Annotated in this window: 47 protein-coding genes and 1 tRNA gene (1 of these 48 running past the window's edge); 17 read left to right on the plus strand and 31 right to left on the minus strand. The window is 71.5% G+C overall.

Annotated elements, in window-relative coordinates; all coding sequences use genetic code 11:
• Positions 1 to 116: 116 nt before the first annotated feature.
• Positions 117 to 413 (minus strand): hypothetical protein, encoded by a 297-nt coding sequence (locus DEI89_RS10210; RefSeq protein ID WP_110903951.1) that lies wholly within the window; start codon positions 411 to 413, stop codon positions 117 to 119.
• Positions 414 to 524: 111 nt separating this feature from the next.
• Positions 525 to 1,781, minus strand: a complete 1,257-nt coding sequence (locus DEI89_RS10215; protein WP_110903952.1) for an inorganic phosphate transporter — start codon at positions 1,779 to 1,781, stop codon at positions 525 to 527.
• Between the two features lie 113 nt (positions 1,782 to 1,894).
• Here DEI89_RS10215 and DEI89_RS10220 point away from each other — a divergent pair, with 113 nt between their 5' ends.
• The 3 genes from DEI89_RS10220 to DEI89_RS10230 all read left to right on the plus strand — a co-directional run bounded on the left by DEI89_RS10220 (position 1,895) and on the right by DEI89_RS10230 (position 5,323).
• Positions 1,895 to 3,583 carry a sodium:proton antiporter gene (locus DEI89_RS10220; protein WP_110903953.1) on the plus strand — a complete coding sequence of 563 codons (1,689 nt, stop codon included), beginning with the start codon at positions 1,895 to 1,897 and terminating at the stop codon, positions 3,581 to 3,583.
• A gap of 245 nt (positions 3,584 to 3,828) precedes the next feature.
• A complete protein-coding gene (locus DEI89_RS10225; RefSeq protein WP_146236745.1) occupies positions 3,829 to 5,007 on the plus strand; it encodes an ABC transporter permease in 1,179 nt (392 codons plus the stop codon).
• Between the two features lie 31 nt (positions 5,008 to 5,038).
• Complete coding sequence (locus tag DEI89_RS10230; RefSeq protein ID WP_110903955.1) at positions 5,039 to 5,323, plus strand: hypothetical protein; 285 nt, start codon at positions 5,039 to 5,041, stop codon at positions 5,321 to 5,323.
• 48 nt (positions 5,324 to 5,371) lie between these two features.
• Here the strand turns inward: DEI89_RS10230 and DEI89_RS10235 are convergent, their stop codons facing one another.
• Positions 5,372 to 5,890, minus strand: coding sequence for an 8-oxo-dGTP diphosphatase (locus DEI89_RS10235; RefSeq protein ID WP_181421589.1), 519 nt, complete (start codon positions 5,888 to 5,890; stop codon positions 5,372 to 5,374).
• 64 nt (positions 5,891 to 5,954) lie between these two features.
• Here DEI89_RS10235 and DEI89_RS10240 point away from each other — a divergent pair, with 64 nt between their 5' ends.
• Entirely contained in the window at positions 5,955 to 6,305 is a 351-nt protein-coding gene (locus DEI89_RS10240) for a tryptophan synthase subunit alpha (RefSeq protein ID WP_110904027.1), read from the plus strand.
• A gap of 25 nt (positions 6,306 to 6,330) precedes the next feature.
• Positions 6,331 to 7,221 (plus strand): aminodeoxychorismate lyase, encoded by an 891-nt coding sequence (locus DEI89_RS10245; RefSeq protein WP_110903957.1) that lies wholly within the window; start codon positions 6,331 to 6,333, stop codon positions 7,219 to 7,221.
• A gap of 88 nt (positions 7,222 to 7,309) precedes the next feature.
• Here DEI89_RS10245 and DEI89_RS10250 read toward each other — a convergent pair whose 3' ends face one another.
• Positions 7,310 to 8,512: an amidohydrolase gene (locus tag DEI89_RS10250; RefSeq protein ID WP_110904028.1), complete on the minus strand. Its 1,203-nt coding sequence runs from the start codon at positions 8,510 to 8,512 to the stop codon at positions 7,310 to 7,312.
• A gap of 220 nt (positions 8,513 to 8,732) precedes the next feature.
• Between DEI89_RS10250 and DEI89_RS17360 the strand changes: the two genes are divergently transcribed.
• Both DEI89_RS17360 and DEI89_RS10260 read left to right on the plus strand, forming a co-directional pair.
• The gene (locus tag DEI89_RS17360) at positions 8,733 to 9,941 is read left to right on the plus strand and encodes a Fic family protein (protein ID WP_181421590.1); all 1,209 of its coding nucleotides are present in this window, start codon (positions 8,733 to 8,735) and stop codon (positions 9,939 to 9,941) included.
• A 10-nt stretch (positions 9,942 to 9,951) separates the two neighbouring features.
• On the plus strand, positions 9,952 to 12,144 hold the full coding sequence (locus DEI89_RS10260) for a S9 family peptidase (RefSeq protein WP_258368840.1): 2,193 nt from the start codon (positions 9,952 to 9,954) through the stop codon (positions 12,142 to 12,144).
• An 85-nt stretch (positions 12,145 to 12,229) separates the two neighbouring features.
• Here DEI89_RS10260 and DEI89_RS10265 read toward each other — a convergent pair whose 3' ends face one another.
• The gene (locus DEI89_RS10265; RefSeq protein WP_110903959.1) at positions 12,230 to 13,744 is read right to left on the minus strand and encodes a CYTH domain-containing protein; all 1,515 of its coding nucleotides are present in this window, start codon (positions 13,742 to 13,744) and stop codon (positions 12,230 to 12,232) included.
• Between the two features lie 148 nt (positions 13,745 to 13,892).
• Between DEI89_RS10265 and DEI89_RS10270 the strand changes: the two genes are divergently transcribed.
• On the plus strand, positions 13,893 to 14,165 hold the full coding sequence (locus DEI89_RS10270) for a mycoredoxin (protein ID WP_110903960.1): 273 nt from the start codon (positions 13,893 to 13,895) through the stop codon (positions 14,163 to 14,165).
• Between the two features lie 150 nt (positions 14,166 to 14,315).
• On the opposite strand, the gene DEI89_RS10275 is transcribed toward DEI89_RS10270, so the two are convergent.
• Both DEI89_RS10275 and DEI89_RS10280 read right to left on the minus strand, forming a co-directional pair.
• Positions 14,316 to 16,442 carry a DEAD/DEAH box helicase gene (locus DEI89_RS10275; protein WP_110903961.1) on the minus strand — a complete coding sequence of 709 codons (2,127 nt, stop codon included), beginning with the start codon at positions 16,440 to 16,442 and terminating at the stop codon, positions 14,316 to 14,318.
• Between the two features lie 466 nt (positions 16,443 to 16,908).
• On the minus strand, positions 16,909 to 18,150 hold the full coding sequence (locus DEI89_RS10280) for an aminoglycoside phosphotransferase family protein (protein WP_146236748.1): 1,242 nt from the start codon (positions 18,148 to 18,150) through the stop codon (positions 16,909 to 16,911).
• Between the two features lie 79 nt (positions 18,151 to 18,229).
• Between DEI89_RS10280 and DEI89_RS10285 the strand changes: the two genes are divergently transcribed.
• Positions 18,230 to 19,291: an aromatic acid exporter family protein gene (locus tag DEI89_RS10285; protein ID WP_110903963.1), complete on the plus strand. Its 1,062-nt coding sequence runs from the start codon at positions 18,230 to 18,232 to the stop codon at positions 19,289 to 19,291.
• A gap of 21 nt (positions 19,292 to 19,312) precedes the next feature.
• Here the strand turns inward: DEI89_RS10285 and DEI89_RS10290 are convergent, their stop codons facing one another.
• Entirely contained in the window at positions 19,313 to 19,630 is a 318-nt protein-coding gene (locus tag DEI89_RS10290) for a hypothetical protein (protein ID WP_110903964.1), read from the minus strand.
• 206 nt (positions 19,631 to 19,836) lie between these two features.
• Here DEI89_RS10290 and DEI89_RS10295 point away from each other — a divergent pair, with 206 nt between their 5' ends.
• On the plus strand, positions 19,837 to 20,514 hold the full coding sequence (locus tag DEI89_RS10295; RefSeq protein WP_110903965.1) for a response regulator transcription factor: 678 nt from the start codon (positions 19,837 to 19,839) through the stop codon (positions 20,512 to 20,514).
• Positions 20,515 to 20,521: 7 nt separating this feature from the next.
• Entirely contained in the window at positions 20,522 to 22,039 is a 1,518-nt protein-coding gene (locus DEI89_RS10300) for a cell wall metabolism sensor histidine kinase WalK (protein ID WP_110904029.1), read from the plus strand.
• Positions 22,040 to 22,114: 75 nt separating this feature from the next.
• Here the strand turns inward: DEI89_RS10300 and DEI89_RS10305 are convergent, their stop codons facing one another.
• The 5 genes from DEI89_RS10305 to DEI89_RS10325 form a co-directional block, all read right to left on the minus strand.
• A complete protein-coding gene (locus DEI89_RS10305) occupies positions 22,115 to 25,591 on the minus strand; it encodes an error-prone DNA polymerase (protein ID WP_110903966.1) in 3,477 nt (1,158 codons plus the stop codon).
• Positions 25,592 to 25,604: 13 nt separating this feature from the next.
• Complete coding sequence (locus tag DEI89_RS10310) at positions 25,605 to 27,266, minus strand: DNA polymerase Y family protein (RefSeq protein ID WP_258366520.1); 1,662 nt, start codon at positions 27,264 to 27,266, stop codon at positions 25,605 to 25,607.
• Between the two features lie 47 nt (positions 27,267 to 27,313).
• Complete coding sequence (locus DEI89_RS10315) at positions 27,314 to 28,138, minus strand: hypothetical protein (protein WP_258368841.1); 825 nt, start codon at positions 28,136 to 28,138, stop codon at positions 27,314 to 27,316.
• 80 nt (positions 28,139 to 28,218) lie between these two features.
• Complete coding sequence (locus DEI89_RS10320; RefSeq protein ID WP_110903967.1) at positions 28,219 to 29,766, minus strand: anthranilate synthase component I family protein; 1,548 nt, start codon at positions 29,764 to 29,766, stop codon at positions 28,219 to 28,221.
• Positions 29,745 to 30,683, minus strand: coding sequence for an aldose 1-epimerase family protein (locus DEI89_RS10325; RefSeq protein WP_110903968.1), 939 nt, complete (start codon positions 30,681 to 30,683; stop codon positions 29,745 to 29,747). Before DEI89_RS10325 ends, DEI89_RS10320 begins: the two co-directional genes overlap by 22 nt.
• A gap of 174 nt (positions 30,684 to 30,857) precedes the next feature.
• Here DEI89_RS10325 and DEI89_RS10340 point away from each other — a divergent pair, with 174 nt between their 5' ends.
• A complete protein-coding gene (locus DEI89_RS10340; protein WP_181421591.1) occupies positions 30,858 to 34,271 on the plus strand; it encodes an SdrD B-like domain-containing protein in 3,414 nt (1,137 codons plus the stop codon).
• Positions 34,272 to 34,541: 270 nt separating this feature from the next.
• On the opposite strand, the gene DEI89_RS10345 is transcribed toward DEI89_RS10340, so the two are convergent.
• The 10 genes from DEI89_RS10345 to rplU form a co-directional block, all read right to left on the minus strand.
• A tRNA-Ala gene (locus tag DEI89_RS10345) sits at positions 34,542 to 34,617 on the minus strand.
• Positions 34,618 to 34,747: 130 nt separating this feature from the next.
• The gene (gene rsfS, locus DEI89_RS10350; RefSeq protein ID WP_110903971.1) at positions 34,748 to 35,140 is read right to left on the minus strand and encodes a ribosome silencing factor; all 393 of its coding nucleotides are present in this window, start codon (positions 35,138 to 35,140) and stop codon (positions 34,748 to 34,750) included.
• Positions 35,141 to 35,248: 108 nt separating this feature from the next.
• Positions 35,249 to 36,880 carry a hypothetical protein gene (locus DEI89_RS10355; protein WP_110903972.1) on the minus strand — a complete coding sequence of 544 codons (1,632 nt, stop codon included), beginning with the start codon at positions 36,878 to 36,880 and terminating at the stop codon, positions 35,249 to 35,251.
• Positions 36,877 to 37,476, minus strand: coding sequence for a nicotinate-nucleotide adenylyltransferase (nadD, locus tag DEI89_RS10360; RefSeq protein WP_110903973.1), 600 nt, complete (start codon positions 37,474 to 37,476; stop codon positions 36,877 to 36,879). Before nadD ends, DEI89_RS10355 begins: the two co-directional genes overlap by 4 nt.
• 11 nt (positions 37,477 to 37,487) lie before the next feature.
• A complete protein-coding gene (locus DEI89_RS10365; protein WP_110903974.1) occupies positions 37,488 to 37,688 on the minus strand; it encodes a hypothetical protein in 201 nt (66 codons plus the stop codon).
• Positions 37,689 to 37,729: 41 nt separating this feature from the next.
• Positions 37,730 to 39,010, minus strand: a complete 1,281-nt coding sequence (locus DEI89_RS10370) for a glutamate-5-semialdehyde dehydrogenase (protein ID WP_110903975.1) — start codon at positions 39,008 to 39,010, stop codon at positions 37,730 to 37,732.
• A 68-nt stretch (positions 39,011 to 39,078) separates the two neighbouring features.
• Positions 39,079 to 39,879, minus strand: coding sequence for a glutamate 5-kinase (proB, locus tag DEI89_RS10375; protein ID WP_110904032.1), 801 nt, complete (start codon positions 39,877 to 39,879; stop codon positions 39,079 to 39,081).
• Positions 39,880 to 39,884: 5 nt separating this feature from the next.
• On the minus strand, positions 39,885 to 41,432 hold the full coding sequence (obgE, locus tag DEI89_RS10380; RefSeq protein ID WP_110903976.1) for a GTPase ObgE: 1,548 nt from the start codon (positions 41,430 to 41,432) through the stop codon (positions 39,885 to 39,887).
• A gap of 85 nt (positions 41,433 to 41,517) precedes the next feature.
• On the minus strand, positions 41,518 to 41,769 hold the full coding sequence (gene rpmA, locus DEI89_RS10385; protein WP_110903977.1) for a 50S ribosomal protein L27: 252 nt from the start codon (positions 41,767 to 41,769) through the stop codon (positions 41,518 to 41,520).
• A gap of 15 nt (positions 41,770 to 41,784) precedes the next feature.
• Positions 41,785 to 42,093: a 50S ribosomal protein L21 gene (rplU, locus tag DEI89_RS10390; protein WP_110903978.1), complete on the minus strand. Its 309-nt coding sequence runs from the start codon at positions 42,091 to 42,093 to the stop codon at positions 41,785 to 41,787.
• 176 nt (positions 42,094 to 42,269) lie between these two features.
• Here rplU and DEI89_RS10395 point away from each other — a divergent pair, with 176 nt between their 5' ends.
• Positions 42,270 to 42,557, plus strand: a complete 288-nt coding sequence (locus tag DEI89_RS10395) for a DUF4031 domain-containing protein (RefSeq protein WP_110903979.1) — start codon at positions 42,270 to 42,272, stop codon at positions 42,555 to 42,557.
• Positions 42,558 to 42,623: 66 nt separating this feature from the next.
• On the opposite strand, the gene DEI89_RS10400 is transcribed toward DEI89_RS10395, so the two are convergent.
• Positions 42,624 to 43,136 (minus strand): hypothetical protein, encoded by a 513-nt coding sequence (locus DEI89_RS10400; protein ID WP_110903980.1) that lies wholly within the window; start codon positions 43,134 to 43,136, stop codon positions 42,624 to 42,626.
• Between the two features lie 187 nt (positions 43,137 to 43,323).
• Entirely contained in the window at positions 43,324 to 46,473 is a 3,150-nt protein-coding gene (locus tag DEI89_RS10405) for an Rne/Rng family ribonuclease (protein ID WP_181421592.1), read from the minus strand.
• Positions 46,474 to 46,800: 327 nt separating this feature from the next.
• On the opposite strand from DEI89_RS10405, the gene DEI89_RS10410 reads away from it, so the two are divergent.
• Together DEI89_RS10410 and DEI89_RS10415 are read left to right on the plus strand one after the other, a co-directional pair.
• Entirely contained in the window at positions 46,801 to 47,406 is a 606-nt protein-coding gene (locus tag DEI89_RS10410) for a vitamin K epoxide reductase family protein (RefSeq protein WP_110903981.1), read from the plus strand.
• Between the two features lie 103 nt (positions 47,407 to 47,509).
• On the plus strand, positions 47,510 to 48,376 hold the full coding sequence (locus DEI89_RS10415) for a thioredoxin domain-containing protein (protein ID WP_110903982.1): 867 nt from the start codon (positions 47,510 to 47,512) through the stop codon (positions 48,374 to 48,376).
• Between the two features lie 61 nt (positions 48,377 to 48,437).
• On the opposite strand, the gene ndk is transcribed toward DEI89_RS10415, so the two are convergent.
• From ndk to ileS, 4 genes are read right to left on the minus strand one after another with little or no spacing between them, the layout of a single operon-like run.
• Complete coding sequence (gene ndk, locus DEI89_RS10420) at positions 48,438 to 48,857, minus strand: nucleoside-diphosphate kinase (RefSeq protein ID WP_110903983.1); 420 nt, start codon at positions 48,855 to 48,857, stop codon at positions 48,438 to 48,440.
• A gap of 34 nt (positions 48,858 to 48,891) precedes the next feature.
• Positions 48,892 to 49,308 (minus strand): DUF4233 domain-containing protein, encoded by a 417-nt coding sequence (locus DEI89_RS10425; RefSeq protein WP_146236750.1) that lies wholly within the window; start codon positions 49,306 to 49,308, stop codon positions 48,892 to 48,894.
• Positions 49,305 to 50,762 (minus strand): folylpolyglutamate synthase/dihydrofolate synthase family protein, encoded by a 1,458-nt coding sequence (locus tag DEI89_RS10430; RefSeq protein ID WP_110903985.1) that lies wholly within the window; start codon positions 50,760 to 50,762, stop codon positions 49,305 to 49,307. The genes DEI89_RS10425 and DEI89_RS10430 overlap by 4 nt, the downstream gene beginning before the upstream one ends.
• The gene (gene ileS / locus DEI89_RS10435) at positions 50,759 to 54,043 is read right to left on the minus strand and encodes an isoleucine--tRNA ligase (protein WP_181421593.1); all 3,285 of its coding nucleotides are present in this window, start codon (positions 54,041 to 54,043) and stop codon (positions 50,759 to 50,761) included. Before ileS ends, DEI89_RS10430 begins: the two co-directional genes overlap by 4 nt.
• 254 nt (positions 54,044 to 54,297) lie before the next feature.
• On the opposite strand from ileS, the gene DEI89_RS10440 reads away from it, so the two are divergent.
• Positions 54,298 to 55,371 carry a cation diffusion facilitator family transporter gene (locus DEI89_RS10440; RefSeq protein WP_110903986.1) on the plus strand — a complete coding sequence of 358 codons (1,074 nt, stop codon included), beginning with the start codon at positions 54,298 to 54,300 and terminating at the stop codon, positions 55,369 to 55,371.
• Between the two features lie 66 nt (positions 55,372 to 55,437).
• On the opposite strand, the gene DEI89_RS10445 is transcribed toward DEI89_RS10440, so the two are convergent.
• Both DEI89_RS10445 and DEI89_RS17680 read right to left on the minus strand, forming a co-directional pair.
• A complete protein-coding gene (locus tag DEI89_RS10445; RefSeq protein WP_110903987.1) occupies positions 55,438 to 56,157 on the minus strand; it encodes a hypothetical protein in 720 nt (239 codons plus the stop codon).
• Between the two features lie 72 nt (positions 56,158 to 56,229).
• A complete protein-coding gene (locus DEI89_RS17680) occupies positions 56,230 to 56,829 on the minus strand; it encodes a TetR/AcrR family transcriptional regulator (RefSeq protein ID WP_111045161.1) in 600 nt (199 codons plus the stop codon).
• A 32-nt stretch (positions 56,830 to 56,861) separates the two neighbouring features.
• On the opposite strand from DEI89_RS17680, the gene DEI89_RS10455 reads away from it, so the two are divergent.
• On the plus strand, positions 56,862 to 57,671 hold the 5' end (the start) of the coding sequence (locus DEI89_RS10455; RefSeq protein WP_110903988.1) for an ABC transporter substrate-binding protein. 840 nt of this gene lie beyond the right edge of the window; the window shows 810 of its 1,650 coding nt (coding positions 1-810); its start codon is at positions 56,862 to 56,864; its stop codon lies beyond the right edge, outside the window.

Below are 57,671 nucleotides of genomic sequence, written 5' to 3' on the forward strand. Positions count from 1 at the left end.
TGGCATTCCGCCCGCTCGCCCCAGCGGACGGGCACGCCCGGCAACGCGACAGCGGCCGGCAACGCGACAGCGGCCGGCCCGGAGGCCGACCGCAGTCGGATGGGTCGCGCGGTGCCTCAGTGGAAGGCGGGCACGATCAGGTAGATGCCGTAGAGCACGGCCGCACCGCAGAGCACGAAGCAGACCACGGCGAGCGCCCGCAGCATCCGGACGGCCGACGCCGCAGCGTTCGGGTCCGGGAATCCTGCGGTGGCCGGGCCGATCGTGCCGTCGTCCTTCACGGTGTACTTGCCGGCCCGGGTGTCGGCGGCGCTCCAGAAGCGGAGGCCAACGGAGTACACCGAGACGACGAAGCACGCCGAGACGACGGCGACGAGTGCCACGAGGAGGAACGCCCCCCAGTCGATGCCCATCAGCAGGTCCTTCCGAGCCGGAACGCCCCGCGGCGTCCGTCAGTGGCGATGCCCATCAGCAGGTCCTTCCAAGCCGGAACGCCCCGCGGCGTCCGTCAGTGGCGATGCCCATCAGCGACGGCCTCCCTTGCGTCCGGCCATGCGGCGGAGCGTCCGCTCACGGCTCAGTTCGGCGCGGCGGGCGGCGACGGCCTCGGCACGCTTCTTGCGCTGCAGTCCGCGCTGCTCCTTGCGGGTCAGCACGGCGTTCGCGGCGACGTCGATCTCGATGGCCGAGGCGTGCTCGTGCGGCTTGCGGAGCGACCACAGGTACAGGCCGAGGATCACGATCGCACCGACGACCGCGTCGATCACCAGGCCGATCACGCCGAAGCGGGCGATGCCCGACGCGACTGCGCCGACCGCAGCCGCCGCCGGCAGGGTGATGAACCAGGCGATGACGATCTTGCCCGCGGTCGACCACTGGATCTTCGATCCGCGCCGACCGAGTCCGGCGCCGATGATCGACCCGGAGGACACCTGCGTGGTGGAGAGCGCGAAGCCGAGGTGGCTCGAGGCCAGGATGGTCGCCGCGGTCGAGGCTTCGGCCGCGAACCCCTGCGTGGCACGGATCTCGGTGATGCCGGAACCGAGGGTCCGGATGATCCGCCACCCGCCGGTGTAGGTACCGAGTGCGATCGCGAGCGCGCAGGCCACGACGACCCAGAACTGCACGCCCTGGTCCGCCGACTGCGCACCAGACGCGATGAGTGTGAGCGTGATGACGCCCATCGTCTTCTGCGCGTCGTTCGTGCCGTGTGCGAGCGACACCATCGACGAGGTGAATATCTGGCCGATCCGGAACCCGCCGCGCTCGTTCGGGAACACCGGACGCCGCGTGATCCGGTACGCGATCCGCGTGGCGAGCAGCGACACCAGCGACGCGATCACCGGCGACAGGAAGGCGGGGATGATCACCACCGTCAGCAGCGCCGCGTAGTTCACCGAGTCGAAGCCGGCCCCGACGATGGCGGCGCCGATGAGGCCGCCGAAGAGCGCGTGCGAGGACGACGACGGCAGGCCGCGCAGCCAGGTGATCATGTTCCAGACCACCGCGCCGATCAGTCCCGCGAAGATCATCTCCGGACTGATGGCGACGCCACCGGGTCCCTCGTTGATGAGCCCGTGCGAGATCGACGTCGCCACAGCAGTGCTGAGGAACGCCCCGACGAGGTTGAGCACCGCTGCGACGGAGACCGCCACCGTGGGCTTCATGGCGCCGGTCGCGATCGGGGTCGCCATTGCGTTGGCGGTGTCGTGAAAACCGTTTGTGAAGTCGAAGAAGAGGGCCAACGCAATGACCAGGACGACTATGAGCGTGATGTCCACCGCGGGCAAGTGTCCCAGGCGAGCGGGCATCGAGCAAGCCGAACGGACACCTGTCGTTCATCTGGCCTTCACGTTCGCTCAGGTCCGCGGCTCCGGGATGGGAAGATGGCCCCGTGGACATCGCCGAGTTGCTCATCCTGCTGGTCGGATCACTCGCCGTCACGGGGTTCGCTCGGGCCTGGGGACTCCCGGCACCGCTGCTCGTCACCGCCGTCGCCCTGGGCGTGTCGTTCATCCCCGGACTGCCGCACATCGAGATCGACTCAGAGGTGATCCTCACGGTCGTCCTGCCGCCACTGCTCTACTCGGCGGCGCTCGACGTGTCGTGGCAGAGCTTCCGCGGCTCGATCAAGCAGATCCGACGGCTCGGGATCTTCCTGGTCATCGTCACGGCGCTCGCGGTCGGGCTGGCCGCGTACCTGATCATCCCCGACATGACGTGGCCCGCCGCGATCCTCCTGGGCGCCATCGTCGCCCCGCCGGACGCGGTGTCCGCCGCGGCCATCGGACGGAAGCTCGGGCTCCCCCGACGCGTGATGACGGTGCTCTCCGGCGAGAGCCTGATCAACGACGCGGCGTCCCTGACGCTGGTCCGGGTGTTCACGCTGATCATCGCCGGGGCCTCGTTGACGATCTGGCAGGACCTCGCGATCTTCGGCCTCGCGATCGGCGTCGGACTCGTCGTCGGCGGGGTCCTCGGCGTCCTCGTGCACTGGATCCGGATGCGGATCAACGACCCGGTGGTCGAGACGATCATGAGCATCCTGCTGCCGTTCGTGGCGTACATCCTGGCCGAGGAGCTGTCCGGCTCCGGCGTGATCGCGGTCGTCACCGCCGGGCTCTACATCGGCTACAACTCGCCGAAGGAGGGGTACGCGACCCGACTGCAGGAACGCCCGCTTTGGACGAGCATCGACGTCATCCTCGAGGGTTTCGTCTTCGCACTGATCGGACTGCAGCTCAACACGGTCGTGCAGGACCTGGTGGAGAGTGAACGCAGCCTCGGCCAGACCCTGACCGCCGCTGCCGTCGTGCTCACGGTCGTGATCCTGGTCCGACCGCTGTTCATCTTCGAGTCGTACGCGCGGAACCGCCTCCACGGCCGCTTCATCCGTCCCCTGCGCGTCCGGTTGTCCCGAGGACACCGTTCCCTGCGCTGGATCCGCGGCACGGCGGAACCGAGACTGAACTGGCGCGAGCTGACGGTGATCTCCTGGACCGGCATGCGCGGGGTGGTGACCCTCGCCGCCGCCGTGTCCGTCGTCGCGAGCCCGACGCAGATCCCGGCGCAGGACACGATCTTCGTGATCGCGTTCATCGTCACCGTCGGCACCCTCCTGTTGCAGGGGCTGACGCTGCCGTTCGTGATCCGCGCCCTCAGGGTGCAGGACCCGGCCGAGGACGACAAGGACCGCCGCAGCGAGATGCTGCTCAACCAGCGGACGACCGTCGCCGCGATCGAGCTGCTCGACCGACGTCGGCCGGAGTGGGGCACCCGGTACGGTCCGGAAGCGACCGACAAGGTCCTCGCCCGTCTGAAGGCCCGTCTCGAACGCCAGGCGGAGACGTTCCGGCAGGACGCAGAAGAAGAGGAGTCCGAGGACCGCAGGACCTCGGTTCGGCTCCGCGGGACGCAGATCCAGGACATCCGCCGCGAGCTGCTCGACCGCCGACGCGAGATCGTCCTCGAGGAACGCGAGAAGGGCAACCTCGACGAGGAGGTCATGCGCCGCGTGCTCGTGACCCTCGACGCTGAAGAGCTCGCGATGGACTCGGCGCAGGCGTCCCGCAGCCGTTCCTGACCTGCCCGCACCCTGGCGCCCGGGCGTACCCTGGAACGCCAGACGACGAGACAGGAGCGCACCGCCGAGTGAGCACGCCGCGGAACGAAGCACGCAGGAACAACGACCTCCCGACGCGCAGCGCCGACGACACAGCGCGGGTCGCGCACGACCGGTCACGGCCGGTCCACCGCCCCGGCCGGGAGGCGCGCCCCACTCCGCCTCCGAAGCAACACATCGGCCGCTACCGCCGTTGGTACGCCACGTTGCACCCGTCGCTGCAGCTCATCGGGCTCCAGCTGTGGATGCCGCTGTTCTTCATCGTCGGGTTCTGCCTCTGCTACGTGTTCGCGTTCCACGCCCCGCATCCGCACGACGTCCCGATCGGCATCGTCGGCAGCGACCAGACGTTCATCGGGGCCGTGCAGAAGGCGCTCCCCGGCGAGTACCTCTTCTCGTCCTACGACTCGCTCGCCGGCGCGAAGCGCGACGTCGTCGCCGGGACGATCGCCGTCGCCTACGACCCGTCGGCCAACGAGCTGTTCAAGGCCAGCGCGCACCAGTTCCAGGTCGCGAGCCTGGTGCCCGCCACGCTGACCGCGGTGCTCACCGGCGCGGGACTGGCCGCCCCTCGAGTGACCGAGCTCGCTCCCCTGCCGGCCTACGACGAGTACGGCACGGTCGCGATGTACGTGATGCTCGCGTGGTGCATCGGCGGCTACATGGTCGCGATGTTCATCGGCATCATGGGCGGCCCGCTGCGTCACCGGACGCGCATGACGGTCATCGTCACCGGTGGGCTGGTCATCTCGCTCATCACGAACACCCTCGCCGGCCCCGTCGTCGGCGCGATCCACGGGCACTTCATCCCGCTCGTCCTCATCGCCTGGGGCTGGATCGTGGCGATCGGCCTGGCGGTGAACGGCCTGAGCTACTTCGTCGGCCGGTTCATCGCCGCGCCGGCCATGATCTGCTTCGTCTTCCTGTCGATGCCGTCCTCCGGTGGCGCCTACCCGAAGTGGTTCATGCCGGAGCCGTTCGCGTGGCTCAACAACGTCGTGGTCGGCTCGAGCATGGTCGACATGATCAAGCACCAGCTCTACGGCGTCGGCCCGGGCCCGGAGCGCGGCCTGGTCACGATGGGCTGCTACGCCGCCGCCGGGCTCGTCCTGATGTTCCTCGGCAAGAAGTGGTGGGAACGCCGCCGGATCCGCGCGATCGTCACCGGCCGGACCACGATGTTCCAGGACGCGAACACCGCGAACCGCGAGTTCCTGGGCCGTGAGCGTGACGCCGAGCTCGAGCGGAACGCCCTCATCTCGACCGAGACCGGCACGCTGCAGGTCCTGCGCGACGACGACTGGGAGGACGAACGCGCCGCCGGTGACGTCTTCACGGGCGGCCGCGACGGGCTCGAGAACCAGCCGCTGAACCCACGTCGATGAGCGCCCGAGCGAGGGCTATCCTGATCCGATCATGACCCGTACCGCCTGGCACCGCCTCCTCATGACGATCGTCGTCGTCTTCCTCGTCATCGCGGCGCTGTCCTACGTCACGAGCATCGTGCTCGCGCCGAGCGGTGGCCGTAGCGTCGCCGGGCTCTGGGACGGCTGGGCGATGTTCGCGCTCGTCGCCGCGATCGTGTTCGGCGTCGTCGACTTCTTCGTCCGGCCGCTCGGCGGACAGAGCGGGGACGCGGACGTGATGGCCGAGGCCGAAGCCGCGCGCACCGGCAACACCCCGACGCAGCGCGCACGCTGACGAGCGCCGGCGGTCAGAGCGTCAGGACGGCGGTACCGGGCAGCGCGATCAGGCCGGTTCGCCGATCCCCGTCCCGGTGAACCCGGCGACCGAGGCGTTGTCCTCCGCGAACACCACCCGCGCATCGACCCGCCCGCCAGCCAGGACCCCGGGCAGCCAGTAGCGCGCGTCGTCCCACATCGCGTCGTACGGCACGGCGCCCACCGGCACCCAGCTGGGCTCCAACTCGTCACCGCCCGACGGGTCGCCCTGCCAGCGGTGGCAGACGAAGACGTCCGAGACCTGGGACCAGGAGGGGCGGAACGGGAACCGGTAGTCCAACGTGCCACGGGCCTCCAGGTCGGCCGGGTCGATGCGGAGGCCCACCTCCTCCGCCACCTCGCGCACGGCGGTCTCGACCGCTGTCTCGACACCCTCGCGCTTGCCGCCCGGTCCGACCACGCGGCCGGTGCCGAGGCCCCGCCGCTTCTCGCCGAGCAGCACCTCCGGCCCGTCCGCGCCGTCCCGCAGGAGGTACACGACGACGACGGCCGGGTGCTGGGACTTGCTCTCGTCGCGCTCGGTCATGTGTCCAGTGTGGCCGATCGAATGACGTACGCTCGATGCATGGCAGGCGTGCTGTGGGGGCGTCATGGCTGAGTCTCGCAGGACGGGGCGCAGCCTCGAGGTGCTGCGCGCCGAAGCCGCCGAGGAGATCTCGGTCATCGTCGAACACCGGTGTCGGCAGGGTGACGATCCCTGGGACTTCATGCACACGCTGCCGAGCGTCGACGAGCAGGTCGTGCTGATCCTCCGCGCCGAGGCGATGGAACTCGACGTCCGCATCGGCCAGCGCAGCGCACAGTGGTCGTCGCACCCGGCATCCGGGCACGGCACCGAGCACGGCGAGGAGTACCACCGCCTCCGCCGCATCGCGCTCCAGCACCCGGAACTCACCGAGGCCGTGTGGAAGCTCATGGACGCACTGCCCGGTGGTCGCTGACGCCCGCCTGGGGTTGGATGGGGGCATGACCGACACCGTCCTCGCCGTCCTGAACCAGCCCTCCCGCGCCGCCGCGCCGCACGACCCGGAGGCGGAGGCCTTCACGTGGGTGAAGCCGCTCGAGGAGCACATCCAGGTGATGGACCTCGGCCTGACCCGGGGTGACGGTGTGTTCGAGACGATCACGGTCATCGACGGTCGTCCGCAGGCACTCGAGGCGCACCTCGCCCGCTTTGGTCGGTCCGCCGCCAAGCTCGACCTGCCGGAGCCGGACCTCGACGCCTGGCGACAGGCGATCGAGGCGGTCTGCGCACGCCTGGACCCGGTGCGCGAGGCGTACGCGAAGACCGTCCTGACGCGCGGGGTCGAGGGCTTCGGCCGTCCGACCGGCTGGGTCTACGCGGCCCCCTCCGCCGACCAGACCCGCGACCGCACCGAGGGCATCGGGGTCGTCACGCTGGACCGCGGCTACCGGCACGACATCGAGCGGACCTCGCCCTGGCTGCTGCAGGGCGCGAAGACGCTGTCGTACGCGATCAACATGGCCGCCCTCCGCGAGGCCGTCCGCCGCGGTGCCGACGACGCGCTCTTCGTCTCGACCGACGGCTACGTCCTCGAGGGCACCCGCGCGAACCTCATCATGGCGGTCGGTGGCCGCCTCGTCACCCCACGGACCGACATCGGGATCCTGGACGGCACCACGCAGGCCGACGTCTTCCGCTTCGCCGAGCAGGAGGGCATCGAGACCGCCTACGAACTCGTCACCCTCGACGACCTGCGGACTGCGGACGCGCTGTGGCTGGTGTCGAGCATCCGGCAGGCCGCTCCGATCCACACGGTCAACGGCGTTCCGCAGGAGATGGACCTCGGCATGACGGAGCGCATCAACGACTTCCTCCTGTCGCGTCAGGACTGAACCGGCCGGACCCGACGCCGGACGGGAGGCTCGGTGCGGCGCCGCACCGAGCCTCCCGTCCGTCAGCCGGTCACCGACACCGGGCTGGTCACCAGCGCGGTGTCGTCACGCCCTGCCCGTCGACGTAGCGGAAGACCTGCTCGCCTTCGATCCAGACGCGCTGGGCGCGGCTGGTGGCGTCGAGCGGGTCGCCGTCCCAGAGCACCAGGTCGGCGTCGAGCCCCTCGGCGATGCGCCCGACCCGGTCCCCGAAGCCGAGGATGTCGGCCGGGGCCGAGGTGATCGCTTCGAGCGCGGTCTGCCGCGGCAGGCCGTCACGCACCGCCATCGTCGCCTGGGTGACGAGCATGTTGATCGGGACGACGGGCGCGTCGGTGGTGATCGCGACGCGGACACCGGCTGCCGCGATCGTGGTGAGGTTCGGGATGCCGCGGTCGCGCAGCTCGACCTTGGAACGACTGGTGAACAGCGGCCCGTAGATCACCGGGATGCCCTTCTCGGCCAGCAGGTCGGCGATCTTGTGGGCCTCGGTTCCGTGGTTGACGACCAGGCGGTAGCCGAACTCCTCGGCGAGACGGACCGCGGTGGCGATGTCGTCGTGGCGATGGGTGTGCTGGTCCCAGGCGAGCTCGCCGTCGAGGACGCGGACCAGGGCCTCCTTGGTGAGGTCCCGGGTGAACGGCTCGTCCTTCCGTGCGGCGGCGTCACGGGCGGCCCGGTAGTCCTGCGCGGCGACGAACGCCTCGCGGATCACCTTCGCGACGCCGAGGCGGGTGGAGGGGGTCTGCCCCTTCTCGCCGTAGACCCGCTTCGGGTTCTCGCCGAGGGCGCTCTTGATGCTCACCGCGTCGGAGATGAGCTGCTCGTCGATGGTCCGGCCACCCCAGGTCTTGATCGCGACCGTCTGCCCACCGATGGGGTTGCCGGAGCCGGGCTTCACCACGATGCTCGTGATGCCGCCGGAGAGGGCGTCGCGGAACCCCTCGTCGTCGATGTCTACCGCGTCGATCGCGCGGACGGCGGCCATGTTCGGGCCGGTCATCTCGTTGGTGTCGTTGCCGGCCGAGCCGTTCGCCTCTTCGTGGATGCCGACGTGGCCGTGTGCCTCGACGAAGCCGGGCAGCAGCCAGGCGCCGACGGCGTCGATCACGGGCAGTCCGTCGGGAGGCGTCACGTCGGGTCCGACGGCCGTGATCCGGCCGTCCTGGACGACGACCGCTCCCCCGTCGAACTCCGCCCCGTCCACGGGGACGACGTGGGCACCGGTGATCACGAACGAGTTGTCAGTCATTCCACAACGGTACCGATCACATCGGCGGAGGCCTCGGTCTTCGTACACGACATACGGGTTCTTCGCGGTGGAGGACGGTCCGTCGGTACCTTCTGAGGACCCGACGAGCGGAGGCAGGATGCACCACCACGACACCCGGTCGCCCCGGCCTGACTGGCCGGCGCACGGCACGGCGACCCGACCGTGGCGCAGCAGTGGACGACCGCCGCGAGCCGACCGCATGGTCCGCTCGGTCCGGTGCTCGCTGCCGCCCCGCATCGCCCACCGCACCTGGACCGCACCCCCGACCACGGCGGACTTCGTGTCGCGGGTCACCGAGCGCCTGACGGAGCTCGACCGACGCCTCGGTGACAGCACCGCGACCTTCGACCTGCTGCTCGCCCGGACCGAGGCCGTCTCGTCCTCCCGGATCGAGGACGAGCACGCCACGCTGGACGACTACGCCCGAGCCCTCGTCGGCATCCGCGCGAACGGCAGCGCGACGGCGATGGTCGGCGCGACCTCGGCGCTCAGGGCGATGATCGACGACGCCGGCCGGGGCGGCATCACCGAGCGCTCGGTGCTCGACGCGCACGCCGTGCTCATGCGGGACGACCCCGTCGACGGCCCGGTCGCGGGGCGCTGGCGGCAGGTGCAGAACTGGATCGGTGGCGGAGCGTCCCCGCGGGACGCCGCGTACGTCCCGCCGCCGGCCGACGACGTCGCCGAGGCCATGGACGACCTGTTCGCCTTCCTGTCGCGGGACGACCTCGACCCGATCGTCCAGGCGGCGATCGCCCACGCCCAGTTCGAGTCCGTCCACCCGTTCACCGACGGCAACGGGCGGATCGGCCGCGCCCTCGTCAACGCCGTGCTCCGACGACGCGGTCTGACGTCCTCGCTCGTGGTCCCCGTGGCCGCGGCACTCGTCGCGGACCGGGCCGGGTACTTCGCCGAACTCGTCCGGTACCGGGACGGGCACGTCGACGGTGTCGTGACCCTGGTCGCCGCGGCGATCGGCACCGTGTGTGACGAGGTCGAGTACGCGGCACTCCGACTCGACGAGATCGAGCACGACCGTGCCGCGGTGCACAGCACGAGCTGCGGGCCGCGGGTGACGCACGACTCCGCGGTGCTCCGCGTCCTGCGCGCGGACCCGGTCCTGACCGAGGCGGCGATCAGTGCCGCGCTGCCGCCGGACCTGCCCTGGACGGACGCGGTGATCGACGACCTGGTCGACGCGGGCGTGCTGCGGCCGGTCACCGAGCGGCGACGGGACCGGGCATGGGTGGCGTCGGACGTGCTGGCGGAGCTCGACGCGCTCGCGGAACGCATCCGGGCGGCCGTGGTGCCGTCGACCTCGGCGGCCGTGCCGGCGGACTCGGCGGTGGATGCTGAGGCGGTGGGCGGAGCGGCGGGGCCGGGTCGGTCCTCCATGCCGAGCGAATAGGGTGGGCCAGGTGACCAGCGAGCACGACGTGACCATCCCGCCGACCGCCGCCAAGCGGCCCCGGACGCGGACCCACCACGGCATCGACTTCGTCGACGACTACGAGTGGCTGCGCGACAAGGAGTCCCCGGACACCATCGCGTACCTCGAAGCCGAGAACCGCTACACCGAAGGGCAGACCGAGCACCTCGGCGGGCTCCGTCAGCGGCTCTTCGACGAGGTCAAGACCCGCGTGCAGGAGACCGACCTCTCGGTCCCCGTCCGCATGGGCCAGTGGTGGTACTTCACCCGGACGAGCGAGGGCAGCCAGTACGGCGTGCAGTGCCGCGCTCCGATCAACGGACCCGACGACTGGACCCCGCCGTCGCTCGAGGCGGCAGCCGAGGGCTCGCCGGCGGGCGCCGGCACCCTGCCCGGGGAAGAGGTGGTCCTGGACGGCAACACCCTGGCCGAGGGGCACGACTTCTTCTCGCTCGGCACCTACGACATCAGCGACGACGGTCGTCGGCTGGTCTACGGCGTCGACGTCGAGGGCGACGAGCGCTACACCCTGGCGGTCCGTGACCTCGAGACGGGGCAGGACCTCGGCGACACGATCCCGAACACCGGAGCCGGCGCGACGTTCGACCCGTCGGGCCGCTACGTCTTCTACCCGACCGTGGACGACTCGTGGCGACCGGACCGCATCTGGCGCCACACCGTCGGTACCTCGGCGGACGCGGACGTGGTGGTGTTCGAGGAGCCGGACGACCGCTACTGGGTCGGCGTGGGCGTGACCCGCTCGTCGCAGTACATCGTCATCGAGCTCGGGTCGAAGATCACCTCCGAGGCGCTCGTCCTCGACGCGTCCGACCCGACCGGTGAGTTCCGTGTGGTGTGGCCCCGTCGCGAGGGCGTGGAGTACGAGATCGAGCACGCGATCGTCGGCGGCAGCGACCGACTGCTGGTCCTGCACAACGACGGCGCCGAGAACTTCGAGCTGGTGGACGTCCCCGCCGACGACCCGACCTCGGAGTCCGACCGCCGCGTCGTCGTCGCGCACCACGCCGAGCGACGCATCGAGTCGGTCGACGCCTTCGCCGGACACCTGGCGCTCGAGTACCGGTCCGAGGCGCTCCCCCGGATCGCGATCATCCCGATCGAGGGCGACGGCTACGGCGACGCGCACGAGGTCCCCTTCGACGAGGCGCTGTTCTCGGCTGGCCTCGGTGGCAACCCCGAGTGGGACCAGCCGACGCTCCGCCTCGGGTACACGTCCTTCGTCACCCCGTCCGAGGTCAGCGACCTGGACCTGGCGACCGGCGAGGTCACCGTGCTGAAGCGGCAGCCGGTGCTGGGCGGCTACGACCCGGCCGACTACGTGCAGGAGCGCGACTGGGCGACCGCGTCCGACGGCACGCGGGTCCCGATCTCGCTCGTGTGGCGCCGGGACGCCGTCGATGCGGAGACCCCGGCCCCGTTGCACCTGTACGGGTACGGCTCGTACGAGCACTCGATCGACCCGGGCTTCAGCGTGATGCGCCTGTCGATGCTCGACCGCGGGGTCGTCTTCGCCGTCGCCCACGTCCGCGGTGGCGGCGAGCTCGGCCGGCACTGGTACGAGGACGGCAAGACCCTGACGAAGAAGAACACGTTCACGGACTTCGTCGCCGTCGCCGATCACCTCATCGACAGCGGCCGGACCACGCCCGAGCGTCTGGTGGCCGAGGGCGGCAGCGCCGGCGGTCTGCTGATGGGCGCGGTCGCGAACCTGGCACCCGAACGCTTCGCGGGCATCCTCGCCGCGGTGCCGTTCGTCGACGCGCTGACCAGCATCCTCGACCCGGACCTGCCGCTGACCGTCATCGAGTGGGACGAGTGGGGCGACCCACTGCACGACCCCGAGGTCTACCGGTACATGAGCGAGTACTCGCCGTACGAGAACGTCCGCGACGACGTGCAGTACCCGCGCATCCTCGCCGTGACCTCGATCAACGACACCCGAGTGCTCTACGTCGAGCCGGCGAAGTGGACTGCGAAGCTGCGCGAGGTCGGCGCCCCGGTGCTCCTGAAGACCGAGATGTCCGCCGGACACGGTGGTGTCAGCGGTCGGTACGACTCGTGGAAGGAGCGTGCGTCCGAGCTGGCCTGGCTGCTCGACGTGCTCGGACTGGCTGACGTCTCCCCCGCAGCCGCGAGCGCGAACCCGATCGCCGCGGGCTGACCCGGAGCACGAACCCGGTCCGGACCGACGACGACGGCGCGCACCCGATCAGGGTGCGCGCCGTCGTGGTTCCCGGCCTTCGCCGTCACACGCGGTTGAGCGCGTGCACCGCCTCGTCGTAGGACTCCTCGGCCACGCGGACCCGGTCGCCCGCGAGGACCCCGTACCCGAAGGTGCCCTCGCCGGCGCGTTCCGCGATGCCCGCCTGCACGCGCAGCTGCTCCAGCGCGTGCAGCGACCGGACACGTTCGGTGAGCACGTCGGCCGCGGTGCCGATGCGCTTCCACAGCGCGTGCGGGAACGCGTCGTCGCCGAGGACGTCCATCGCCATCCGGGCGCGGAGCGTCGCGTGCCAGGCACGCTGGGTCGCCTCGCGGTCCCCGGCCTCGTCGGCGGGGTCGTCCCCGACGGCGACGCGGACGAGGTCGCGGACGCGCGGCTTCTCGATCGCCGAGACGTCCTGCGCGACCCGCTTCGGATCGCGGAGCGCCCACGCCGTCGGCCGGGGGCGTTCGACGGCGTCGTCGAGGGCGTCGAGCAGTTCGAGGAACGACTCCTCGTGCAGGGACAGGACGACCTCGCGGGTGGCGTCGTCGCGGCGCTGGCGAGTGGCGGCGAGGACGCGTTCGCGGGTGATCGAGTCGACGAGCGCCTCCTGCGCCGGGCTCGACGCATGCGACAGTCGGTCGACCAGGTACTCGGCGAGCGCGGCTCGTGCCGTGACGGCTGCGAGTGCGTCGGCCGCGGCGGCGGCCCGGTCGATCTCGTCCCCGTCGGCGAAGGCCGGCCGGTACGACCCGAGGACGGCGGCGATGCCGAGCGCGGTCTCCGCCGTCTCGGCCAGGTCGGTCGGTGCGCCGGACCGGAGTCCGGCCTCCAGGCGGAGCAGCGTGCCGCGCAGCTTCCGCAGGCGCTTGGTGAGTGCGCGGGCCGCGGTGCCCTTGTGCGGCTTCTCCTCGGTCTGGAGGCGCGGTGCCGGTGCCCCCGCCAGCCCGCGTGCCAGCTTGGACGCGACGGCGGCAGGGCCGGCGCCGACGGCGGCGAACCGGCCGTCCAGGGCGGCGAAGAGTTCGTGCGCGATCTGCGGGTCGACGCCCTCGACGGCTTCGACCTCGACCTCCCGCCAGGTGTTCGGGTCCGCCGGCGCGTCGTCGTCGAGGCGTTCTGCGACGACCTGGTCGTCGGCGAGTTCGGCGACCTGGTCGCCGTCCTCGTCCAGCAGGCGGGTGACGGTGCGGGTGGTGGTGATGCGGACGACGGGGTGGAGTCCGCGGCCGCGGCGTTCGGTGAAGAGTGCGGCGAGGACCTCGACGGGCACGGTGTCCGGGTCCTCGGTGAGCGGGAAGTGCTGCTCGTGGCGGACGGTGTCGGACTCGGAGCGCTTGATGTGCCAGCCGGCGTCGTGTCCGCCCGTGCGCCGTCGGACGGTGACGTGCGCGGCGACGAGGTCGTACCGCTGGGTGTCCCAGTAGGTGGCGTCGAGCTCGAAGGGCTCCTGGACGTCGGTCTGCATGATCCCGCCGGCGCCGACCAGGTCGGGCAGTGCGGCGCCGTCGGGCAGGTCGTAGGTGCGCTCGATCTCGAGGTGGGTGTCGCTCACACGGTCTTGTCTACCAGGGTGGCGGCGTGGTCCTCACCACGGGTGGGTCGGCGGCGGGCCGTCGTGCCTCGTCAGGGAGCCGCGGCCGGAGGCAGGGTCGGAGGCGGGGTCGGACGCGCCTCCCGGGAACCGGGGTTACCGTGAGCACATGAGCGAGACGATCACCCGTGACGCGTTCGTGCCCGAGGCCGGCGGCGTCACCATGTTCACGACTTCCTGGTGCGGCTACTGCGCCCGGCTGAAGAACCAGATGACCAAGGCGGGCGTGCCGTTCCGCGAGGTCGACATCGAGAACACGCCCGGCACGGCCGAGCTGGTCGCCGAGGTCAACGGCGGCAACCAGACCGTGCCGACGCTGGTCTTCCCCGACGGCAGCACGGCGACGAACCCGTCCCTGGCCGAGGTGCAGTCGCGCGTCTGACCCGCGGCGGCGCCCCTGCGCCCGGCGCAAGCCGGACCCGCACGACAGGAACCCGCTCGAACCACGGTCTCCCCTGGTTCGAGCGGGTTCCTGTTGTGCGCAGCCGAACGGCGCCAGCCAGCCGGCGCCCGCCAGCCGGCCGGCCGCGCCCTACCGCGAGAGCGCGTCGAGCAGCAGCGCCGCCATCGCGTCGAGCTGGATGTCACCGGAGTCGACGACCTCGTCGTCCGACCCGTCGAGCGCGCGGGCAGCGAGGCCGGCCTTCGAGTCGATGAGCTCGGCGATCTTGGTGTCGATCGTCTGCGCGGCGATGATGCGCCACGCGGTGACCGGCTCTTCCTGACCGATGCGGTGCACGCGGTCGATCGCCTGCGTCTGCTCGGCGCTCGTCCACGACAGTTCGGCGAGGACGACGTTGGAGGCGACCTGCAGGTTCAGGCCGACGCCGGCCGCGGTGAGCGAACAGACGATGACGGCGACGTCGGGGTCGTTCACGAACGAGTCGATCTCGGCCGTGCGCTGCGCGGGCGTCTGGTCGCCGCGGATCGTCGCGGTGCGCAGGTGCCGGCGGGCGAACACCTCTTCCGCCTGGTCCATCACGTCGAGGTGCTTCGCGAAGAACACGACCTTGCCGACGTTCGAGGCGAGCTGCGCCGCGTAGTCCGCCGCGAGCTGCGCCTTGGCACGACCGATGCGACGCACCATCGAGAACACGTTCTCCCCGGTGGACGAGGCGTCCTGGTCCTCGAGCTCCCAGCGGGCGACCTGGCGGACGAGCTTCTCGTCGATGCCGTCGACCGGTGCCTGGCCGGTGCGGGCAGCGAGCGCCTGGTGGTACCGCTTGACCAGCTTCGCGGTGAGCTCGCGCTCGGCGTCGCGGATCGAACGACCCTCGTCACCGTCGAGCTCGACGGGGATGTCGGCGATCCGGCGGGCCGGGATGTCCGCGGCGACGTCGACCTTGCGGCGACGGACGATGCCCAGGTCGATCACCGCCTTGCGCGCCTCGGTGAAGAAGCCCTGGTCGGCGGGGGTCAGCCCGATCTCCTCGAGCTCGTTCATGAGCTGCGCGCGGGGCTTCTTGTCGTCGATCCAGCCGAGGAACTCCCAGATCGTGCGGAAGTCCTCGACCGAGTTGATGAGCGGCGTCCCGGTCAGGGCCATCAGCAGCGGGTTCGCGGTGCGCTCGCGGATCTTCTCGGCGAGCTGCAGCACGAACTTCGAGCGCTGCGAGTCCTTGTTCTTGATGAAGTGGGCCTCGTCGACGACCATGCCCTTGAACCCGAAGGTCCCGAGCCAACCGACGTGCCGGTCGAGGATCTCGTAGTTGACGATGATGATGTCGGCGAACCCGTCGAGGTCCTGGCCGTCCCCGTGGATGACCGTGGCACGGTGGTTCGGCACCCAGCGCTCGGCCTCGCGAGCCCAGTTCGTCTTGACGACGTTCGGGACGACGACGAGCAGCGGGAACGCCTTCGCGGCGTCGGCAGCGAGCAGCGACTCCGCGGTCTTGCCGAGGCCCGGCTCGTCGGCGAGCAGGAAGGTGCGGTGCCCCTGCGCCGCCGAGGTGACGAGTTCCGCCTGGTGCTTCATCAGCGAGGCACCGGCCGGGGTGTGCAGCGTCGCCGGCTCGGGCAGCGGCATCGAGGCCACTCCGCCGCCGGCGCCGTACTCGAAGGACTTGAACAGCGGACCGAAGAGCTCCCAGTTCGCGAGACGACGCGGGTGCGCCACGGGCTGGTCGGCGAGCGCGAAGTCGGGCGGCAGGAACGGGTTCGCGAGCTGCCGCTGCACGACGGACTGCGGCACCACGGACCGCTCGGGCGTCTCGACCGCAGCGGTCGGTTCGGCTGCGATGACCAGGTCCTCGGGCTGCAGCTCGATGCCGGCGGCGATCATCATGTCGCGCTTCACCGTGCGCGTGGCCTCGGAGACGGAGGCCTCCTCGGTGAGGAGCTGGATGACACTGGTGTCCCGCGCAGCGGTCTTCGCGAGGATCGTGGCGACTCCGTCGAGGCGCTTCAACTGCTCGGCACGCTGCGAGTCGGTGAGGGTCGCGTCCGCCTTGACGCGGGCACGCTCCTCGCGCATGAGCAGGGCGACAGCCTGGAACTTCGTGCGGTTCGTCGCCTTGAGGGGGCCCCGCTGCGCGGCAGCTTCGACCTCGCGCACGGCGCGGGCGAGGACGGGGATGAGGCCGTCGTTGTCGAGCGGTCGGGTCCGGCGCGCAGCCGTCCGCGTGCCACCGGCAGCGCGACGGGTACCTGATCGAGCCAAAGCTCCTCCTGTTCCGCCCTCGTCGGGGCGAGCCACCCGGTACGGGCGGAAGTCGTGTGGTGCGGCTGCCGTGTGTCGTGGCCGTCGCACCGGTGTCCACCACGGGCCGCCGTGGCCCGCAGCACGCCGGCACGTTCCGGCAGGACGCATCGGGGGCCCAGGTGCGGGCCGGTGGTCGATGTGACGGTCTGCTCGGGAGTCCGGCGGCGTCTCACGCACGCCACCCATCCCGGAGGAGGTCCTCCGGAGAACGTCCTGGAGGTCTGACCTACCAGGCGACGCGGCTGCGGCCCGCACCGGCCAGCGACCGGTCGTCGCGGCAGGGATCGACGCGACATGCGAGCACGCCGTGCGTGCGCCGTCAGTTTACTCCCCAGGCACCGACGGAGGCGACTCTCCACACCCCGCGCGTGGCGAGCCTCCCGGCCGGGACGCCGCGTCACGGGCAGGGCGCACGGGACGGGCGTCAGAGGTGCGGTGCGGAGCGTGGCCGGCCGGCACCGGACGGGAGGCTCGGGGCCGGTTCCGCCAGGGCGGCACGCGTCGCCGCGAGCAGCTGCTCCGCCGTCGCGATCCCGTTCACCGACCCGGTGGTCGCCTGCCCGCCCGCATGCGCGAGGAGTTGTGCACCGATCGCCGGCCCGAGGCGCTCGGCCTCCTGCGGGTTCCGGGCCGCCCAGTCCCGGGCGACGGCGTCCGCGAGGCGCTCGGCGGCGGCACCGCGGTCCACGTCACCACGGGAGCGGTGCCACAGCCCGGTGACGACGAGGTGCGCGACGACCGCGCCGACGTCCCGCACCGGGTACCCCCAACCGGCGGTGTCGATGTCGAGCAGGCCGGAGATGCGCCACGGCTCGTCCTCGTCGACGAAGACCTGCTCGAGGTGCAGGTCACCGTGCACCACCTGCTTCTGCGCGGCGTTCCAGCCGATCGACCGGCGCCCGATCGCGTCGTACAGGCGGTCGATCTCCTCGGCGTCCGCGGGCAGCGCGGTCGTCAGGGTACGGCGGTGCCAGTCCGCGTGGTCCATCGCGTCCGCACGCGCCTGCTGCGTCATCGGGACCGCGGCGATGCGGCCGGTCAGCGCCGCGAGGGACGCCACGAAGCGCGGGTCGTCCGCGATCTCGGTGATCCGGCTGCCGGCCGGGACGCCCCGGACCAGCTCGAGGACGAGCAGCCCGTCACCGCGGCTCGCCAGCACGCGCGGCACCGGGAGCCCGGCCGCCGCGAACTGCTCGTGGGTGCGGACGATCGGTGCGACCCGGTGCGGCCGGACGATCTTGATGAAGAGAGTGCGCTCGGGCGCGTCGACGCGGACCACGGCGCGCTTGCCGGGCCGGTAGGCGGCCACCGTCAGGGTCGGGTCCGTCACCGGCATGCCGAGCGTGGTCAGGAGTTCGGCGACGGCGTCCCGGTAGGTCACCTGCGGCAGCACCGGGAGGCCCGGGTCGTTCGGGTAGGCCCACACCGACACCGGCTCCCCCGTCGCGGGGTCGGTGACGATGGCGCTGTTCTGGTCGTGGGCGCCGCCGGTGTCGACGTACGTCAGGACGGTGGCACGCTGGCCGTTCCGGTCGAGGGTGTCGACCTCGTACCCGTAGAGGTAGCCGTTGCCCGAGGGCTCGACCGAGTGCGCACGCGCGGCCACGACGGACGTCCCGGACCCGGCGAAGGCCTCGGGGATGACACGCTCATGGTTGGGCCACACGGCCACAGTCAACCGTGTGTGCGGGGATTCGGCGCGTTGCCGAGCGGCTCGGCGTGCGGCTCCTGGCTAGCGTGGAGGGGTGAACCCGGTCAGGCGCCTCCGCAGCTCGAGCCGCACCCCGTTCCTCCAGGTCGTGAAGACCGCGGTGGCGGTGGTCGCGGCGGTGCTGCTGTGCGAGCTCCTGATCCGTGGACCGTTCCCGACCTTCGCCGCGATCGCCGCCCTGCTCGTCGTGCAGCCGAGCATCAACCAGTCGTTCGTGAAGGGCCTGGAGCGCAGCGCCGGGGTCCTGCTCGGCGTGGTCCTGGCGACCGGGGTGCACCTGCTCCTCGGCGACGCGGTGTGGATCGTGCTGCTCGTGGTCGTCCTGGCGATCCTGCTCGCCTGGGCACTGCGCCTGACCCCGACCTCGGCGACGCAGGTCGGCATCAGCGGGATGCTCGTGCTGACCGCCGGGGTCGTCACGCCGAACTACTCGGCCGACCGGATCCTCGAGACCGTGATCGGCGCGGTCGTCGCGCTCGTGGTGAACGCCGTCATCGTGCCGCCGGTCCTCCTCGAACCCGCGCACCTGGCCGTCGCACGGCTCGCCCGGGACACCGCCGCCGCGTTCGAACGCATCGCCGTCGGTCTGACCGAGGGGTGGGACCACGAGCAGTGGGACGCGGCCCTGCTGCAGGCCCGGGCGCTCCGGCAGCAGCACGGCCGGACGGAGGCCGCGCTGACCTCGGCTCGCGACTCACTCGCCATGAACCCCCGCGGTGGTCGGCACCACACCGTCCTCGAGCGGGACGTCGCCGTCGCCGAACACCTGCGCGTCCTCGTCACCCGGGTCACGGGCATGACACGTGCCGTCCGGGACAACACCGCCCCGGACCTCCGTGCCGACCCGATGGTGGGGCGGATCGCCACCGAGGTCGCCCGCATCGGCTCCGACGTCCGCCGCCTCGGCGCGCAGGTCGAGTCGGCACGACTCACGCCGGGCGAGCTCACCGAGGGACCGGAGGAGACCGCGGTCGAGCACGCGCTGACCGCGCCGCTCGCGGTCGTCCGGCCGAACTCCCGGCACTGGGTGCTCATCGGAGCACTGCTGGAGGACGTCCGTCGCGTCCGTGAGGAACTGCTCGGCGAGGACGACTGAGCGGCCTGCTCCGACGTCGGGTCAGCGGACGGGTTCGTCCGTGCCGCACGCCGCCTGGTGCGCCGCCTCGAGGAGGTCCGCCCACACCCCCGCCGCGGGCCACGACGGGTCGGACGTGACCACCTCGACGTCGGCGAACCGACGGATCTCGGCGACCACGGCCTCCTGGCCGGCTGCGCGCGCGGCACGGCCGGCACCGTCCAGCACGGCGGCGAGCAGGTCGGCGACGACGCGGTCGCGATGTGGTCCGTCGAGCGGACCGAGACCGACGACGCCCTCCCGGGCGGAGTCGAGTTCGGCGCGCAGGCGGACGATCTCCGGATGGTCCGGGTCGTGCATGGTGCCCCCCAGTACAGGACGGTCTGTCGGGTACAGCGTCCGGGCCGGAGCATAGCAAGGCGATGGTCCCGGCCAGTACCCGTCGGTCTCGAGCTGTCCACCGGACGCAACGGACGCCGTCGGTGCTGTGACGGTGTTCAGGCCTGCCGCCCGCCGATCCGCCCGCCGGACCCCGTTCGGTGCCACGATGGTCGCGGGAGGTCCAGATGCGCTTGTTGGTGGTCGAGGACGATGACGAGATGCGCGCGCTCATGGAGCGCGGGCTCGCTGCCGAGGGGTACCGCGTCACCGCGGTCGAGAACGGCGTGGAGGCACTGATCGCCCTCGGTGAGCAGGCCTACGACATCGCCGTGGTCGACGTGATGATGCCGGGCATGTCCGGGTTCGAGCTCGCTCGACGCGTCCGCGAACGGGAGGACCCGGTCCGGATCCTCCTGGTCACCGCACGCGACGCCGTCGACGACCGGGTGTTCGGACTCGACGCCGGCGCCGACGACTACCTCACCAAGCCGTTCGCGTTCGCCGAACTCACCGCCAGGCTCCGTGCGCTCGGCCGCCGTGAACCGGTCGGTGCTCCCCGCACCATCGAGGTCGGCGACGTCTCGATCGACTCCGAAGCACGCCGCGTGTCCATCAAGGGCCAGCGCGTCGCCATGAGCCCCACCGAGTTCGCGCTGCTGCGGCTGCTCGCCCGCTCGGTCGGCACGGTCGTGGACCGCCCGAAGATCCTCGAAGAGGTCTGGGACGGCTCGCAGCACGTCGACCCGAACGTCGTCGAGCAGTACATCTCGTACCTGCGGAAGAAGCTCGTCGCGCAGGAGGCGACCGTCGCCATCAGCACGGTCCGTGGCCGCGGCTACCGACTCGACCTCATCGGCGCGTGACGACCGCGTGACGCGGTCGGACGGGGCAGCACCCGCGCGGCGGACCCGGTGGACGCTGCGATCGCTCTCGCTGCGTTCCCGCATCACCATCGGCTCGACGGTGATCGCGGCCGTCGTCATCGCGCTGCTCGTGCTCGTGATGCGCCTGCAGGTCGTCAGCGTCGTCGCACGGGCCACCGAGACCCTGCTCGACGCCGACACTGACCCGTACGTCGCCACGCTCGAGGTCGACAGCAACCCGAACCTCTCCCCGCCCGGCAACGCCCAGTTCGTCGCGGTGGTCTCCCCCACGGGCGACATCACCCTGTCGTCGATGCCCGGACGCCTCGAACAGGCGCTCGGCAGTCTCCGCTCCACCCCGGCCGGCACCTCGGTGATCGACGTCGGCGACTCCGAGTACCGCGTCGTCGTCGAACACCCGGTGAACCAGGCCGGACGCTGGACCGTGGTCGCCGCCCGCAACTCGCAGGCCGAGGCGATCGTCGTCGACGACCTGACCACGACGCTGTCCTTCACCGGACTGGCGATCCTGGTGGCCTTCGGCGTCGCCTCGTGGGTGCTCGCGACCACGGCGCTGCGTCCCGTCAACCGGATGCGTCGTGAGGCCGAACGGCTCTCCGTCGCCCCGGAGCGCGCCGAGCTGCCGGTCGGCCCCGCGCAGGACGAGCTGGCGTCCCTCGCCACGACCCTGAACGCCTTCCTCGCGCGGACCCGCCAGGCCACCGAGCGGGAACGCCAGATGGTTTCGGACGCCAGCCACGAGCTGCGCACCCCACTCGCGATCCTCACCACCCAGCTCGACCTGGCGTCCCTGGACGGGGACGACGCCCAGGCCCTCGCCGCCCACATCGAACGCGCGAAGAACAGCGTCGCCCGGCTCTCGAGGCTCGCCAACGACCTGCTCACCCTGTCCCGCATCGAGGAGTCGGAACGCCGATCGGCGGACGGCGCCCCGCAGACGGCCACCGCATGGTCAGACCTGGGCGACGAGGTCATGGCCGCCGTCGACCGCGTCCGGCTCATCGCGAGCGCCAAGGACGTCACGGTCGACTTCGAACTCGACCCGCCCGTCGCAGTCGGTGGCTCGGGCCCCGGCATCGGCGGCGGCACGGTGGAACCGCGGTACCGGCTCGACACCGGCGGGATGGCGCAACTCGTCACGAACACCGCGGGCAACGCGGTCGCCGCACTCCCCCGCGGCGGCAGCGTCGTCGTCACCTGGCGGACCACCCCCGGCGAGGGTGTGTTGCAGATCACCGACGACGGCCCCGGCGTCCCCGAGTCGTTCGTACCGGTCGCGTTCGACCGTTTCACCCGGCCCGACGAGGCCCGCACGTCACGACGCGACCCGGACGCAGTGCCCGGCATCCCGATGCCGGGCGGCTCCGGACTCGGACTCGCGATCGTCCGCGCGGTCGCCGAACGGGCTGGAGGCTCGGCCACCCTCCGCAACGTCCCGACCGGCGGGCTCGAGGTCACCATCCGCGTCCCTGAGGTGCGGGTCACGCCGAACCCTCCGCGCTGACGAATCCGGGGAGTGCCGCGCTCACGGGGCCTCCCGCGCTCACGGGGAGCTCCGCGTTCACGGGAAGTGCCGCGCTCACTGGAAGTCCCGGGACCGGGTCCGGACCGCGAGGGGCAGGTGCTCGATCCGGTCCGCGACCAGGTTCACGACGCCGTCCGGCGAGCGTTCCAGGATCCCCCGCACGATGACCGCCGGCGACTCCCGGGCCACCCGCCGGTACCGCCCCCACACGCCGACGCTGCAGATGACGTTCACCAGCCCGGACTCGTCCTCGACGTTGAGGAACGTGATACCCGACGCCGTCGCCGGACGCTGCCGGTGCGTGACGATGCCGCCGACCTCGACGCGCCGACCGGTCTCCGCCGTCCGGGTGTCCTCGACGCTGAGCACCCCACGGTCGGACAGCTCCGGACGGAGGTGGCCCATCGGGTGGTCGTCGGTCGACATGCCCGTCGACCACATGTCCGCGATGAGGACGTCCCCGCTCGTCATCTGCCCGAACAGCGGCGGCTGCACGACGACCTGGGTGTCCGGCAACTGGTCGGCCCGCTCCGCCGCCGCCTGCGCTGCGGACCACATGCCGGCCCGGCGGTCGATGCCCAGGGACTCGAACGCGTCGGCGGCGGCGAGGGCCTCGAGCTGTGCCGTGGTGAGGCCGACCCGCCTGGCCAGGTCGGACATGTCGGTGAAGGGCCCGTTCGCCCGCCGTTCGGTGACGATGCGCTCGGCGCTGCGTCGGCCGAGCGAGGCGACCTCGGCCAACCCGAGTCGCACGGCGAACGCGCCGTCCCGTCGGTGGGCGGCGGTGTCGTCCTCGGCGTCCCGGTCGAAGGGCAGCACGGGCGGTTGCTCCGTCGCCAGGCACGCGTCCCCCAGGCCGCCGGCGGCGTGAGCGGCGGAACCCGCGAGACCCGTGTGACCGGCGGAACGGTCGGGGCGATCGGGGTGGTCGGGGTGGTCGATCGGCTCGAGGGTCGCGTCGACCTCGGACCGCAGGATGTCCGGCCGGAGCACACGGACCCCGTGCCGCCGGGCGTCGGCGACGAGGGTCTGCGGTGAGTAGAAGCCCATCGGCTGCGCCCGGAGCAGCGCCGCCAGGAACGCTCCCGGGTAGTGCAGGCGCATCCACGCGCTGGCGTAGACGATGAGCGCGAAGCTGATCGAGTGGCTCTCCGCGAAGCCGAAGTTCGCGAACGCCTGGATCTTGGCGTAGATGGCGTCGGCGTCCTCGCCGAGGATGCCGTTCTCCGCCATCCCCCGGTAGAGCTTGTCCCGGAGCCGGTCGATCTTCTCGAGGCCACGCTTGGACCCCATCGCGCGGCGGAGCAGGTCGGCGTCGTCCCCGGAGCAGTTGCCGACCGCGATCGCCATCTGCATGAGCTGTTCCTGGAACAGCGGCACGCCGAGCGTCCGTTCCAGCACGGGTTCGAGGGCCGGGTGCATGTAGGTGACCGGTTCCTCGCCGGTGCGGCGTCGGATGTACGGGTGGACCGCGCCGCCCTGGATCGGCCCGGGGCGGACGAGGGCGACCTCGATGACCAGGTCGTAGAACCGTCGGGGCAGCAGCCGGGGCAGCGTGCCCATCTGCGCACGGGACTCCACCTGGAAGACCCCGATCGTGTCCGCGCGGCAGAGCTGGTCGTAGACGCCCTGTTCCTCCTTCGGGATGGCGTGCATGTCCCACCGCTCCCCACAGTGGTCCGCGGCCAGGTCGAACGAGTACTGCAGCGCGGCGAGCATGCCGAGCCCGAGCATGTCGAACTTCACGAGCCCCATGTAGGCACAGTCGTCCTTGTCCCACTGCAGGACGGTCCGGCCGTCCATCCGGGCGTGCTCGATCGGCACGACCTCGCCCACCGGCCGGTCGGTCAGGACCATCCCGCCCGAGTGGATGCCGAGGTGTCGCGGGAACCCGAGGACCTGCTGCGCCAGGTCGACCACGGGTTCCGGGATGTCGTGGTCCTGGCTCTCGGTGACCGAGCCCCACCGCTCGACCTGCTTCGACCAGGCGTCCTGCTGGCCGGGGCTGTGGCCGAGCGCCTTCGCCATGTCCCGCACGGCGCCCTTGGGCCGGTAGGTGATGACGTTCGCGACCTGTGCGGCGTTGAACCGGCCGTACTTGTCGTAGACGTACTGGATCACCTCTTCCCGCCGGTCGGAGTCGAAGTCCACGTCGATGTCGGGTTCCTCGTCGCGCATCGACGACAGGAACCGTTCGAACGGCAAGCCGTACCGGATCGAGTCGACCGCGGTGATCTCGAGCAGGAAGCAGACCGCCGAGTTCGCCGCGGACCCGCGTCCCTGGCAGAGGATCCCCCGGCTCCGGGCGAACTGCACCATGTCCCGGACGATGAGGAAGTAACCGGGGAACCCCTTGTCCTCGATGACGGACAGTTCGCGTTCGATGCGCTCCCGCTTGTGGGCGTCCACCCCGTCGGCGTCCCCGGGGTAGAACCGGCGCGCACCGCGCCATGTGAGGTCTCGCAACCAGCTCATCGGGGTGTGACCGTCCGGCACGTCCAGGTCGGGCAAGCCGGGCTTCGCCATCCGTAGCGCGAACCCGAGCTCGTCGGCGAGCTCCACGCTCCGCTCCACCGCTCCGGGCCACCGCGCGAACCGCCGCGCCATCTCGGCACCGGAACGGAGGTGTGCGGTGTCGGCCGCCGGCAACCACCCGTCGATCTCGTCGAGACTGCGGCGGGCCCGGACCGCGGCGAGGGCGGTCGCGACCGGGAACCGGTCCGGGGTCGCGTAGTGCACGTTCCCGGTCGCCACGACGGGCAGCGCGTGCCGGTCGGCGAGGACGGCGAGGACGTCGTTCCGGGCGCTGTCGAGCGGGTCACCGTGGTCGGAGAGCTCCACCACCACGTTGCCGGTGCCGAACCGGTCCAGCAGTGCGCGGAGGGCCTGCTCGGCAGCGCTCTCACCGCCGCGTTCGAGGGCCTGACGGACGCTGCCCTTCCGACAGCCGGTGAGCACCCGCCACCGGCCGGCCGAGCGTTCCGCGAGGTCGTCGAGGTCGTACCGCGGCCGACCCTTCTCGGAGCCCGCGGCGAGGTGCGCGGCCGTCACCGCGCCGGCCATCCGGTGATACCCGTCCTGCCCGTCGGCCAGGAGCAGCAGGTGCGAGCCCTCGGGGTCGGGGACGCCGTTCTGTGGTTCGGTGAGGCCGAGGGACAGCTCGGCACCGTAGACCGTGATGATGCTCGGGTACGTCTCGGCAACCTCGGCCATCCGGGCGGCCCCGTAGAAGCCGTCGTGGTCCGTGATCGCCAGTCCACGGAGGCCCAGTCGTGCAGCCTCTTCCAACAGGTGCTCGGGCGGGCTCGCGCCGTCCAGGAAGCTGAAGGTCGAGTGCGCGTGGAGTTCGGCGTACGGGACAGCCGGGGGCGCGTCGGGCGCGGCGAGGTCCGCCGGTCGGTAGGGCGCACGCTTCCGCGACCAGGCCGGGCTGTCACCACCGTCGCCCTCGGGGGTCGTGCCCGGGCTCCGCTTGTCGGAGAGGGCGCGCTCGAACTGCGACCACGGGATCGGCGGGTTGTTGTACCCCATCAGGAACCGTCCTTCACGTCGCGATCGCCTCTGCCCACCAGCGGTGGTCGGCGAGGACCAGGTACCAGGCACGCCCGTCGGCGTCCACGAGCTGCAACCGGTGCAGCCGTCGCCCGCCGGACTCCCACCAGCGCACGACCAGTGGCCAGGGTCCCGCCCAGGCCGTGACGGCGGTGAACCGTCCCCCGCGGTCGCCGTCGGAGCGGAACTGCTCGGGTTCGCCGGTCAGGGTGCCACGGTCGTCGACGTCCACGGATCCGCCGTCCGCCGCGACGACGTCCACCGGCCGGGGTCGTTCGAGGACCGTCGCCGGCGGGGGCCCGGGGAGCCTTCCCGGCCACGGACGGTCCCGCACGACCGCGAGGGCACGCTCGCCACCGACCGGCGTGTCGCCCCACGGCACGAGCACGATGCGCTCGGCCAGGGTGCGCCCGCCACCGATCCGGGGCGTGACGACCCCGTCGTGTCCGACCATGCCCTGCACCCGGGCCAGCCCGTGGTGGACCCGCTCGTCCGGTCCGGAACCCCAGAGCCCGCGCTCGTGGTTCGCCAGGTCGTCCACCGCGACCGGTTCGAGCACGACCGTGGTCACGGGAGCCTCGAGCCCGGTCGGGTCGACCCCACCGGCGAGCTGCCAGCGCACCCGGTCCACCACGTCCGCGGCGTCGAACCACCGCGGGTGCGCCCAGACCCGTTCGAGCAGGACGTCCCGTTCGTCGACGATGCCCACGCGGATGGTCGTCGCCACCAGCCCCGCCGCCCGGAGCTTCGCGGCGAACTCGTCGGCGGAACGACGGAAGGCGAAGGCGATCTGGTCGGCGCGGTCGAGCGGCGGCTCGAAGGACGCCTGGACCTCGAGGTCGGGTGGGACGTCCCGCGCGGAGACCTCCCGCGGGTCGCGACCCCCGGCGAGCCGGTGCAGGAATGCCCCGGGCACGCCGAAGCGGTCGCGCACCTGTTCGTCGGTGAGGGCTGCGAAGTCGCCGAGCGTCGTGAGGCCCAGGCGGCCGAGCACCATCGCGAGGTCAGGGTCGCCGAGCACCCCGAGCGGCAGCGGGGCGAGGAACGTGCCCGATCCACCGACCGGCACCATCCGGACGCGCTCTCCCGGCCGGGTCGGCCGTGCCCGGGCAGCCTGCTCCGCCGCGAACGGGGTGTCCGCCACACCGGCACGCACGCCGGGTGCGCCGTGGTCGGCGGCGATGCCCGCCAGGATCGTCGCGGCCGCCCGCTCGCCGCCGTGGTAGCGCGCCGGGCCGCGGGCACGCAGCGCGATCGTCCCGGGGCGCAGGACCTCCACCCCTGGCGCGGCGGCTTCGATCGCGCGGATGACGGGCTCGAACGCCCGGTGGTCGAGTGCGTCGTCGTAGGGCTGCGTGACCAGGTCGGTGCAACGTGCCTGTGCTTCGCGGACCCGCAGTCCGCGCACCACGCCGACCTGTCGAGCCGAGGCGGAGCTCGCGAAGACCAGGCCCTTCGCGATGAGGGCGAACGGCTGTTCGGGCGGGGTGCCCGCAGCCCGGGCAGCGGCGATGACGGGCCAGTCCGGGCACCAGAGCACGATCGTCCGGGTCGGCGGGGATTCCGGCAGACCGGCACCACGGCTGAGCGCGTCGGCCCGGACGGCTCCGGCACCCGGCAGCCCCACCCCGGACGACCCGACATTCGGCAGCACGGCACCACCACGTGGGCCGGCGGCCAGAGCCCGACGTCCGCGGGGGCTCACGATGCCACCGCCACGGGACGCAGGGCCCGCCCACCGGCCGAGGCCGCCACCGGGACCGCCGCACGCACCGACCCGTCCGCCGCGGGCAACAGCAGCTCGGTGCTGGTCGGCCGGACTGCTCCGGCCCGACCCGAGGCGGTGACGGTCACCCGGCGTTCGGTGAGGTACCCGTGTCCCTGGCCGATGCCGCTCCAGTGCGACTCGGCGACCCGCAGGGTGACGTCCGCGCCGGGCCAGGAACCGAGTGCGACGAGGGCGGCCCCGCGCTGGCGGAGGCGTGCGGAGAGCCGGGCGACGTCACCGGGCACCACGCGGCCGAGCGGCCGGGTGAGGACGATCTGCGCGACGTCGGCGAGCGCCGCGGTGACCGCGAGCCACTGGTCGCCCGGGTCCGGCACCAGAACGAGTCGTTCCAGGTCGATGCCGGCCGCGGCGGCGGCTTCGACGCCGAAGGACGGCACCCCGACCACGGCGCACCAGGCTCCGGCCGCGGAGGCCGCCTGCAGCATGGTCTGGGCGAGCAGCACCGACTCCGGCACGGAGTACGTGCCACCGGCGCGGATGGCGCCGCCGGGCAACAGCGGCGCGAGGGCATCGGCCGTGGGCAGCCCCTCGGTGTCCACGCGGGTCGCTTCCATGTCGGCGACCCGGGAGCGCAGTGCGGTGATCCGGTCGAGCGCCGCACGAGTTGCACCGACGTGGTCGGAAGCCCGGGCAGCACCGTTCCGCCCGATGTACTCCCGGTCCCCGCGTCCGCGGTCGCCACGCTCATCGGGCGACCGGAGTGCCGCCGCCGTCTGCATGCCCTCATATTCGAACATGCGTTCGATCATGTCAACCGGCACCGACATCCGGTGGACAACCGCTCGAACACCCGTTCGATCGGTTCAGGACCCGACGATCACCAGCGCGCCACTGCCCCGATCCCCCCGAGCACCGACAGGGTCTTCGTCTCGACCTCGTCCGCCTCGTCCGCCGCCGTGGAGGACCACGTCACCGCGCCGCCGGCCCCGAGGGACCGGGACCGCACGCGGCCGTCCCGGTGCAGGACCGTCACCAGTGTCCGGATCGCCACCGACAGATCGACCGCTCCGCTCGCCGAGAAGTACCCGATCGCCCCCGAGTAGACCCCGCGCGGCGCCGCTTCGAGGCGGTCCGCGATCGCCGTCGCGCTGCGCTTCGGCGCGCCGGTCATCGACCCCGGTGGGAACGCGGCACGCACCACCTCGGCCCGGGAGGTGCCCTCCGGCAGCACCCCGGCGACCGTCGACACCAGCTGGTGCACGCTGGCGTAGGTCTCGACGTCGCAGAGCCGCTCCACGCGCACCGTGCCCGGGCGTGCCGTCCGCAGCAGGTCGTTCCGCAGCAGGTCGACGATCATCACGTTCTCGGCGCGGTCCTTCGCGCTGTCGGAGAGCTCCGCGCGTGTCGCGGCGTCCGCCACCGGGTCCGGGTGACGGGGACGGGTGCCCTTGATCGGTTCGGCGAGCACGCTCCCGTCGGCGTCGATCCGCAGGAACCGCTCCGGCGAACGGCTCGCGATCCGCAGGTCGCCCCAGCGCAGGTACGCGCCGAACGGGACCGGGTCCCCCTCGCGCACGCGCCGGTACTCCGCCAGGTACCGGTCGCCGTCGCGGCTCGGTCGGGCGTCCGGCACCGAGAAGGCGGTCGTCAGGCACACCTGGAACGCGTTGCCCTCGCGGATCTCGTGTCGACAAACGTCCACCGCGTGCTCGTGGGCGACGCGGCGGACGCGACCGCGGGCCTCCAGGACGCGCCCGACGACGACCGTGTCCCCGGCCGGGAGGCCCGGGCGTTCCACCGTGACGTCGTCTCGCGTCGCCGACGCGCGCACCTCCGCCAGCCACGCCCGGTTCGCATCCGAGGCAGTCGGCGCGTCGTCGTCCACCAGCGCGATCGCCCAGGAGGAGCCGTCCGCGTGGACCAGGACGGCCCGGTCGACGAACCGGAGGTCGGCGTCGGGGTGTCCGTCAGCGGTCCGGTCGGGTCCGTCGACCTCGCGACCGAGTTCGTAGCCGAGGAAGCCCACCCAGCCGAGGGCGAACGCACACCCCGGCAACGGCTCGTCGAGCGTCGGGGTGCGGCGCAGCAGCTCGTCGAGGACGGCGAAGGCCGGTCGGCTCTCGACCCGGCTGGACCCGAACCACCGGGCGGCCGACCCCGACACCGTGACGTGGGCGATCCGGTCCTCGTGCCGGAGGCAGGCGGCGAAGGGGCCGTCCGGGACGGCGAGGACCGACCACGCCGCACGGCGGGCCGCCGCTGCGGGCGAGTCGACCGGCAGCGCCGAGTCCAGCCAGGCCAGGTCGGCGGTGCTGCGACGGGCGAGCTCGCCGAGGTCCGGGACGTCGGCGAGCCGCTGGACCGCGATCCGCGGTACGCCCGCGGGACGGTCCACCGTGACGCTCAGACCGCCGAGATCGTCCACGCGGCAGCGTGCGCGTCGCCGGGCTCGAGCACGACGAGTCCGGCGTCCACGTCACCGGCGAAGGCGTCGGCGTTGAAGGCGTTCGGGGCGCAGGTCATCGGCTCGACGGCGAGGCCGGAGCGGTGGTACTCGGGGACGACGTGGTCGGCGGTGTGCACCTGCGCCCACCCGCAGTCCCTGCCGAAGGCGACCCGCACGCCGTGCCCGTCGGCCGCGGTGACGGTGATCGTGGCGGTGCCCTCGGCGTCACGGTCGAAGCCGGTGAAGGCGTGGTCGATGAAGCGGGCGCCGATCGCCGTCGGCAGGCGGAGGTCGAACTCGTCGTGCACGGGGACCAGCTCGGTCGGGATCAGGCGGTCCTCGGTGACCTCGAGCACCTCGGCTGCCGGGAGCGTCAGCGTCCAGTCGTCGACCGTGCCCGCGCCGGCGACGAGGTACGGGTGCGGACCGGTCCCCCAGGGTGCCCGGTCGTCCCCGGTGTTCGTCCCGGTGATCGTGGTGTGCAGACCGTCGGCGTCCAGGCGGTACTCGACCCGCACCTCGACGCGGGCGGGGTAGCCCTCCTGGGGCTGCACGGTGGTGGCGAGGACGACCCGGTCGGCGTCCTGCTCGAGCACGGCGAAGTCGGTCCAGGCCACGAGACCGTGCAGGGCGTGTGCGCGCTTCGGCTCCGTCAGCGCGAGTTCCTGCTCGACCCCGTCGAAGGTGTACCGGCCGTCGACGACGCGGTTCGGCCAGGGGGCGAGCACGGCGCCGCGGAAGACCGGGCGGACGTCGTCGGCGTCGAACGTGGTGACGAGGTCTCGGCCGTCGTGCCGCAGTGCGCGCAGGGTGGCTCCGACGCTCGCGATCTCGGCGGTGTACCCGTCGGAGGCGATGGACGTCTGGGTTCCGGACCGGGGCGCAGCGCTGCTCATGCGCTCAGCGTAGCGGGGCACCGCGTCCGGGCGGCGATCGGGACGCCAGTGGAGTACGGAATACCGAGTACTGGGTGCCCGGGGTGCCGTCCGGTTACGTTCCCTGCGCCGTCACCACCTCCACCGCCCGGACGGGGACGGGGAACAGGGACGGCTGACCATCGGAGGATCCTCATGCGTCACCGCATCACCACACGCATCGCCGTCGCGTCGACGGCCGTGCTCAGCATCGCGATCGGAACGGTCGCACCAGCGACCGCCGCTCCCCCGGGTCCGGCCGGGCGTCCGCAGGTCGGGCTGGCGATCGACGTCCTGGCGGACGGCGCGGGGCCGTTCAGCCCCGATGACCGACCCGGCGGCGACAGCGGGCCGACGAACGGTGTCGTCCGCACCCTCGACTCGGTCACGTACCGGGTGACCGTGAACGCGAACGGCGGTGTCGGCCATCGCCAACGCTTCACCGTCACCGCGCCGACCGGGACGTCGTGGGCGGCTCTGCCCGAAGGCTGTTCGGCGTCCGGCTCGGGCATCGACGGCCGCGACCTCACCTGCGTCCTCGGGGACGTGGCGGAAGGCCAGGTGGTCGCGGTGCCCGTCGTCCTCGACGTCTCCGCCGGGCTCGACGACGGCGACGCCGTCATCGTGACGGGGACCGCCACCGCTGACGACGCGGACGCACCGGTCTCGGCGACCGCGCCGCGGCTCACCGTCTCGGCGGCGGCCCGCTACAACCTGAGCAAGCGGGTCGTCGGCTCCGTGCTGCGCCCGGACGTCACCGGACCCGACGGCACACGCGGCTTCCAACTCGTGTTCCCGATCGCCGTCGACTGGCAGCCGGTCGTCCCCGGGCAGGGCCTGCTCGGGTTCGCTCCAGGTGACGGGCGGATGACGTTCACGGACGACGTCTCGCAGCTGCGCGGTGACCTGCCGTCCGGCGCGGTGCTCTGGAACGGGGACGCTCCGCCGTGCGGTCCGAACGACCCGTCCGTCTCGTCCCGGTTCGCCTCACTGCCGGCGGGGAGCGGTGGTGGCCCCCGGGCGGTCGCCGACTCCGGCCGGTTCACGTGCGAGCAGTCCGGTGCCGGTCAGGACGTCTCCGTGACGATCACCGGGACCGTCACCGACGCGTCACGCATGCCGACGCAGAACGCCTTCGGCGGCCCCGTCGTCGGCAACACCCCCGGGTTCGTGGTCTCGGGCTACATCTCGTTCTGGGTGCCGAACCCACCCGCCGGCACGAGTCTCGGATCGGTGAACACGTTCCGCGACGTCGTGGCGCACGCGGCGTCAGGGGCACCGAACTTCCCAGGGGACGCCGAACCCGTGGCGGACAACCGAGCGACACGGAACATCGTGGCGGACGCCGTCGGGACCGCGGGGAAGCGTCTCCTCAGGGTGCTGGACGACAGCGGTCGGACCGGCGACGGTTCGGCGCGTCGGGGTGATCCGTGGAGCACGCCCGGGTCGGTGCTCCGCAGCGACGTGAGCGCCTCGAACCCCGGACTCGACACGTTCCGGAACACCGTGCTGTGCGACACGTTCGACCGGCACACGCAGCGTCTGACGCGGGTGCAGGGGACGTCGGCCCGGACCAGCGGGCTGCGCGAGGCGCGGGTCGAGTACGCCGCGTACGACATGGACGGTCCGGAGGACGGGCAGCGCCGGGCCACCTGTGACGACGATCGCGGTCCCTGGTTCACGGACCCGGCGGAGGTGCCGGGCGGGATCGACGCCGTCGGCGCCGTCCGTGCCCGCGGTGACGTCGTCGGTGGCACCACTGCCGCGCTGTCCTCGTTCGTCTCGGTCCGCGAGGTCGCCGACGGGACGCGTGCCTACGACTTCGGGCACGTGCGCTTCAGCGACCGTCACCCCGACTGGGTGCACGACACCCGCTCCGACCCCGAACTCGGCGCCGGAGGGTTGTCCGACAGCGTGCTCGTCACCGAGGACCTGGCCCGGATCGGGAAGACCGTGGCGCGTGCCAGCTCCTCGACCGCCACGGCGGGCGACACGGACACACCGGTTCCCGTGGTGCCCGGCAACGCCGTGGACTACGTCCTCACGCCGTCGCTCACGAACGGGAACACGACGGGGCGACCACGACTGGTGACGGTCCGTGACGTCCTCCCGGCACACATGGCGTACAGCCCGGGCAGCGCGTCCGTCGAGCCGGCGGTCGACACGGTCCGGGACGACGACGACGGCACCGAGCACCAGCGACTGACCTGGGCGATCGACGACGTGACGCCGAACACCCGCATCGCGCCGATCACCTACACCGCCGTCGTCGCACGGGATGCTCCGGCAGGGCCGCTGGAGAACCGGGTCGAGGTCTCGGCTCCGACGGACCGGTCTCCGTCCGAGTACCGGTCCGCCGCGCGGGCCGTCCAGGTCGTGACGAGTGGTGGCCTGCGCGTCGAGAAGCGGGCGGAAGCCCCCGTCGTCGTCACGGGAGACGACCTGGTGTGGTCGCTGGACACGACGAACACCGACACGGATCCCGTCCGCGACGTACAGCTCGTCGACGTCCTCCCGCACGCCGGCGACGGATCGTCGTTCCACGGCGCAGTCGAACTGGCCCGTCCCGTCGATGCCGGCCCGGCGGAGTCCGTCGTCTACACCGCCGCCGACCCGGAGGCGGTGTCGCTCGACCCCGCGGACGAGTCGAACCAGCCCGGCGGCTCGACGACGTGGTGCGCGGAGACCGCGTTCGGCAGCGCCGGGTGTCCGGACACCCTCGCCGACGTCACTGCCATCCGGATCGACGACCCGAACGGGATCGCTCCCGGGGAGACCGTGTCCCACCGTGTGTCCATCGCGACCCACGGGCAGCGGGACGGTGACCGGTACACGAACCGCTTCGGGGTCCGCTCCGCCGACCTCGCGCTGCCGGTCCGGTCGAACCCCGCAACCGTCCGGGTCATGTCGGGCGCCGTGGGTGACCTGGTCTGGACGGACTCGGACGGCAACGGCGTACAGGACCCGGGTGAGCCCGGGATCCCGGACGTCCCGGTGCGGTTGCACGGCACCGACGACCGGGGGCGAGAGGTCGATCGGGTCGCCCGAACGGACCGGGAGGGGCACTACGGCGTGGACGACCTGCGCCCTGGCGACTACGTCGTCTCCGTCGCACCGGTGCCGGATCGCACGTTCACGATGCCCTCGGTCGGTGACGACGACGCCCGCGACTCCGACGTCGCGGCGGACGGACGGACAGCACCGATCACGATCACCCGGCGGACGGGCCCAGACGGGGCGCTCGAGGGCGTCGAACGGAACGACCGCATCGATGCCGGCGTCCTGCCGTCATCGTCTCCCGAGCCGGGCGACGGCGCCGGTGGCGGCGGTCCCGGGAGCGGCGGTCCCGGAGACGGTGGGTCCGGAGACGGCGGGCCCGGGAGCAGCGGGTCGACGGGCAGCGGGCCGGACGACCACGCTGACGCGACTGCGCATCCGGACGGGTCACCCGGGCACGCCCTCGCCTTCACCGGAGCAACAGGGACCGCTGCGGCCGCCATCAGCGCGTTCCTCCTGCTGATGGCCGGTCTCGGACTCCGAGCCCTCGCCCGCGCACGGCGCCGCGTCTGACGGTCACCAGCGGATCACTCGGTGCGTCTCGTTGCCAGCCCGGTAACGGGACGCACCGAGTCGGACGGCGACCGGCTGCCCGCCTCCGGCTCCGGCTCCGGCTCCGGCTCCGATAGCACGCGGACCGCATGCCCGAACAGGCAAGCACAGGCACGCGAGCACAGGCACGCAAAGCCCAGACACGAAGAAGCCCCGACACGAAGAAGCCCCGACACGAAGAAGCCCCGCTGCTCCATGAGCGGCGGGGCTTCTTCGTGGTGTCCTTGCTTCTGGTGGATCTGAGGGGACTCGAACCCCTGACCCCCTGCATGCCATGCAGGTGCGCTACCAGCTGCGCCACAGACCCAGAACGAAACGACCCGAAGGCCGGTTTCTGTTCCCCCGGTTCCCCGGAGGCACCAGTACAGCGTACACCACGCGAACACCGGGTGACGAAATCGTCACCGCCACCCGGGCGCGTCGCGCTGAGACCCGCGTCAGGCCGACTGTTCGGCACCCTGCGACTGATTGGCCGGCAGCTCGAGCGGGATGACCGGGCAGTCCGACCAGAGGCGCTCGAGGGAGTAGTACTGGCGCTCTTCCTCGTGGAACACGTGCACGACGATGTCCCCGAAGTCGATCAGAGCCCAGCGGCCTTCGCTCCGGCCTTCACGACGAAGCGGCTTGGCACCGACCTGGAGCAGGCGGTCTTCGATCTCATCGGCGATGGCGAGCACGTTGCGCTCGTTGCGGCCGGTGGCGAGCAGGAAGACGTCGGTGAGCTGGAGTGGTCGGGTGACGTCGAGGGCGACGATGTCCTCGGCCTGCTTGGAGTCGGCCGCTTGAGCGGCGATCTGCGTCAGTTCGAGTGCGCGAGCGGAGGCGGTCACGGATTCCTTCCGGTGGTCATCCCGACGCGTGCGTCCGGATGTTCATGTGGGTCACGATCATAGGTCAGACCGCTGACGCGGGCCATGCCCACGGAGTTCGAGGCTCGCTCAGGAGCCGAAGAAGTTCGTCGCGACGAGTGCGACGACGATGACACCGGCAGCGACGACACCGACGGCACTCGCGGCGACGGCCAGCACGACCGGCGTCTTGGAGTCCTTCGGCTTGGCGGCGGCGAGCACGACCTGGCGGGTCGACGTGTGGCTCGACACGGCACGGCTCGCGCGGACCGGACTGGCGTCCGTGTCCGGCTGCTCGTCGTGCTGCTCGAGGAGGCGGTCGACCTCTGCGCCGTCGATCGGCCGGTGCGACCCGGTCGAGGACAGCGATGAGGGCAGGTCGATCGAACCGGTGAGGATGACCTCGCCGGTGGCGTTGAGCGCACCGGTGGGGTCGGCCAGCGCCGAGTTCGGCAGGATGAGGGCGTTCGTGTGCGACTCGGCGACACGGCGCGTGCCGGTCTCCTCGTCGTGCACCTCGGCGTCGTTCGAGTCGTGGGCGAAGGTCGACCAGTGGCCGGCCGGAGGCTGGAACGCCGTGGTGACGGGCTTCGGCTCGCGCGGCGCATCCGAGGATGTCGGACGCGGGGTCGATCCCGGCTGCGCTGCGGATGTCGGTCCCGAGACGGGCGCATCTGCCGGCACGACGACCGGGACCTCGTTCGTGTCGTCGTCGTCCAGGTCGAGCGGGAACACGCCGGGAGCCGCGGCGGGCAGCTCGCTGGCGGGCGCGGCGACGTCGTCGGTCGCGGCCATGATCGCGTCGGGGTCGGCGTCGTGCGGCGCCCAGGTCGTGCGGTGCTGGCGGGGTTCCTCGCCGTGCGCAGCCGCCTCTTCCAGGGGCTCGATGGCGTCCGGCGAACCGTCAGCGGCGGTGGCCTGCTCGACAGCGGCGGGTTCCAGGTGCGTGAGCTCCGGGTTGGGGTCCTGCCAGTGCGAGGACTCGTCGTCCTCGGCGGCCCGGCTCTGCACGGCGTCGTCGTCGGACCCGCCATCGACCTGAACAGCGTCGGCGTCGGCGTCAGCGTCGGCGACCTCCGTCGCCCCGAGCCCGGCCCCAGCGCCGAGCCCGGCCCCGGCTCCAGCCCCGGCGTCAGTGTCGTCAGTGGGGTCAGTGGCGTCAGTGGCGTCAGTGGCGTCAGTGGCGTCAGTCGACCGCTCGTCGGTCGGCGCGTCGAACCCGAGGGGCACGAGCGGCGAGGACTGCGCCCCGATGCCGGCGGCAGCGGCTTCGACCGGGGTCGACAACGGCGGCACCTGGGCATCCGGTGCGGGTACGGACGAGGGGCCCGTCAGCGTGCCGAGGACGTCCTGCACGGTGCGGTCGGACGACTGCGGGGTCGGGTTCTGCAGCGGTACGGGACGGCCACCCTGCTGCTGCGCCTCACGCAGCAGCCGCAGCTGTCGGCGGGACATCCCGCCGGTGCCGGGGACGATCTCGGTCGCGGAGGCCGGGGGCACGTCGGACACGCCGGTGGCGGCTCCCGCGGATCGCGGTGCCGCCTGGTTGGCCGTGGCCGAACCGGGGGCGACGTGCGAACCGGGGCGACGACGGGCCTCCGGTGTGGCGGGGGCGGCGACGGTCGGCGGCGGCGTCGCGGGCTGGGCACCGCCAGAGGCGGCGCGCTCGCGCTCACGCATCTGGCGCCGCGACAGCGGCGGCTGCGCGTCGGACGGACTCATGCAACGCTCCGATACAGATGGTGCTTCGAGATGTACTGGACGACGCCGTCGGGCACGAGGTACCAGACGGGGGACCCGCTCCGCACCCGGTCACGGCAGTCGGTCGAGGAGATCGCCAGCGCGGGGACCTCGAGCACACTAACGTCCCGTTCTGGGAGTCCGGTGATGCTCAGCTGGTGTCCCGGTCGTGTCACGGCGACGAAGTGTGCGAGGTCCCAGAGCCCGTCGTGGTCCTTCCAGTCGACGATCTGCTGGACGGCGTCCGCCCCGGAGATGAAGACGAGCTGGGCGTCGGGCCGCTGCTCGTGCAGGTCGCGGAGGGTGTCGACGGTGTAGGTCGGGCCGGGCCGGTCGATGTCCACGCGGCTGACCGTGAACATCGGGTTCGAGGCGGTCGCGATCACGGTCATCAGGTACCGGTGCTCGGCGTCGGTGACCTCGGACTTCATGTACGGCTGGCCGGTGGGGACGAACACGACCTCGTCCAGGTCGAAGTGCTTCGCGACCTCGGACGCCGCCACGAGGTGACCGTGGTGGATCGGGTCGAACGTCCCGCCCATCACCCCGATGCGCGGCCGACCCGTGCTCTCGAGCATCGGGTGGCGGATCAGATCTTGGAGTGGCCGAACTCGTCCACACCGGTCTCGTGCTGCCGGGTGGCCTGGAACTTGTGCGAGTGGCGGTAGGCGACGTCGCGGAAGCTCCACGTGACGAAGCCGAGGAGGGTGAAGACGCAGGCCGCGACGATCGGGAAGACGATCGCGGGGACGCCGGCCGCATGTTCTGCGGCTTCAGCGAGGAGTGACATCTGGCAGTGCTCCGATCGATCGAGGAAGACTCCAGACCATCCTAGCCGCGGATGTGTCCTTGCCCGCGCACGAGCCACTTGGTGCTCGTGAGTTCAGGCAGCCCCATCGGGCCCCGCGCGTGCAGCTTCTGCGTGGAGATCCCGACCTCGGCGCCGAACCCGAACTCCCCGCCGTCCGTGAACCGCGTCGACGCGTTCACCATCACGACCGCCGAGTCGACGCCCGCCAGGAAGTGCTCGGCCGTGTCGACGTCGTTCGTGACGATCGACTCGGTGTGGTGTGTGGACCACTGCGCGATGTGCGCCATCGCCGCGTCGACGTCGGGCACGACACGGATCGAGAGATCGAGGTCCATAGACTCGGTGGCCCAGTCGGCCTCGGTCGCACGCAGCACCCCGGGGACGATGGTCCGGGTGGCGTCGTCGCCCCGCAGGGTCACGCCGGCGGCCCGGAGGCGGTCGGCCAACACCGGCAGGAGCCGCTCGGCCGCCCGCTCGTGCACGAGCAGCGTCTCCAGGGCGTTGCAGACGCTCGGCCGCTGCGCCTTGCTGTTGAGGACGATGTCCACGGCACGGTCGACCGGTGCCGACTCGTCCAGGAAGACGTGCACGACCCCGGCGCCGGTCTCGATGACGGGCACCTGCGACTCGGTGACGACGGTCTGGATGAGGGAGGCGCTGCCGCGCGGGATGAGCACGTCGACCAGGCCGCGGGCTCGCATGAGACCGGTCGCTCCGGCGCGTCCGAGCGGGTCGATCGTCTGCACGAGCTCGCGCGGCAGCCCGACCGAGGCGATCGCGTCCTGGATCCGCCGCACGAGCACGGCGTTGGTGCGGAGCGCCGCCGACCCGCCGCGGAGGACCACGGCGTTGCCCGACTTCAGCGCCAGGGCGGCGATGTCGACGGTGACGTTCGGACGTGCCTCGTAGATGGCGCCGACCACCCCGAACGGCACCCGCACCTGCGCGAGCTGCAGCCCGTTCGGCAGGACCGAGCCGCGGACGTGCTCCCCCACCGGGTCGGTCAGCCCCACCACGTGCTCGACCGCGTCGGCCAGAGCGTCCACGCGGTCGACGTCGAGACGCAGTCGGTCCAGCAGGCCCGACGTCAGTCCACCGTCCTGACCCGCGATCAGGTCTTCGTGGTTCGCGGTGACGATCTCCGCCGTCCCGGCGCGCAGCCCGAGGGCGATCGCCCGCAGGGCGGCGTCCTTGACGGCCGTCGTCGTGGTCGCCAGCACCGTCGCGGCCGCGCGGGCAGCCGTCAGCGTGTCGACGAGCGGCGTACCCGCCTGGGCCTGCGCGGGAGCGGTGAGGGACATGACCCGATTCTAAGTCGGCGGCGCCTCTGTGACGGGAGGCGTGCCTCCCGTCCGACGGGCAGCCCCGGTCAGGCGCGTGGTGCGGCCCGGAACCAGGTACCGACGTGCTCCCCACCGAGCGCACGGTCGACGAGGGCCGTCGCCGTGACGAGCACGGACGTGCCGGCCTCGGCCGCGAGGCGGGCGGCCGCGACCTTCGTGCCGGCTCCCCCGGTACCGACCCCGGCAGCACCGATCGAGCCGAAGGTCACCCCCGCGAGCTCGTCGCCGAACGGGACCTCGTCGATGCGGGTGGCACCGGGCTGCTCCGGCGGCTTCGTGTACAGGGCTTCGACGTCGGACAGCAGCACCAGGGCGTCCGCCTCGACCTGCCGGGCGACGAGCGCGGCGAGCCGGTCGTTGTCACCGAACCGGATCTCGTGGGTGGCGACCGTGTCGTTCTCGTTGACGATCGGCAGCACCCGGAGTTCGAGCAGCCGGTTCATCGCCCGCCGCGCGTTCACCCGGTGCGTCGGGTTCTGCAGGTCACCCGCGGTGAGCAGGACCTGCGCCGCCGTGACCCCGTGCCGGTCGAGTTCCTTCTGGTACCGGAAGACCAGCACCGCCTGCCCGGTAGCGGCGGCGGCCTGCTGCGTGGCGAGGTCCTCCGGCCGTCCCTCGAGCCCCAGGAACGGGAAGCCGGTGGCGATGGCGCCGGATGACACCAGGACGACCTCGGTCCCACGACGGTACGCGCCGACCAGGGCGTCGACGAGCGGGCCGATCTGCGACGCGTTGTCCCCGCTGACCGAGGACGAGCCGACCTTGACCACGATCCGTCGGGCGCGCGGGATGTCCGCGCGCTCCGCGACGGTGTTCGGTCCGACCACGGCGCTCAGTCGCGCTCGGACGTCGTCGGCTCGACCGGGTCGGACTCGGCGTCGTCGTCGTCCGCCCACAGACCGGCGATCCGCTCCTGCTCGAGCTCGGCACGTGCGGCGGCCTTGCCGTCCATTCGCTCGAAGTAGTCCGAACGACGCTCGTTGCGCGTCGGTCGGGCGTTGAGGTCGAGCCGGGAGTCCGTCCCGCGAGCGCTGGTGATGAGCTCCGCGGTGGAGGTCAGGGTCGGCTCCCAGTCGAAGATCATGCCGCCGTCGCCACCGATGACCACGGTGGACCCGGCGTCGGCTCCGGCCTTGAACAGGCCGTCCTCGACCCCGAGCTTGGCGAGCCGGTCGGCCAGGTAGCCGATCGCCTCTTCGTTGGTGAAGTCGGTCTGCTGCACCCAGCGCTCCGGCTTCGCACCACGGACCCGGTAGAAGCGGTGCTCCTCGCCGCCCTCGGCACGCACCGTGAACGGCTTCTCGTTGACGGCCTTCGGACGGAGCACGATGCGCTCGACCTCGGGCTCGGCGGCCCGCTCGGCACGGGCCTGCTCGACGACGTCGGCCAGGGCGAAGGTGAGCTCACGCAGGCCCTTGTGCGACGCGGTGGAGATCGGGAACACGCGGTAGCCGCGGGACTCGAACTCGGCGGTCACGAACGCCGCGAGTTCCGCGGCGTCGGGCACGTCGATCTTGTTGAGCGCGATGAGCTGCGGGCGATCGAGCAGCGGGACCTGCCCCTCGGGGACCGGGTACTGCTCGAGTTCGCGGAGGATCACGTCGAGGTCGCTGATCGGGTCACGGCCGGCGTCGAGCGTGGCGCAGTCGATCACGTGCAGCAGGGCTTCGCAGCGCTCCACGTGACGGAGGAACTCGAGGCCGAGCCCCTTGCCCTCGGACGCGCCCTCGATCAGACCCGGGACGTCGGCGACGGTGAAGCGCGTGCTGCCCGACTCGACGACGCCGAGGTTCGGGGTCAGCGTCGTGAACGGGTAGTCGGCGATCTTCGGCTTGGCAGCCGAGATCGCGGCGATCAGCGACGACTTGCCGGCGCTCGGGTACCCGACCAGGGCGATGTCCGCGATGGTCTTCAGCTCGAGGCTGACGTCGCCGCTCCACCCGTCGGTGCCGAGGAGCGCGAAGCCGGGGGCCTTGCGCTTGGTGGTGGCGAGCGCGGCGTTGCCGAGGCCACCCTGGCCGCCGGGACCGACGACCACGCGGATGCCCGGCTCGGTGAGGTCCGCGAGCACGTCGCCGTTCTCGTCGTACACGACCGTACCGACGGGGACGGGGAGCTCGAGCGTGTCACCGCTGACCCCGCTGCGGTGGTCGCCCATGCCGGGCTGACCGTTGCGGCTGGAGCGGTGCGGTGAGCGGTGGTACCCGAGCAGGGTGGTGACCTGCGGGTCGGAGACGAGGACGATGTCGCCGCCGTCACCGCCGTTGCCGCCGTCGGGGCCCGCGAGGGGCTTGAACTTCTCGCGACGGACGGACACGCAGCCGTTGCCGCCGTTGCCTGCCGTGAGGTGCAGCGTCACGCGGTCGACAAACGTCGCCATGGGGTCACTCCTGTAGGTGTTCGGGAAATGCAGAAGAGGGGCAGGCACACGGCCCGCCCCTCCCGCTGAAGCTGATCGTCAGCGACTACGCGTTGACGATGTTGATGACCTTGCGGCCACCCTTGGTGCCGAACTCGACCGCACCGGCCGAGAGGGCGAACAGCGTGTCGTCGCCACCGCGGCCGACGTTGGCGCCCGGGTGGAAGTGCGTGCCGCGCTGGCGGATGATGATCTCACCGGCGTTGACGACCTCGCCACCGAAGCGCTTCACGCCGAGGCGCTGTGCGTTCGAGTCGCGACCGTTGCGAGTGGAACTCGCACCCTTCTTGTGTGCCATGTCTCTGCTCCCGCCTTATGCGATCTTGGTGACCTTGACGCGCGTGAGATCCGCGCGGAAGCCCTGGCGCTTCTTGTAACCGGTCTTGTTCTTGAACTTCTGGATGACGACCTTCGGGCCGCGGAGGTCGGCCAGGACCTCGGCGGTGACCGTCACGTTCGCGAGCTCGGACGCGGCGGAGGTGATCTTGTCCCCGTCCACGAGGAGCACCGGCGCGAGGTCGATGTTGCCATTGTCGTCGGCCTTGATGCGGTCGATGGTGATGATCGAGCCGACCTCGACCTTCTCCTGACGGCCGCCGGCGCGCACTACTGCGTAAACCACGTGGAATCCTTACGTAACTCTGCTTGAGGGAAGTCTCGGGTGCCCACTTCTGCGCGAGCGCCCTGGGTTGCCCCGGGACGATCGGCGACGCAGGCAGAACGGCCCGCTGACACCAGGGATCGAGAATACTCGATCCGACCAGGCGGGTCAAACGCCGACACACGTACCATGGGGGGATGACCGTGTTGATCGATCCCCCGGCCTGGCCCGCACACGACACGCTCTGGTCACACCTGGTCAGTGACTCATCCTACGACGAGCTGCATGCCTTCGCCGACCGGGCGGGGGTCCCACGGCGCGCGTTCGACCACGACCACTACGACGTGCCGCAGGACCGGTACGCCGAACTCGTGGCCTCCGGGGCCGCCCCGGTGACCGGGCGCGAGCTGGTGCTGCGCCTCATCGCCAGCGGGCTGCGTGTGCCGCAGCGCGACAAGCGGAAGACGGCGCGCGACCAGGGCTGACCGCGGCACCGGGAACGTCGGCCGGATCCGTCACCGGGAGGGCTCCCACGGGCGTGTCGCGGGACGTCAGCGCGGATGCCGACCGAGCCACAGCCACGCGGCCGTCGCCGACCCGAGCAGCATCAGGGTCATCGGCAGCCCGAGTTGCAGCGGCGTGGTGACGACGTCGACGAGCAGACGCCCGAGCCCCTGCCCCACGCTCCCCTGCTGGAGTGCGTCGTGGGCTCCGGTGACGATGCCGACCAGGGCGAGTGCCACGGTGCCCGCAGCACCCGCCAGGACGGTCCGCAGGAGCACGGCGGGCAGCGGGGCACGCGGCACCACCGGCACCAGGAAAGCCAGCGCCAGGAAGGCCGCGAGTGCGAACGGGGAACGCGCGACGAAGACGTTCTGCACGAAGGCCTCGATCAGGCTCGTCCCACCGTGGCTCCGGAAGGGGCCGACGATCGTACTCGTGCCGAGCAGCCCGATCAGGCCCGCCAGGAACTCGACCAGGACGACGCTGACCACGGTGATGGCCGCGCCCGTCGTGGCGACGATGGAGACCTCGGGCGCGAGGACGGACGTGGCGACGGGCACGCCGGCCCGACCAGACCCAGCCCGAGCAGAACCAGCACCCGAACCGGCCCGACCAGGACCTGCCGGATCCAGCGAGGGCACCGCCGACGGGGGTGCCCCCGGCGGTGGTACGGCTCCCCAGCCCGTCCGGGGCTGGTCATGACCCGGTACCGGGTCACGACCAGCCGGACGCTGCTCGTCCGTCACATCACTGCCCGAGGATGACGGTGCCGTCGTCCTCGGTGGCCGTCGGGTTCGCGGGGGCGCTGATGCTCCCCGACGAGACACGACGCGAACGCGCACGACCCTGGCCGGGCTGCTTCGGCTCGGGCAGCGCCTGCAGCACCGAGTCGAGGAGGGACTCCGCCGCTTCCTCGCTCACCCGACGCGGCTCGCGCTTGGCGACGCCGACCGGGATGTCGAGGATGGCGACGGTGGTGTCGGCCGGCGTGACCGGGGCCGACGAGCTGACCCGACGGCGACCGGCGGGACGCTCCTTCGGCGCCACCTCGGCGGCGGGCTGCTCAGCGACAGCCGCGGCCGACTGCGCCGGTGCCGACTCCGGACGCGTTGACCGCGTGTGGACACCCGTCGTCGTCCCCGGGAGCACCGCCTCCGGGGCGGGCGTCGCGAGCGACGTGTGCTGCTCGGCGGACCCCTGCTGCGCGTCACTCGACGCCTGCTGCGCGTCGCTCGACACCTGCTGCGCGTCGCTCGACACCTGCTGCGCGTCACCGGCCCGGCTGCCACGACGGCGACGACGCTTCGAGCCACCGGTGGGCTCAATCGGCGCCTCGGCCGCGGGGGCGACCGGCGACGTCGGCGACGCCGCCGTGACCGGCGACGCGGCACCGGCGACGCCGGTGACCGGCACGTCGGACTGCTCGTGCGAGATGGTCGACGCGGCGATCCGCGACAACGCGTGCTTGACGTCGTCGGTGATCTGGTGCGCCTGCGACGCCTTCGACTCGGCCGCGACGGCGTTGCCGTTCGTGCCTCCACCGTTGCCGTTGCCGCCACGGGCCTTGCGGCGGCCCTTGGTCGGCCCCGGGTCCGCGTTGTTGTCGTTGACCTGCGCGTTGACCTCGTCGAGCGACTCGCGCAGACCGACACCGATCTTCTTGCGGGTCATCTGCACGAGGCCGAGCGAGGTGACCTCGGCCACCTGGTGCTTCGTCCGGTCGCGGCTCAGGCACTCCATGAGGCGACGGAGCACGAGGTCCCGGTTCTCCTCGAGCACCATGTCGATGAAGTCGACGACGATGATGCCGCCGATGTCCCGCAGCCGGAGCTGGCGGACGAGTTCCTCGGCGGCCTCCAGGTTGTTCTTCGTGACGGTCTCCTCGAGGTTGCCCCCGGAGCCGACGAACTTCCCGGTGTTGACGTCGACGACCGTCATGGCCTCGGTGCGGTCGATCACGAGCGAACCACCGGAGGGCAGCCAGACCTTGCGGTCGAGGGCCTTCTCGATCTGCTCGTTGATCCGGTACTCCTCGAACGAGTCCGGGCCCTGGTAGAGCTCGACCCGGTCCTTGAGGTCCGGCGCGACCGCACTGAGGTACTCGTCGATGGTCTGTCGAGCGGACTCGCCGTCGATGATGAGCTTCGTGAAGTCCTCGTTGAAGACGTCACGGACGATCTTCACCAGCAGGTCCGGCTCGGAGTGCAGCATGACCGGCGCCTGGCCGCTCTGGACCTTCTTCTCGATGGCCTCCCACTGGCTGGTGAGGCGCTGCACGTCGCGCGTCAGCTGGTCCTCGGTGGCACCCTCGGCGGCCGTGCGCACGATGACGCCGGCGTGCTCGGGGAGGACCTCCTTGAGGATCTTCTTGAGACGGGCGCGCTCGGTGTCCGGCAGCTTGCGGGAGATGCCGTTCATCGAGCCGTTGGGCACGTAGACCAGGTAACGGCCCGGCAGGGACACCTGGCTGGTCAGACGCGCGCCCTTGTGGCCGACCGGGTCCTTCGTGACCTGCACGAGCACCTTGTCACCCGGCTTGAGCGCGGCCTCGATGCGACGACCGTGGCTGGTGTCGACCGAGTTCCAGTCGACCTCGCCGGCGTACAGGACGGCGTTGCGACCGCGGCCGATGTCGACGAAGGCGGCCTCCATCGAGGGCAACACGTTCTGCACCTTGCCGAGGTAGACGTTGCCGATGAGCGAGACGTTCTGCGACTTCGTCACGTAGTGCTCGGCGAGGACGCCGTCCTCGAGCACGCCGATCTCGATGGTCGAGGAGCTCGACCGCACGATCATCTGGCGGTCGACGCTCTCGCGGCGGGCCAGGAACTCGTCCTCGGTCACGACCTGGCGACGACGTCCGGCGTCACGGCCGTCACGACGGCGCTGCTTCTTGGCCTCGAGACGGGTGGAGCCCTTGATGCGCTGCGGCTCGGTGATGAGCTCGGGCTCGCGGCGACGCGGTTCGGCCTGCTCGCGGTCGCTGCTGCTGCCCCGGCGGCGGGTGCGGCGGCGGCTGCCACCCTGCTCGTCGCGGTCCTCGTCATCCCAACGGTCAGAACGGTCGACCCGATCGGTGCGCTCGTCGCGCTCCGGGCGGTCGTCGCGGTCGTCACGGTCGGACCGGTCGTACCGGTCCGAACGGTCGTACCGGTCGCTCCGGCCGGAGCGGGAGCCGCGTCCCGAGCGCTCGGCTCGGTCCGAACGGTCGTACCGGTCGCTCCGATCACGGTCACGGTCAGATCGGGCGGGCAGCTCCGGCAGCACCGGGGCGTGGAAGATCAGGCTGAGCGTGCTGGTCGCCTTCGGGACGAACGGCTCGGCCGGGGCCGACGCCGCGTCCGGACGGGAGGCCCGTCGCGCCTCCGGCACGTCGCTCGCGTCCGCCGCGCCCTGCGTCCCGACCTCGTCCTGGCCGACGGCCCGCAGGTCACCGGTCAGGGTGCTGACGTCCTCCGGCGCGGTTCCCGCACCCGAGGCGGCTTCCACCACGACGGAGACCGTGCCGGTCGCGGTGTCGACCACGACCTCGACGGTCTCCGAGTCCGGCGACTGCTCGACCTCGGTCGTGTCGCTCACGTCTGCCTCGGCGGTGTCGGTGACGTCAGCGGTGTCGCTCACGTCGGCACCGTCGGAGGCGTCGACCGTGTCCGCGACATCGAGCGCCTCGACCACGTCGGACGACCGGTCGGGATCGAGCTGCTCGTCGGACCCGACCTGCTCGTCGTACTCGACCTGCTCGTCGGACCCGACCGTCTCGACGGCGTCGGTCGACGTGTCGGACGGGTCAGGCGCCTCGAGGCCGCCGGACCGGGCGCGACGGCCACCGAAGAGGCGGGTCCGGCGCTTCGGCGCGTCGTCGGTGTTCTGGTTCTGGTTCTCGTTCTGCTCCACCATGGACTGGTGCACTCCTCGACCCCGCACGCACCCGGTGGGTGGCGGGAATTCTCTCGTATCGGTGCGGGCGGCGACTCCGCCCCCGCGCTCGCTGCTGTCAGTGACCGATCCGGCGTCTCGTCCACGCCCGGTCGTCGTGGGCACCCGGCTCACGGCGGCTCGGCGTCGGAGGTGACGCGTCGTCCGGTCACGGTGCTCTGTCACAACACCATCACGTCCGGGCGGTGGCCCGGCAAGTTCTCGTCGTCGCCCGGATCGGCCGGGTGACTGGTCCATCATCGCACGCGGTCGCGGAGAACGCCGGGAGCCTCGTGCGAAGATGACGCCGTGAGTTCGACGCCTGTTGCTCCCCGCCGTCCCGTCGCCGTCGCGATCCTGTTGCTCGTGACCGGACTGGTCGGGCTGTACGCGGCGTTCAGTCTGGTGCTCGACGAGTTCGCCAAGTACGAGAACCCGCAGAAGGTGCTGACGTGTGACGTCAGCCCCTTCCTCAACTGCTCGAACGTCATGACGACGTGGCAAGGGCACCTCTTCGGGTTCCCGAACCCGCTGTTGGGGATGATGGGGTTCGTGGCACCGATCGCCGTCGGCATCGCGCTGCTGGCAGGGTTCCGGGGTACGAAGTGGTTCTGGACGCTGTTCAACGCCGGGCTCTTCCTGGCCTGGGTCTTCGTCACCTGGCTGTTCACCCAGACCGTCTGGTTCATCGGGTACCTCTGCCTCTGGTGCATGCTCGTCTGGGCCATGACGATCCCGCTGTTCTGGATCTTCACGATCTGGAACCTGGCGAAGGGGAACCTGCCGTTCGGCACCGGGGGACGACGGATCGGCCGAGCGCTCCTGCCGTTCTGCTGGGCGTTCCCGCTCGCGAACTACCTGTTCATCGTCGTGGTGATCCTCGTTCAGTTCCCGACGCTCCTGACCACCCTCTGAACTCCGCGACTGAGCCCACGGTGGTGACGTGTCACCTGATTCCTGGGGTCTTCCCAGCACAGGGGCCCGGTCCCGGCGGTCGGAGCCGTTACGCTCGATCCCGATGAGCGACAACGAGAGCAAGAAGGCGCGCCGCAACGCCGCGCGCGAGCGTGCCCGCGAGGCCCGCCAGAAGGAGCAGGCCCGCCGACGTCGGAACAAGACGTTCCTGATCAGCGGCATCATCGTGGCGTCGCTCGCGGTCGTCGCGATCGTCGTGCTCGTGGTCGCGAACTCGATCCAGCCCGTCGGGCCCGGACCGAAGAACATGGCGAGCGACGGCATCGTGCTCACGGGGCAGAACGGCAAGATCGTCCCGGTCGAGACGAAGGGCATCCCCGAGGGTGGGAAGCCGAGGGCCACGAAGCAGGACGACTCGGTCGCGAACATCACCGTGTACGAGGACTACATGTGCCCGATCTGCAACCAGTTCGAGACGGGCAACATGTCCCAGATCAAGCAGTGGGTGCAGGACGGCACCGCCACGCTCGAGGTGCGCCCGTTCAACCTGCTCGACCGCGCCTCGCTCGGCTCGAAGTACTCGACCCGCTCGGCCGCCGCGGCCGCCTGTGTCGCGAACTACGATCCCGACGCCTTCCTCGACGTCAACAGCGCCTTCTACGAGAACCAGCCGTCGGAGAACACCCGCGGTCTGACGAACGACAAGCTCGCCGACATCGCGAAGAAGGCCGGCGCGACGAACGCAGAGGTGCAGTCCTGCATCACCGACCAGCGGTTCGCCGGCTGGGTCGCCGACGCCACGAACCGTGCGCTCACCGAGCCCCTGCCGAACTCCGACCTGCCGAAGCTGACCGGGACTCCCACCGTCCTCGTGAACGGCAAGCAGTACAACGGAACCGGCACCAACGCCTGGTCCGACGCCCAGGCCTTCGCCTCCTTCGTGGAGCAGAACGTCGGCTCCGGCAAGTAGTCGCCGGCACGACGACGAAGGCCCCCGCACTCGAGAGTGCGGGGGCCTTCGTCGTACCGGATCAGGCGAACCAGAGCCCGAGCTCACGGGCGGCGGACTCCGCCGAGTCCGAGCCGTGCACCAGGTTCTGCTGGACCTTGAGACCCCAGTCGCGGCCCAGGTCACCACGGATGGTGCCGGGAGCGGCCGAGGTCGGGTCGGTGGTCCCGGCGAGCGAGCGGAACCCGGCGATGACGCCGTTGCCCGCGACGCGCACGGCGACGAGCGGACCGGACTGCATGAACTCGACGAGCGGCTCGAAGAACGGCTTGCCCTGGTGCTCTTCGTAGTGGCTGTCGAGCAGGTCGCGCGGCGCGGTCAGCATCTTCAGGTCGACGATCTCGTACCCCTTCGCCTCGATGCGGCGGAGGATCTCACCGGTGAGCTGGCGGGCGACGCCGTCGGGCTTGACGAGGACGAGGGTCTCTTCGAGTTCGGACACAGCGGGACTCCCTGCGGTTCGAGTTGGTGGTGGGTCAGTCCTCGCCGAGTGCGGCTCGGCGGGCGGCGTTCTGACGGTCGAGCTGACCGCCCTTGACGAAGCAGAAGACCCACAGCGCCAGGAACACCACGCCCACCACGACCATGAAGGGCTCGATGAACCCGGTGGCGAGGATGGCCGCCTGCAGCAGCCACCCGAACCATACACCGGCACGGGAGCCGGTCAGTCGGGACGCCAGGGCCAGGACGACGATCGCGGCGATGCCACCGCCGAAGGCCAGTCCGGCCGGCAGGGTGTGCTTGCCGTAGACGACGAGCATCGGGAAGAAGAACATGATCGCCTCGAGCACGAGGGTGATCGACAGCAGGCTCTCGCGGGCCCCGCGGTCCCGACGCGGACGTCGCATCCGGGGCGTGCGGGGCGGACGGGAGGCCCGTGGTGCGTCCGTCACTTCGTCCCGCCTTCGCGGTGGACCATCTCCATGACGGCACCCACCATCACGATCGAGCCGGCGACCAGGACCATCGCGTCCTCGGCGTCGGCGTCGTCGGCCAGGTCACGGGCCTCCTGCAGGGCGCCGGCGAGCGACGGTTCGACGACGACCCGGTCGTTGCCGACCTCGTCGACGACGAGCCGGGCGAACTCGTCGGCGTCGAGTGCCCGCTCCCCCGGCGGCTGTGTCACGACGAAGGTCGCGACGGTGTCCTTGAGGGCACGGACGAACCCGCGGGCGTCCTTGTCGCGGAGGATCCCGACGACGCCGACGACGTGTCCGGACGGGAACGCCACGGGCAACGCGTCGGCGAGTGCCTTCGCGCCGTGCGGGTTGTGCGCTGCGTCGACGACGACGGTCGGACCGGTCGCGATCGGCTGCAGCCGGCCGGGGCTCGTCGCGTTGGCCAACCCCTCGCTGAGGACGTCCTCGTCGAGTGCCTGGCTGCCCCGGCCGAGGAACGACTCGACCGCGGCGATCGCGACCGCCGCGTTGTGCGCCTGGTGGGCGCCGAACAGCGGCACGAACAGGTCGTCGTAGGTCCCGGCGATGCCCTGCACGCTGATCAGCTGCCCGCCGACCGCCGGGGTGTCGCTGGTCACCCGGAAGCGGGTTCCCTCGACCGCCAGCGTCGACTCGGTGAGTTCGGCGGCCCGCTCGAGTTCGGCGAGCGCCTCGGGCACCTGGGCCGACGTGACCACGGACGAGGACGGCTTGATGATCCCGGACTTCGTGCGCGCGATCTCGGCGACCGTGTTGCCGAGCTGCTTCGCGTGGTCGATGGCGATCGGGGTGAAGACCTGCACCTGGCTCTGCACCACGTTGGTGGAGTCCCACTCGCCGCCCATGCCGACCTCGATCACGGCGACGTCGACGGGCGCCTCGGCGAAGCACGCCAGCGCCAGGACGGTCAGCGCCTCGAAGAACGTCAGCGGCAGTTCGCCCTTGGCGGTGAGCTCGGCATCGGTCATCTCGAGGATCGGGGTGATGTCGTCCCAGTTCTCGACGAACCGGCTCGGCTCGATCGGCTCGCCGTCGATGACGATGCGCTCCCGGATCGACACCAGGTGCGGGCTGGTCATGAGCCCGGTGCGCAGACCGTGGGCACGGACGATGCTCTCGGTCATCCGGGCGGTCGACGTCTTGCCGTTCGTCCCCGTGATGTGGATGACCGGGTACGCCAGGTGCGGGTCGCCGAGGAGCTCGACGGCACGTCGGGTCGCGGTCAGGCGGTGCTCGGGCGACTGTTCACCGATCCGGGCCATGAGCGCCGCCTCGACCCGCCGGACCTCGTCGTCGTCCCCGCCGTACGGCAGCTCCTCGCCGGGAGCAGTGTCGCCCGCCGGACCGACGGGGATCTGGATCCCGTCCGCGTCGTCCGCCGGGGCGTCGTACTCGTTGCTGTCGCTCATGCGCGCTGGACCTCCACGGTCACCTTCGCTCCGTCGCCGACCGCGACGGTGTCCTCGTCCTGACCGAACGCCGTCGGCACGACCTGTACTCCGCTGGCGAGGGTCTCGTTCGCGATGAGCGTCTCGTGCACGACGATCGCGGCAGCGGCCGTCTCGTCCGCTCGGAGCGTCAGGTCGATGCGGTCGCCGACGTCGAGACCGGCATCGCGACGGGCCTGCTGCACGGCACGGACGACGTCGCGGGCGATGCCCTCGGCCTCGAGCTCCGGCGTGGTGACGGTGTCGAGGACGACGAACCCGCCGCCGTCCAGGAACGCCACGGCCTTCGACGTGTCGGCCACGGTGAGGTCGAGGGTGAACTCGCCCTCGACCAGGTCGACGCCACCGACGGTGACGCCGGTCTCGGTCGCGGCCCAGTCGCCCTTCTTCGCGGCCGGGATGACCTGCTGCACGGCCTTGCCGATGCGGGGGCCGGCAGCGCGGGCGTTCACGGTGAGCTTCCGCTCGATGCCGTACTGCGCCAGGGACTCCTCGGCCTGCGCCTCCAGCACGACCCGCTTGACGTTGAGCTCGTCGCGGAGGATGTCCGCGAACGGCTCGACCGCTGCGGGGTCCGGCACGACGAGCGTCAGCGTCGCGAGCGGCAGCCGGACGCGCTTGCCGGTCGACTTGCGGAGCGCGAGCCCCTTCGAGGCGACGTCCCGCACGCGGTCCATCGCGTCGACGAGGGCGTCGTCCGCGGGGAACTCGGACGCGTCCGGCCAGTCGGTCAGGTGGACGCTGCGGTCACCGGTCAGGCCCTTCCAGACCTCCTCGGTCACGAGCGGTGCCAGCGGCGCCGCCACCCGGGCGAGGGTCTCGAGGACCGTGAACAGCGTGTCGAACGCGGCACGGGCCTCCGCGGAGGTCTCCGCACCGGCCCAGAACTTGTCCCGCGACCGGCGGACGTACCAGTTGGTGAGCACGTCGGCGAAGTCACGGATCGCCTGCGCGGCGAGCGGGGTGTCGAGCGCGTCGAGGTGCGTCGTCACGTCGGCGACGAGCACGCGCGTCTTCGCGAGGAGGTACCGGTCGAGCACGTCGGTGCTCGCGGTGCTGCGGGCGGCCTGGTAGCCCGACTCCCCCGACGCGTTCGCGTAGAGGGTGAAGAAGTAGTACGTCGACCACAGCGGCAGCAGGAACTCGCGGACACCCTGGCGGATGCCCTCTTCGGTGACCACGAGGTTGCCGCCGCGGATCACCGACGACGACATCAGGAACCAGCGCATCGCGTCGGCGCCGTCGCGGTCGAAGACCTCGGACACGTCCGGGTAGTTCCGCAGGCTCTTCGACATCTTCTGGCCGTCGGAGCCCAGGACGATGCCGTGGCTGATGACGTTCGTGTACGCCGGCCGGTCGAACAGCGCGGTGGAGAGCACGTGCATGACGTAGAACCAGCCGCGGGTCTGCCCGATGTACTCGACGATGAAGTCCGCCGGGTTGTGTGCGTCGAACCACTCGGCGTTCTCGAACGGGTAGTGCACCTGCGCGTAGGGCATCGACCCGGAGTCGAACCAGACGTCGAACACGTCGGTGATCCGCCGCATGGTGGACGCACCCGTCGGGTCGTCCGGGTTCGGACGGGTCAGGTCGTCGATGAAGGGACGGTGCAGGTCCACCTGCCCATCGGCGTTCAGCGGCAGTCGGCCGAAGTCGCGCTCGATGTCCGCGAGCGAGCCGTACACGTCGGTGCGCGGGTACTCGGGGTCGTCGGACTGCCACACCGGGATCGGCGTGCCGAAGTACCGGTTGCGGGACACCGACCAGTCGATGGCGTTGCCGACCCACTTGCCGAACTGCCCGTCCTTGACGTTGTCCGGCACCCAGTTGATGTCCTGGTTGAGCTCGCCCATGCGGTCGCGGAGGTCGGTCACCCGGACGAACCACGACGAGACGGCCTTGTAGATCAGGGGCTTGCGGCAGCGCCAGCAGTGCGGGTAGCTGTGCTCGTAGGACGCCTGGCGGAGCAGTCGGCCGGCGTCGCGGACGGCCTTGGTCAGCGGCTTGTTGGCGTCCATCCAGAGCTGTCCGGCGACGAGCGGGAACTGCGACGTGAAGACACCGCCCTCGTCGAGCGAGAGCACCACGGGGATGCCGGCGGCCGCACAGACCTCCTGGTCGTCGGCACCGTAGGCCGGGGCCTGGTGCACGATGCCGGTGCCTTCACCGGTCTCGACGTACTCGGCGACCAGGACCTTCCAGGCGTTCTCCATGCCCTCGGTCTCCGCGAGGAAGTCGAACAGGCGCTCGTAGGTGACGCCGTCGAGCTCCCGGCCCTCGATCGTCCGCGTGACGGCGCCCACGGCCTCCTCCGCCGAGGCGTACCCGAGGTCCTTGGCGTGCGCGGCGACCGTGTCCGCCGCGAGCAGGTAGGAGGCCGAACCGGCGTCGGACCCGTCAGCCGCGCCTCCCGGCCCGGCCGGCAGGACCGCGTACGCGATCGCCGGACCGACCGCGAGCGCGGCGTTCGTCGGCAGCGTCCACGGGGTCGTGGTCCAGGCGAGGGCACGGACGCCGTCGAGTCCGAGCTCCTGTGCACGTGCACCGGTGAGCGGGAACGAGACCGTCACCGACTGGTCCTGGCGCATCTTGTAGACGTCGTCGTCCATGCGCAGCTCGTGGTTCGACAGCGGCGTCTGGTCGTTCCAGCAGTACGGCAGGACCCGGAAGCCCTCGTACGCCAGGCCCTTGTCCCACAGGGTCTTCCACGCCCACAGGACGCTCTCCATGTAGGTGACGTCGAGGGTCTTGTAGTCGTCCTCGAAGTCGACCCAGCGCGCCTGCCGGGTGACGTACTGCTGCCACTCGTCGGTGTACTGCAGCACCGACTTGCGCGCGGCCGCGTTGAAGACGTCGATGCCCATGGCGTCGATCTCGTGCTTCTCGGTGATCCCGAGCTGGCGCATCGCCTCGAGCTCGGCGGGCAGCCCGTGGGTGTCCCAGCCGAAGCGACGGTGCACCTGCTTGCCACGCATGGTCTGGTAGCGCGGGAAGACGTCCTTGGCGTAGCCGGTCAGCAGGTGCCCGTAGTGCGGCAGGCCGTTCGCGAACGGCGGGCCGTCGTAGAAGGTCCACTCGTCACAGCCCTCGCGCTCGGCGATGGACGCGCGGAACGTGTCGTCGCCCTTCCAGAAGGCGAGGATCCCCCGCTCGACCGCGGGGAAGGACGGGGACGGGTTCACGCCCGCACCGCTCGCGGACACGTCGCCGTTCGGGGACTCGCGGTTCAGGGGGTAACGCACCGGATGGCTCCTGGAGGTCGGTGGAACTGGACCACGAGGACGGAGCCTGCGCTCCGCGGTACCACCTCGCTTGCCTCGGACCGGCGCGACCGCCTGTTCGTGACCACTCTGCGTCGGGGATGATGACGGTCCCGAACCCGTCCGGTTCTACTGACGACCCCCGACGGGTGCCGCGTTCTTCCGGATGACTCCCCGGTGATGGCCGGATCGATGCCTGTGCGCCCGAGTCTACCGGACGGGAGCATGCTGGAGCGATGCCCTCGTCGTCGTCATCCCAGACCCCCGAGACCGTTCCGGACGCCTTGGCCGGCAGCGCGAAAGCGAAGCCGGAGTCCCTGCTCACCGTCCTCATCGCGTTCGGCGCGAACCTGCTCGTCGCGGTGGCCAAGTCCGTCGCCGCGATGCTGACGGGCTCCGCGTCGATGGTCGCCGAGGCCGCGCACTCGTGGGCGGACACCGGGAACGAGATCTTCCTGCTCATCGCCGAACGACGCGGTGCCCGGAAGCGCGATGCACGCCACCCGCTCGGCTACGGCCGCGAGACGTACATCTGGTCGATGTTCGCCGCGTTCGGGCTGTTCACCGCGGGCGCGATCGTCTCGATCTACCACGGCATCACCGAGCTCGGGGACACCGGGCCGGCGGAGGACGTCGTCCTCAACTACATCGTGCTGGGGGTGTCGTTCCTCCTCGAGGGGACGAGCTTCCTGCAGGCGTTCCGCCAGGCCCACGGTGCCGCGACGAAGCGCCGCGTCCCGGTCCTCCGGCACGTGCTGCAGTCGTCGAACCCGACGCTTCGAGCCGTCTTCGCCGAGGACGCCGCCGCGCTCGTCGGCCTGGTCATCGCGTTCCTCGGTGTCTTCCTGCACCAGGTCACCGGGCTCGCCGTGTTCGACGCCATCGGGTCGATCGCCGTCGGCCTGCTGCTCGGGGTCGTCGCCGTCGTCCTCATCGACCGCAACCGCCGGTTCCTGCTCGGGGAGAGCACCTCCCCCGAGCTCGAGAACGCCGTGCTCGTCGAACTGCTCGCCCGCGAGCAGGTCGAGAGCGTCAGCTACCTGCACCTGGAGTTCGTCGGCCCGTCGCGCGTGTACATGGTCGCCGCGGTCGACCTGGTCGGGAACGACACCGAGGAGCACGTCGCCGGCCGGCTCCGGAAGATCGAGCAGTCGCTCGAGGACAGCCAGTACGTCGAGGAGGCCGTGCTCACGCTGTCCGTGCCCGGTGCCGCGGTCCTGAAGCCGACGGGCAACGAGATCCCCGAGGTCGTCAAGGACGGGACCGTCGAGGACGTCGCCGCCGGAGGCGCCGGGACGCTCCGCGCCTGAGCGCCCTGAGTGCCCTGAGCGCCCTGCGAGACCCGGGCGACCCGGGCGACCCAGACGGCCGAGGCGTCAGCAGTCGGCGTCGGTGAACTCGAGGTCGACGGTCTTGGTCGAGCCCGGGAAGACGTACGAGTACCGCATCGCGATGTCCTCCTCGAGGATGTCCCGCGTCGCCGTCGTCGAGCAGAGGTTCGACAGCACGGAGCTGCGGATCGCCCGCTCGGAGATCGCGGTCGGGTCGGCGGCGACGCTGTAGCGGTAGTGGATCGCCTCGTCCTCGGCGTCCACCCCGGTCCAGGTCGTGATCTCGTCGACCTGCTTCGGGAAGGTCGTCTGCTCGGTGATCTTCTCGACCCCCTGGTCGACGAGCTCCTGCTTCGACGGGCCGCCGATCGAGGACAGGCCCCAACGGACCAGGGCACCGGCGACGAGGAACGCCACGATGCCGACCACGGCCACCAGGACCCGACGACCCCGGGGCTGCTGCGGGCGGCCGCCGTACGCAGCGGCTCCCCCGGGCTGGACCATCGGGGCGCCGGCACCCTGCCAGGGCTGCTGGCCCTGCGAGGCGCCGGGGTACTGGGGCGGCTGACCGCCGAACTGCGGCGGCTGCTGCTGGCCCGCCGGGTACTGAGGAGCCTGCGCGGGGTACTGCGGCGTCTGCTGACCGCCGTCCTGCGGCGCCTGCGCCGGGTACTGCGGGGCCTGCGCGGCGTCCGGCTCGTGGCGCTTCGGGTCCGGACCACCCGTTCCGGACGAGGACGGCTGCTGTTCGGGTGTCTCGGACACGGATCCCCCTGGAGTCATCGGCCGTCCCCCTCGGATGGCGCACGCAGAACCTACCAGCGGAGCGACACCGGGTCAGCGCGAGTCGAGCCCCGCCACCACCGGCGTCAGCGCGGCGGCGACGTACTCCACGAGTGGACGTCGCGCGACCCCGTCGGTCACCCAGACCCCGAAGGCAGCGGCAGCCGCCCCGAGCATCGACCCCGCCACGGTCTGCGGCCAGAGCGACGCCGGGTGCTCTCCGGTCCGCCCGGCGACGAACGACGCGATCGCCTGGTGCTGCCCCGTGACCCGGGTGGCACCGCTCGCGACGAGTTCGGCACCGACGTCCATCACCTCGGCCTGGCTGATGGCCCAGGGCACGCGGTCCGGATCGTGGGCGCGGGCGGTGGCGAGCAGGGCGTCCTCCACGGCGCGGACGGCGCTCGTCTCGGCGGAGGACGCCAGGTGCTGCGGGAACTCGGCCACCGCGGCGTCGAGGTCGAGCCACATCACGTCGGACTTCGCGGCGAAGTAGTTGAAGAAGGTCGCGCGGCTGACACCGGCGCGGGCGGCGATGTGGTCCACGGTGGTCTTCGCGTACCCCTGCTCGAGGAAGAGCTCGGCAGCGGCGTCGGCGAGCACCTCGGCGCTCGATCGTCGCGGTCGACCGCCTCGGCGGGTTGGCTGGTCCATGCCCTCCAGTAAACCGCTAGACTCGTCGAGCCATGATCTTGGACCCAGTACAGAAAAGCCCGGCGCTGCGGCGTATCGTGACCGGCGTCGCCAGCGCGGCCACGGTCCTCCTGGCCGTCGCCGCCTGCTCCGGCGGCGGCAGCCCCAGCGACAGCAGCACCCCGGTCCGTGGGGGCACGCTGACGTACGCCTCGGGCGACGCGGAACCGACCTGCCTCGACCCGCACGTCGGCGGCAACTACCCGCAGGCGCTCCTGGCGACGCAGTACATCGAGGAACTCGTCGGTCTCGACGACGGCGAGCCCACACCCGAACTGGCCACGAAGTGGTCGACGAGCGATGACGGCAAGACCCTCACCTTCACCCTGCGGGACGACGTGACGTTCACCGACGGCACCCCGTTCGACGCCGCGGCCGTCGTCGCGAACATCGAGCACGTGCAGGACCCCGCCACGGCCTCCAGCACCGGGTACCTCGCCCTGCAGTCGATCGAGGAGGCCAGGGCCACCGACGACCGGACGGTCACCCTGTCGCTCAGCCGGCCGGACGCCGCGCTCCTCGAGTCGTTCTCGCAGCCCTGGGTCGGCATGGAGTCGCCGAAGGCCCTGCAGCGGAAGCAGGCCACGAACTGCGAGTCCCCCGTCGGCACCGGCCCGTTCGAGGTCACCGACTGGAAGCACGGCGACCGCGTCACCCTGACGGAGAACGCCGACTACACGCCGCTCGGCGACTCGACCACGAAGCCCCGGCTCAACGGTCTGACCTGGCGGTTCCTGCCGGACTCGACCTCCCGCTACGCGGCACTGCAGTCCGGGCAGGTCGACGTCATCGACAACGCCCAG

Origin of the sequence: Curtobacterium sp. MCBD17_030, assembly GCF_003224255.1 — a bacterium.
Taxonomy (GTDB): domain Bacteria; phylum Actinomycetota; class Actinomycetes; order Actinomycetales; family Microbacteriaceae; genus Curtobacterium.

Coding starts and splice junctions, on each gene's coding strand:
- DEI89_RS10240 (WP_110904027.1), top strand. CDS start 5,955: ATGGCTGAGTCTCGCAGGACGGGGCGCAGCCTCGAGGTGCTGCGCGCC.
- DEI89_RS10295 (WP_110903965.1), top strand. CDS start 19,837: ATGCGCTTGTTGGTGGTCGAGGACGATGACGAGATGCGCGCGCTCATG.
- DEI89_RS10430 (WP_110903985.1), bottom strand. CDS start 50,762: ATGAGCGACAGCAACGAGTACGACGCCCCGGCGGACGACGCGGACGGG.
- DEI89_RS10440 (WP_110903986.1), top strand. CDS start 54,298: ATGCCCTCGTCGTCGTCATCCCAGACCCCCGAGACCGTTCCGGACGCC.
- DEI89_RS10315 (WP_258368841.1), bottom strand. CDS start 28,138: ATGTTCGAATATGAGGGCATGCAGACGGCGGCGGCACTCCGGTCGCCC.
- nadD (WP_110903973.1), bottom strand. CDS start 37,476: ATGCTCGAGAGCACGGGTCGGCCGCGCATCGGGGTGATGGGCGGGACG.
- DEI89_RS17360 (WP_181421590.1), top strand. CDS start 8,733: ATGGTCCGCTCGGTCCGGTGCTCGCTGCCGCCCCGCATCGCCCACCGC.
- DEI89_RS10325 (WP_110903968.1), bottom strand. CDS start 30,683: ATGAGCAGCGCTGCGCCCCGGTCCGGAACCCAGACGTCCATCGCCTCC.
- DEI89_RS10365 (WP_110903974.1), bottom strand. CDS start 37,688: ATGTCACTCCTCGCTGAAGCCGCAGAACATGCGGCCGGCGTCCCCGCG.
- DEI89_RS10340 (WP_181421591.1), top strand. CDS start 30,858: ATGCGTCACCGCATCACCACACGCATCGCCGTCGCGTCGACGGCCGTG.
- DEI89_RS10405 (WP_181421592.1), bottom strand. CDS start 46,473: ATGGTGGAGCAGAACGAGAACCAGAACCAGAACACCGACGACGCGCCG.
- DEI89_RS10370 (WP_110903975.1), bottom strand. CDS start 39,010: ATGTCCCTCACCGCTCCCGCGCAGGCCCAGGCGGGTACGCCGCTCGTC.
- rpmA (WP_110903977.1), bottom strand. CDS start 41,769: ATGGCACACAAGAAGGGTGCGAGTTCCACTCGCAACGGTCGCGACTCG.
- obgE (WP_110903976.1), bottom strand. CDS start 41,432: ATGGCGACGTTTGTCGACCGCGTGACGCTGCACCTCACGGCAGGCAAC.
- DEI89_RS10245 (WP_110903957.1), top strand. CDS start 6,331: ATGACCGACACCGTCCTCGCCGTCCTGAACCAGCCCTCCCGCGCCGCC.
- DEI89_RS10235 (WP_181421589.1), bottom strand. CDS start 5,890: ATGACCGAGCGCGACGAGAGCAAGTCCCAGCACCCGGCCGTCGTCGTC.
- DEI89_RS17680 (WP_111045161.1), bottom strand. CDS start 56,829: ATGGACCAGCCAACCCGCCGAGGCGGTCGACCGCGACGATCGAGCGCC.
- DEI89_RS10415 (WP_110903982.1), top strand. CDS start 47,510: ATGAGCGACAACGAGAGCAAGAAGGCGCGCCGCAACGCCGCGCGCGAG.
- DEI89_RS10395 (WP_110903979.1), top strand. CDS start 42,270: ATGACCGTGTTGATCGATCCCCCGGCCTGGCCCGCACACGACACGCTC.
- DEI89_RS10270 (WP_110903960.1), top strand. CDS start 13,893: ATGAGCGAGACGATCACCCGTGACGCGTTCGTGCCCGAGGCCGGCGGC.
- DEI89_RS10250 (WP_110904028.1), bottom strand. CDS start 8,512: ATGACTGACAACTCGTTCGTGATCACCGGTGCCCACGTCGTCCCCGTG.
- DEI89_RS10355 (WP_110903972.1), bottom strand. CDS start 36,880: ATGAGTCCGTCCGACGCGCAGCCGCCGCTGTCGCGGCGCCAGATGCGT.
- DEI89_RS10290 (WP_110903964.1), bottom strand. CDS start 19,630: ATGCACGACCCGGACCATCCGGAGATCGTCCGCCTGCGCGCCGAACTC.
- DEI89_RS10230 (WP_110903955.1), top strand. CDS start 5,039: ATGACCCGTACCGCCTGGCACCGCCTCCTCATGACGATCGTCGTCGTC.
- DEI89_RS10305 (WP_110903966.1), bottom strand. CDS start 25,591: ATGGGGTACAACAACCCGCCGATCCCGTGGTCGCAGTTCGAGCGCGCC.
- DEI89_RS10210 (WP_110903951.1), bottom strand. CDS start 413: ATGGGCATCGACTGGGGGGCGTTCCTCCTCGTGGCACTCGTCGCCGTC.